Annotated in this window: 50 protein-coding genes (1 of these 50 cut by a window edge); 28 read left to right on the forward strand and 22 right to left on the reverse strand. The window is 71.6% G+C overall.

What is annotated here, in order from left to right; all coding sequences use genetic code 11:
* Positions 1-208: 208 nt before the first annotated feature.
* Entirely contained in the window at positions 209-1,684 is a 1,476-nt protein-coding gene (locus ACIQVL_RS02320; protein WP_403431135.1) for a regulator, read from the reverse strand.
* Positions 1,685-1,939: 255 nt separating this feature from the next.
* Between ACIQVL_RS02320 and lipB the strand changes: the two genes are divergently transcribed.
* From lipB to ACIQVL_RS02350, 6 genes are all read left to right on the forward strand, one after another.
* A complete protein-coding gene (gene lipB / locus ACIQVL_RS02325) occupies positions 1,940-2,743 on the forward strand; it encodes a lipoyl(octanoyl) transferase LipB (protein ID WP_403431132.1) in 804 nt (267 codons plus the stop codon).
* A gap of 189 nt (positions 2,744-2,932) precedes the next feature.
* Entirely contained in the window at positions 2,933-3,898 is a 966-nt protein-coding gene (lipA, locus tag ACIQVL_RS02330; RefSeq protein WP_393807981.1) for a lipoyl synthase, read from the forward strand.
* Between the two features lie 262 nt (positions 3,899-4,160).
* A complete protein-coding gene (locus tag ACIQVL_RS02335) occupies positions 4,161-4,358 on the forward strand; it encodes a hypothetical protein (protein ID WP_123977777.1) in 198 nt (65 codons plus the stop codon).
* A 69-nt stretch (positions 4,359-4,427) separates the two neighbouring features.
* On the forward strand, positions 4,428-5,129 hold the full coding sequence (locus ACIQVL_RS02340) for a DUF4191 domain-containing protein (protein ID WP_362581844.1): 702 nt from the start codon (positions 4,428-4,430) through the stop codon (positions 5,127-5,129).
* 178 nt (positions 5,130-5,307) lie between these two features.
* Entirely contained in the window at positions 5,308-6,417 is a 1,110-nt protein-coding gene (locus ACIQVL_RS02345) for a nitrous oxide reductase family maturation protein NosD (protein WP_403474045.1), read from the forward strand.
* A 42-nt stretch (positions 6,418-6,459) separates the two neighbouring features.
* Entirely contained in the window at positions 6,460-7,524 is a 1,065-nt protein-coding gene (locus ACIQVL_RS02350; protein WP_403431122.1) for a methyltransferase, read from the forward strand.
* An 82-nt stretch (positions 7,525-7,606) separates the two neighbouring features.
* Here the strand turns inward: ACIQVL_RS02350 and ACIQVL_RS02355 are convergent, their stop codons facing one another.
* Genes ACIQVL_RS02355 through ACIQVL_RS02385 form a run of 7 tightly spaced genes read right to left on the reverse strand, consistent with a single transcriptional unit; the run spans position 7,607 to position 12,792 of the window.
* Complete coding sequence (locus tag ACIQVL_RS02355; RefSeq protein ID WP_351715784.1) at positions 7,607-7,939, reverse strand: TcmI family type II polyketide cyclase; 333 nt, start codon at positions 7,937-7,939, stop codon at positions 7,607-7,609.
* A gap of 34 nt (positions 7,940-7,973) precedes the next feature.
* On the reverse strand, positions 7,974-8,453 hold the full coding sequence (locus tag ACIQVL_RS02360) for an SRPBCC family protein (protein ID WP_403431120.1): 480 nt from the start codon (positions 8,451-8,453) through the stop codon (positions 7,974-7,976).
* Between the two features lies 1 nt (position 8,454).
* Positions 8,455-8,706, reverse strand: coding sequence for an acyl carrier protein (locus ACIQVL_RS02365; RefSeq protein WP_089101200.1), 252 nt, complete (start codon positions 8,704-8,706; stop codon positions 8,455-8,457).
* 49 nt (positions 8,707-8,755) lie between these two features.
* Positions 8,756-10,000 (reverse strand): ketosynthase chain-length factor, encoded by a 1,245-nt coding sequence (locus tag ACIQVL_RS02370; protein ID WP_403431117.1) that lies wholly within the window; start codon positions 9,998-10,000, stop codon positions 8,756-8,758.
* Positions 9,997-11,265, reverse strand: a complete 1,269-nt coding sequence (locus tag ACIQVL_RS02375; RefSeq protein ID WP_403474046.1) for a beta-ketoacyl-[acyl-carrier-protein] synthase family protein — start codon at positions 11,263-11,265, stop codon at positions 9,997-9,999. The genes ACIQVL_RS02370 and ACIQVL_RS02375 overlap by 4 nt, the downstream gene beginning before the upstream one ends.
* A complete protein-coding gene (locus tag ACIQVL_RS02380; protein ID WP_403431112.1) occupies positions 11,262-11,675 on the reverse strand; it encodes a cupin domain-containing protein in 414 nt (137 codons plus the stop codon). The genes ACIQVL_RS02375 and ACIQVL_RS02380 overlap by 4 nt, the downstream gene beginning before the upstream one ends.
* 46 nt (positions 11,676-11,721) lie before the next feature.
* The gene (locus tag ACIQVL_RS02385) at positions 11,722-12,792 is read right to left on the reverse strand and encodes a SchA/CurD-like domain-containing protein (RefSeq protein WP_403474047.1); all 1,071 of its coding nucleotides are present in this window, start codon (positions 12,790-12,792) and stop codon (positions 11,722-11,724) included.
* A gap of 213 nt (positions 12,793-13,005) precedes the next feature.
* Here ACIQVL_RS02385 and ACIQVL_RS02390 point away from each other — a divergent pair, with 213 nt between their 5' ends.
* The gene (locus ACIQVL_RS02390) at positions 13,006-14,652 is read left to right on the forward strand and encodes an FAD-dependent oxidoreductase (protein ID WP_403431106.1); all 1,647 of its coding nucleotides are present in this window, start codon (positions 13,006-13,008) and stop codon (positions 14,650-14,652) included.
* Positions 14,653-14,792: 140 nt separating this feature from the next.
* Here the strand turns inward: ACIQVL_RS02390 and ACIQVL_RS02395 are convergent, their stop codons facing one another.
* Positions 14,793-15,260, reverse strand: a complete 468-nt coding sequence (locus tag ACIQVL_RS02395; protein ID WP_403431104.1) for an RDD family protein — start codon at positions 15,258-15,260, stop codon at positions 14,793-14,795.
* Positions 15,261-15,471: 211 nt separating this feature from the next.
* Here ACIQVL_RS02395 and glnA point away from each other — a divergent pair, with 211 nt between their 5' ends.
* From glnA to ACIQVL_RS02420, 5 genes are all read left to right on the forward strand, one after another.
* The gene (gene glnA, locus ACIQVL_RS02400) at positions 15,472-16,881 is read left to right on the forward strand and encodes a type I glutamate--ammonia ligase (protein WP_355726002.1); all 1,410 of its coding nucleotides are present in this window, start codon (positions 15,472-15,474) and stop codon (positions 16,879-16,881) included.
* Positions 16,882-16,984: 103 nt separating this feature from the next.
* Entirely contained in the window at positions 16,985-17,242 is a 258-nt protein-coding gene (locus ACIQVL_RS02405; protein WP_403474049.1) for a hypothetical protein, read from the forward strand.
* 95 nt (positions 17,243-17,337) lie between these two features.
* The gene (locus tag ACIQVL_RS02410) at positions 17,338-18,747 is read left to right on the forward strand and encodes a HEAT repeat domain-containing protein (protein ID WP_403474050.1); all 1,410 of its coding nucleotides are present in this window, start codon (positions 17,338-17,340) and stop codon (positions 18,745-18,747) included.
* A 98-nt stretch (positions 18,748-18,845) separates the two neighbouring features.
* Complete coding sequence (htpX, locus tag ACIQVL_RS02415; RefSeq protein WP_403431096.1) at positions 18,846-19,766, forward strand: zinc metalloprotease HtpX; 921 nt, start codon at positions 18,846-18,848, stop codon at positions 19,764-19,766.
* Between the two features lie 2 nt (positions 19,767-19,768).
* Positions 19,769-20,353, forward strand: a complete 585-nt coding sequence (locus ACIQVL_RS02420; protein ID WP_403431093.1) for a hypothetical protein — start codon at positions 19,769-19,771, stop codon at positions 20,351-20,353.
* Positions 20,354-20,374: 21 nt separating this feature from the next.
* Here ACIQVL_RS02420 and ACIQVL_RS02425 read toward each other — a convergent pair whose 3' ends face one another.
* A complete protein-coding gene (locus ACIQVL_RS02425; protein WP_403431091.1) occupies positions 20,375-20,662 on the reverse strand; it encodes a hypothetical protein in 288 nt (95 codons plus the stop codon).
* A 240-nt stretch (positions 20,663-20,902) separates the two neighbouring features.
* Here ACIQVL_RS02425 and ACIQVL_RS02430 point away from each other — a divergent pair, with 240 nt between their 5' ends.
* Positions 20,903-21,646, forward strand: coding sequence for an alpha/beta hydrolase (locus tag ACIQVL_RS02430; protein WP_403474051.1), 744 nt, complete (start codon positions 20,903-20,905; stop codon positions 21,644-21,646).
* A 15-nt stretch (positions 21,647-21,661) separates the two neighbouring features.
* Here ACIQVL_RS02430 and ACIQVL_RS02435 read toward each other — a convergent pair whose 3' ends face one another.
* The gene (locus ACIQVL_RS02435) at positions 21,662-23,002 is read right to left on the reverse strand and encodes a DUF2252 domain-containing protein (protein ID WP_403474052.1); all 1,341 of its coding nucleotides are present in this window, start codon (positions 23,000-23,002) and stop codon (positions 21,662-21,664) included.
* Positions 23,003-23,155: 153 nt separating this feature from the next.
* Here ACIQVL_RS02435 and ACIQVL_RS02440 point away from each other — a divergent pair, with 153 nt between their 5' ends.
* The gene (locus ACIQVL_RS02440; protein WP_403474053.1) at positions 23,156-24,340 is read left to right on the forward strand and encodes a winged helix DNA-binding domain-containing protein; all 1,185 of its coding nucleotides are present in this window, start codon (positions 23,156-23,158) and stop codon (positions 24,338-24,340) included.
* Between the two features lie 316 nt (positions 24,341-24,656).
* Here the strand turns inward: ACIQVL_RS02440 and ACIQVL_RS02445 are convergent, their stop codons facing one another.
* Positions 24,657-24,977 (reverse strand): hypothetical protein, encoded by a 321-nt coding sequence (locus ACIQVL_RS02445; protein ID WP_089101213.1) that lies wholly within the window; start codon positions 24,975-24,977, stop codon positions 24,657-24,659.
* Positions 24,978-25,208: 231 nt separating this feature from the next.
* Here ACIQVL_RS02445 and ACIQVL_RS02450 point away from each other — a divergent pair, with 231 nt between their 5' ends.
* From ACIQVL_RS02450 to ACIQVL_RS02480, 7 genes are all read left to right on the forward strand, one after another.
* Positions 25,209-25,577 carry an ArsC/Spx/MgsR family protein gene (locus tag ACIQVL_RS02450; protein WP_403431079.1) on the forward strand — a complete coding sequence of 123 codons (369 nt, stop codon included), beginning with the start codon at positions 25,209-25,211 and terminating at the stop codon, positions 25,575-25,577.
* Between the two features lie 121 nt (positions 25,578-25,698).
* Positions 25,699-26,412, forward strand: coding sequence for a hypothetical protein (locus tag ACIQVL_RS02455; RefSeq protein WP_403474055.1), 714 nt, complete (start codon positions 25,699-25,701; stop codon positions 26,410-26,412).
* Positions 26,413-26,695: 283 nt separating this feature from the next.
* Positions 26,696-27,727 carry a glutamine synthetase gene (gene glnII, locus ACIQVL_RS02460; RefSeq protein WP_403474056.1) on the forward strand — a complete coding sequence of 344 codons (1,032 nt, stop codon included), beginning with the start codon at positions 26,696-26,698 and terminating at the stop codon, positions 27,725-27,727.
* 408 nt (positions 27,728-28,135) lie between these two features.
* The gene (locus ACIQVL_RS02465) at positions 28,136-28,714 is read left to right on the forward strand and encodes a winged helix-turn-helix domain-containing protein (protein ID WP_403431073.1); all 579 of its coding nucleotides are present in this window, start codon (positions 28,136-28,138) and stop codon (positions 28,712-28,714) included.
* Between the two features lie 458 nt (positions 28,715-29,172).
* Positions 29,173-30,453, forward strand: a complete 1,281-nt coding sequence (locus ACIQVL_RS02470) for a sensor histidine kinase (protein ID WP_403474057.1) — start codon at positions 29,173-29,175, stop codon at positions 30,451-30,453.
* Positions 30,438-31,088: a response regulator gene (locus ACIQVL_RS02475; RefSeq protein WP_403431067.1), complete on the forward strand. Its 651-nt coding sequence runs from the start codon at positions 30,438-30,440 to the stop codon at positions 31,086-31,088. Before ACIQVL_RS02470 ends, ACIQVL_RS02475 begins: the two co-directional genes overlap by 16 nt.
* Positions 31,089-31,261: 173 nt before the next feature.
* The gene (locus tag ACIQVL_RS02480; protein ID WP_403431064.1) at positions 31,262-32,824 is read left to right on the forward strand and encodes a DUF1996 domain-containing protein; all 1,563 of its coding nucleotides are present in this window, start codon (positions 31,262-31,264) and stop codon (positions 32,822-32,824) included.
* Between the two features lie 92 nt (positions 32,825-32,916).
* On the opposite strand, the gene ACIQVL_RS02485 is transcribed toward ACIQVL_RS02480, so the two are convergent.
* On the reverse strand, positions 32,917-33,324 hold the full coding sequence (locus tag ACIQVL_RS02485; protein WP_403431062.1) for a hypothetical protein: 408 nt from the start codon (positions 33,322-33,324) through the stop codon (positions 32,917-32,919).
* A gap of 173 nt (positions 33,325-33,497) precedes the next feature.
* Here ACIQVL_RS02485 and ACIQVL_RS02490 point away from each other — a divergent pair, with 173 nt between their 5' ends.
* From ACIQVL_RS02490 to ACIQVL_RS02505, 4 genes are all read left to right on the forward strand, one after another.
* On the forward strand, positions 33,498-35,426 hold the full coding sequence (locus ACIQVL_RS02490) for a hypothetical protein (RefSeq protein ID WP_403431059.1): 1,929 nt from the start codon (positions 33,498-33,500) through the stop codon (positions 35,424-35,426).
* 92 nt (positions 35,427-35,518) lie between these two features.
* Complete coding sequence (locus tag ACIQVL_RS02495; protein WP_403474058.1) at positions 35,519-36,415, forward strand: metal-dependent hydrolase; 897 nt, start codon at positions 35,519-35,521, stop codon at positions 36,413-36,415.
* Positions 36,415-37,446: a PDR/VanB family oxidoreductase gene (locus ACIQVL_RS02500; protein ID WP_403431054.1), complete on the forward strand. Its 1,032-nt coding sequence runs from the start codon at positions 36,415-36,417 to the stop codon at positions 37,444-37,446. The genes ACIQVL_RS02495 and ACIQVL_RS02500 overlap by 1 nt, the downstream gene beginning before the upstream one ends.
* A gap of 56 nt (positions 37,447-37,502) precedes the next feature.
* Complete coding sequence (locus ACIQVL_RS02505) at positions 37,503-38,192, forward strand: TetR/AcrR family transcriptional regulator (protein ID WP_403431052.1); 690 nt, start codon at positions 37,503-37,505, stop codon at positions 38,190-38,192.
* A gap of 157 nt (positions 38,193-38,349) precedes the next feature.
* Here ACIQVL_RS02505 and ACIQVL_RS02510 read toward each other — a convergent pair whose 3' ends face one another.
* From ACIQVL_RS02510 to pulA, 7 genes are all read right to left on the reverse strand, one after another.
* Positions 38,350-38,706, reverse strand: coding sequence for a 5-carboxymethyl-2-hydroxymuconate Delta-isomerase (locus ACIQVL_RS02510; RefSeq protein WP_403431050.1), 357 nt, complete (start codon positions 38,704-38,706; stop codon positions 38,350-38,352).
* A 41-nt stretch (positions 38,707-38,747) separates the two neighbouring features.
* Positions 38,748-39,635, reverse strand: a complete 888-nt coding sequence (locus tag ACIQVL_RS02515) for an ABC transporter permease (protein ID WP_403431047.1) — start codon at positions 39,633-39,635, stop codon at positions 38,748-38,750.
* Positions 39,632-40,747: an ATP-binding cassette domain-containing protein gene (locus tag ACIQVL_RS02520; RefSeq protein ID WP_403474059.1), complete on the reverse strand. Its 1,116-nt coding sequence runs from the start codon at positions 40,745-40,747 to the stop codon at positions 39,632-39,634. Before ACIQVL_RS02520 ends, ACIQVL_RS02515 begins: the two co-directional genes overlap by 4 nt.
* Positions 40,748-40,854: 107 nt before the next feature.
* On the reverse strand, positions 40,855-41,010 hold the full coding sequence (locus ACIQVL_RS02525) for a VenA family class IV lanthipeptide (RefSeq protein WP_362600081.1): 156 nt from the start codon (positions 41,008-41,010) through the stop codon (positions 40,855-40,857).
* 49 nt (positions 41,011-41,059) lie between these two features.
* The gene (gene lanL / locus ACIQVL_RS02530) at positions 41,060-43,759 is read right to left on the reverse strand and encodes a class IV lanthionine synthetase LanL (protein ID WP_403474060.1); all 2,700 of its coding nucleotides are present in this window, start codon (positions 43,757-43,759) and stop codon (positions 41,060-41,062) included.
* A gap of 729 nt (positions 43,760-44,488) precedes the next feature.
* Complete coding sequence (locus ACIQVL_RS02535) at positions 44,489-46,117, reverse strand: SpoIIE family protein phosphatase (RefSeq protein WP_403431040.1); 1,629 nt, start codon at positions 46,115-46,117, stop codon at positions 44,489-44,491.
* 73 nt (positions 46,118-46,190) lie between these two features.
* Positions 46,191-51,587, reverse strand: a complete 5,397-nt coding sequence (gene pulA / locus ACIQVL_RS02540) for a pullulanase-type alpha-1,6-glucosidase (RefSeq protein WP_403431037.1) — start codon at positions 51,585-51,587, stop codon at positions 46,191-46,193.
* Positions 51,588-51,786: 199 nt separating this feature from the next.
* On the opposite strand from pulA, the gene ACIQVL_RS02545 reads away from it, so the two are divergent.
* Complete coding sequence (locus ACIQVL_RS02545) at positions 51,787-53,862, forward strand: carbohydrate-binding module family 20 domain-containing protein (RefSeq protein WP_403431034.1); 2,076 nt, start codon at positions 51,787-51,789, stop codon at positions 53,860-53,862.
* Positions 53,863-54,014: 152 nt separating this feature from the next.
* Positions 54,015-54,605 (forward strand): DUF4232 domain-containing protein, encoded by a 591-nt coding sequence (locus ACIQVL_RS02550; protein WP_403431031.1) that lies wholly within the window; start codon positions 54,015-54,017, stop codon positions 54,603-54,605.
* A gap of 28 nt (positions 54,606-54,633) precedes the next feature.
* On the opposite strand, the gene ACIQVL_RS02555 is transcribed toward ACIQVL_RS02550, so the two are convergent.
* Positions 54,634-55,410, reverse strand: a complete 777-nt coding sequence (locus ACIQVL_RS02555; RefSeq protein ID WP_403474061.1) for an SDR family NAD(P)-dependent oxidoreductase — start codon at positions 55,408-55,410, stop codon at positions 54,634-54,636.
* 86 nt (positions 55,411-55,496) lie between these two features.
* On the opposite strand from ACIQVL_RS02555, the gene ACIQVL_RS02560 reads away from it, so the two are divergent.
* On the forward strand, positions 55,497-56,363 hold the full coding sequence (locus ACIQVL_RS02560; protein WP_403431026.1) for a helix-turn-helix transcriptional regulator: 867 nt from the start codon (positions 55,497-55,499) through the stop codon (positions 56,361-56,363).
* Here ACIQVL_RS02560 and ACIQVL_RS02565 read toward each other — a convergent pair.
* A protein-coding gene (locus ACIQVL_RS02565; RefSeq protein ID WP_403431023.1) for an alpha-amylase family protein crosses the window boundary here: on the reverse strand, positions 56,339-56,534 show its final stretch. Its footprint extends 1,178 nt past the window's final position; only the last 196 of its 1,374 coding nucleotides appear in the window; its start codon lies off the right edge, out of view; it ends in the stop codon at positions 56,339-56,341. The genes ACIQVL_RS02560 and ACIQVL_RS02565 overlap by 25 nt on opposite strands.

Below are 56,534 nucleotides of genomic sequence, written 5' to 3' on the forward strand. Positions count from 1 at the left end.
CGGCAACAGCCGGCACGGCACCACCGCGACGCAAAAACAGGGGGCACGCACAGCGCGCCCCCTCACTGGCGCGGGGAACTGCGCGACCAGCCACCACGGCGCGGCACCCGGTGGACGGCAGGAACCGGCGACGACCGGCCCGGCACCGCCGGACAACACCGTCGTGGCTGATCGGCACCACGGCGGAAAGGACTGGTGCAGCGGGCCGTCAGTTCAGTGCGGCGACCTTCTCGCGGTACCCCTTCACCGGTGCCGCGTCCTTGTACGGCTCAAGGCGGCGTTCGAAGTCCTTGACGTACTCGATGGCACGGACCGAGCGCATCTCCGCCGCCGCGCCCGCCGCCTCCACGCCCAGCGCGCACGCCTGGTCGAGTTCGCCGAGGCCGAGGCGGGCCGTGGCGAGGACGACGCGGCAGAAGAGGCGGCTGCGCGCGTAGGAGGGCGCACGGAGTTGCAGGGAGCGCTCGGCGTGCTGCGCGGACGCGCGGAACTGCTGGAGGTCGCGGTGGCAGTGGCCGAACTCGTCGGCCAGCTGCGCCTCGTCGAAGAAGCGGGCCCAGTAGGGGACTTCGTCGCCGGGCCGGGCCGTCTCCAGGGCGCGTTCGGCGCGGACGAGCGCACCCGTGCAGGCGCGCACCTCGCCGAGCACCCCGTGGGCGCGCGCCTCGGCCGCGTGCAGCAGCGCCTGGACGACCGGTGGGGCGCTCGTGCCCACCCCCTGCTGGGCGACGCGCGCGAGCTGCACCGCCTCCCGGCCGTGGCCCAGGTAGACCGCCTGGCGGCTCATCGTGACGAGGACGTAGGAGCCGTAGGACCGGTCCCCCGCCGCCTGGGCGAGCCGCAGCGACTGGACGAAGTAGCGCTGGGCGAGGCCGTGCGCGGCGATGTCGTACGACGTCCAGCCGGCGAGCCGGGTCAGGTCGGCCGCCGCGCCGAACAGCCTGCGGCCGGTCTGCTCGCCGTACGTGCCGCGCAGCATCGGCTCGCACTCGTGCTCCAGGTACCGGACGAGGGCCTGCCGGGCGTGGCCGCCGCCGTACTGGTCGTCGAGGGAGCGGAAGAGCTCGCCGACCGAGCGGAGCGCGGCGATGTCGCCGCCGGTCACCTTCTGGCCGGGCCCGCGCTCGGCCTGCCCCCTCGGGCGCACCGGTGCGAGCGGCACCGGCCTGGGCACGGCGGGCCGGGTCTGCGCCGGCACCCGGGCCGCGGCCGCCGGTGCCGCCGGCTCGCCGCGGGCCACCTTGTCGTCGGCGCGGCCGATCAGCCAGTCCCGGCTGGGGACGACCAGCCCGGCCGGGGTGAAGGCGATCTTGCGGAGTTCGGCATGGCTGCCGGAGTCCTTGCGCCACAGCCCGCTGACGATGTCGACGGCCTCTTCGGGGGTGGCCGCGAACTCCAGCCCGGCATAGACCGGGGCACAGGCGTCGAGGCCCAGGTCCTGCGCGGTGAGCCGGCGGCCGAGTCGCCTGGTGAAGACCTCGGCGATCAGGGCGGGGGTGGTGCCCCGGGGCTGCTGGCCGCGCAGCCACCGGGTGACCGACGTCTTGTCGTATCTGAGATCCAGCCCGTGTTCGAGTCCGAGTTGGTCGACGCGCCGGGCCAGACCCGCGTTGGAGAACCCCGCTTCTGCGATGAGCGCGGCGAGCTGGCGGTTGGGGGTGCGCTGCGCGGGTCGGTCCGTCATCTGGGGTGCGGTCTCCTGCCTTCTGGCTCAGCTCGGTCGCTTGTGCCCGGATTGCCGGTGAGCAGCCCTTTTGGCGCTCGTGGACGGCGCGAATGTAGCGGAGAGTGAGCAGTCGATCGCACATCTCGACGTTCATTCATCCGATCGTGTGAGAATTAGCCCCGGGGCTGACGCGTAACGAGCGGACGTACAGTTGCTTGGGCGCGTTATGCGCCTGACGCACTGATCGCCTTATCGCCGAGGGAGGCGCTTGCCGTGAGTGAGTTGCGGTTCGTCCGCATGGGGTTCGGCGCGGACGCCGTCGAGTACCAGGAAGCCTGGGACGAGCAGCGCCGGGTGCACGCGGCGCGGTTCGCCGACGAGGTGCCCGACACGGTCCTGCTGCTCGAACACCCCCCGGTCTACACGGCGGGCCGCCGCACCGCGGACAACGAGCGGCCGCTCGACGGCACCCCGGTCATCGACGTGGACCGCGGCGGCAAGATCACCTGGCACGGCCCCGGCCAGCTGGTGGGCTACCCGATCCAGAAGCTCCCGCGCCCGGTGGACGTGGTCGCGCACGTACGGCGCCTGGAGGAGGCCCTGATCCGCGTCTGCGCCGAGTTCGGCCTGGAGACCACCCGGGTCGAGGGCCGCAGCGGTGTCTGGGTGCTCGGCGACCCGGTCGAGCAGCGGCCGCAGGCCCTCGGAGGACTCTCCCTGGACTTCGACCCGCGCCTGACGGACGACGAGTTCGACCCCCGCCTCAACGGCCCGGACTACGCCCCCTCCAACGCCGGCCAGCGCCGCGAGGACCGCAAGATCGCCGCGATCGGCATCCGCGTCGCCAAGGGCGTGACCATGCACGGCTTCGCGCTCAACGTGAACCCGGACAACAAGTGGTTCGACAGGATCATCCCGTGCGGCATCCGCGACGCGGGCGTCGCCTCCCTCGCCGGAGAGCTCGGCAGGGACGTGACGATCGGGGAGGTGCTGCCGGTGGTGGAGCGGCACCTGACGGCCGTACTGGAGAACGCGGACCTGAAGCCGAGGGTGATCGAGAAGACACCGGTGGCATGAACCGGCGCGCCCGGCACTTGAGGACGAAGGGCACCACGAACAGCCCGTCCGGCGCTTGAGGACGAGGCCGTTCAGGCCGAAGGGGGGTTCGGGGGCGGCAGCCCCCGGCAGGCCAGCACCCTCGCCGGGTTACAAATCCACGGGCGTACCCTGAAGGTCGCCGAAGAATCAATCGCTAGGGAGCCGGTCGTGTCCGCAGTCTCACCCGACGGACGCAAGATGCTGCGCCTGGAGGTCCGCAACGCCGAGACCCCCATCGAGCGCAAGCCCGAGTGGATCAAGACCCGGGCGAAAATGGGCCCCGAGTACACGAAGATGCAGAACCTCGTGAAGAGCGAGGGCCTGCACACGGTCTGCCAGGAAGCCGGCTGCCCGAACATCTACGAGTGCTGGGAGGACCGCGAGGCGACCTTCCTCATCGGCGGCGACCAGTGCACCCGGCGCTGCGACTTCTGCCAGATCGACACCGGCAAGCCCGAGGCGCTGGACCGCGACGAGCCGCGCCGCGTCGGCGAGTCCGTGGTCACCATGGACCTGAACTACGCCACCATCACCGGCGTCGCCCGCGACGACCTGGCGGACGGCGGCGCCTGGCTGTACGCGGAGACGGTCCGCCAGATCCACGCGCAGACGGCACAGCGCGAGGCCGGCCGCACCAAGGTCGAGCTGCTCGCCCCCGACTTCAACGCGGTCCCCGAGCAGCTGGCCGAGGTCTTCTCGTCCCGCCCCGAGGTCTTCGCGCACAACGTCGAGACGGTGCCCCGGATCTTCAAGCGGATCCGCCCCGGCTTCCGCTACGAGCGCTCGCTGAAGGTCATCACCGAGGCCCGCGACTTCGGCCTGGTCACCAAGTCCAACCTCATCCTCGGCATGGGCGAGACCCGCGAGGAGGTCTCCGAAGCGCTGCGCCAGCTGCACGAGGCCGGCTGTGAGCTGGTCACCATCACGCAGTACCTGCGCCCGAGCGTCCGGCACCACCCCGTGGAGCGCTGGGTCAAGCCGCAGGAGTTCGTGGAGCTGAAGGAGGAGGCCGAGCAGATCGGCTTCTCCGGTGTCATGTCCGGCCCGCTGGTGCGGTCCTCGTACCGCGCCGGCCGCCTGTACCAGATGGCCGTCGAGAAGCGGGGCGCGTTCGTCGCCGCGCAGGCGGTCTGACGGAGGGTCCGACGGCGGTCCGCACCGGCCCCGCCGCCGAGCGTGTGAATTCACGCACAAACTATTACTGGCCAGTAGTGACCGAATGGACGCGGTCCTGACCGTCCTCGCTGATGAGGGCGTACGTCAGGGCCGCGTCAGCGTTCCGGGCCTGCGTATCAAGGTTTCATTGGCGTTTGACCGGTCGGTCACGCCCTGGTAACACCGAACAGTGACCCTGGTATCACAGCACGTACACCCACCTCGAGGGGGGACCTCCACCATGCAGGCCGCGCCCGTTCGCGCCACCGCGATCCCGTCCTTCACCGACGCGCTGCGCGCCGTCGAGTCGATCCTCATGAGCGGCGGTCAGCGCACCGCGCGCCAGAACGCCTGGACCTCCGTGCTGGAGGACCGCCGTCGCGCCAAGGACCGGGTCGAGGCCCAGCGCTTCCTCGAGCAGGCCGCCGGCCGCTCCTGACGCCCTTCCGCGGCCCTTGTGGGGACACTGCCGTCGTCGGCACTCCCGGGGCCACGTAGACTTCGGGGCATGGCGAGGAAGGAACCCGCAGCGGACGCTGCGAATGCGGGACGGCTGAAGCAGATCGTCCTGACGTACAAGATGACCCGCAAGGCCGACAAGGTGATCGGTCTTGTACTTGCGGGTGTCGGTCTCGGCACCCTTGCCGTCTTCCTCGTGATCGGCTTCCTGATCGGACACCCGGTCTATCTGGGCATCCTGGGCCTGCTGCTCGCCTTCCTCGCGACGGCGATCGTCTTCGGCCGCCGGGCCGAGCGGGCGGCCTTCGGCCAGATGGAGGGCCAGCCGGGCGCCGCGGCCGCCGTCCTGGACAACATCGGACGGGGCTGGACGACGACACCGGCGGTGGCGATGAACCGCAGCCAGGACGTGGTGCACCGGGCGGTCGGCAAGGCCGGCATCGTCCTGGTCGCCGAGGGCAACCCGAACCGGGTGAAGACCCTGCTGGCCGCCGAGAAGAAGAAGATGGCCCGGATCGTGGCCGACGTGCCGGTGCACGACGTGATCGTGGGCACGGGTGACGGCCAGGTCGAGCTGAAGAAGCTGCGGACCACGATGCTGAAGTTCCCTCGCGTGCTGACGGGGCCCCAGGTGACGACCACCAACGACCGGCTGCGGGCGATGGGGGACCTGATGTCCAACATGCCGTTGCCGAAGGGGCCGATGCCCAAGGGGATGCGGATGCCGAAGGGCGGGCCTCGCGGGCGGTAGACGCCGGCAGGCACGCCCACGGGCTCGGGCGCGGTGGTTGCGTTGGCGACCGCCGCGCCTTCGTGGTTTCCCGCGCAATTCCCGCGCCCCCGTGGGGCGCCCGAAGCGGGCGGCGTGACACGCCGCCGAACGGAGCATCCAGCCGTTTATCGGGTCATCTGCTCCTAACCTGCCGGATGTGACAAAACGCCATATCGCATACCTCGCGTGCAGCGCCGCCCTGTGCGGCTCCCTCCTCGGTGCCGCTCCGGCGACCTCCTCGCACGGCGTTCTGACCGTGCACCCGGGTGAGTCCATCCAGAAGGCGGTCGACGCCGCCGAACCCGGTGACACGGTCATGGTGCTGGCCGGCACCTACCACGAGAGCGTCAAGGTGACCACGCCCGGCCTCACCCTGCGTGGCATGGGTCCGGACACCGTGCTCGAGCCGGTCAAGAAGTCCAAGAAGGCCATGAAGGCCATGAAGGCCATGACCGGTACGAAGAAGACCGCCGTGAAGTCCTGCGCCGAGATGGGCAACGGCATCTGCGTGGTCGGCGCCAAGAAGCAGCCGGTCGAGGACGTGACCATCGCCCACATGACCGTGACCGGGTTCTCCCGGACCGGCGTCATGGCCGTGGGCGCGGCCAACCTGCACGTGCACGGCGTGGCCGCCGTGAAGAACGGGCAGTGGGGCCTCGCCGAGGAGCGCTCGGTCCACAGCATGTACCAGAACAACGTCGCCCGGAACAACGGCGACGCGGGCATCTTCCTAGCCAACTCGGTCACCGCGGAGAAGGGCGCCGCCGACACGTTCGGCACGGTCGTCGAGCACAACCTCCTGGAGAACAACCGGATCGGCGTCACCGTCCGCCGGCTGCGCAACCTGACGGTCTCCGACAACTCGGTCACCGGGAACTGCGCGGGCGTGTTCGTCGTCGGCGACGAGAACAAGCCGAAGGCCGGTCACCTGACGGTCGCCGACAACCAGGTCGTGAAGAACAACAAGTACTGCAAGAAGACCGCCCGGCTGTCCTTCCTGCAGGGCTCCGGCATCGTGCTGACCGGCGCCGAGAACACCCTGGTGACCGGCAACACCGTCACCGGCAACTCCGGCAAGTCGCCGCTGTCGGGCGGTGTCGTGGTCTTCAAGAGCTTCGTGGGTGTCACCAGCGACAAGAACCAGGTCACCCGCAACAAGCTGTCGGGCAACTCCCCCGCCGACCTGGTCAACCAGGAGGCCGTCAAGCACGGCAACGCCTTCAAGGACAACTCCTGCAAGAAGTCCAAGCCCTCGGGTCTGTGCTGACCTGACGGCCGTACGACACCCCACACGGAAGGAAGGCGGCACATGACCGCACCAGCACGCGACCTCTCGACGCCGGCCAGGGAGCCGGCCGAGGACGCTCCGCCGCCGTCGATGCGGCTGCGCGAGCTCGTGTTCGGGGCGGCCTGTGCCGCCGCCGTCCGCGCGGCCGCCCGGCTGCGCGTCGCCGACGCGCTCGGGGACGCCCCCATGACCGTGGAGACCCTGGCCTCCGCGCTGCAGACGGACCCGAAGCCGCTGCGCCGGCTGCTGCGCGCCCTGTCCTGCTACGGCGTCTTCGCCGAGCGGCCGGACGGGACGTTCGCCCACACCGAGACCTCCCGGCTGCTGCGCGAGGACGACCCGCACAGCCTGCGCTACATCGCCATGTGGTGCACCGAGCCGTGGACCTGGGACGCCTGGCCGAAGCTCGACGAGGCCGTGCGCACCGGCCGCAACGTCGTCGAGGACCTCTACGGCAAGGAGTTCTTCGTCTACCTGAACGAGGACGCCCCGGAGTCCGCGGACGTCTTCAACCGGGCGATGACCACCTCCAGCGAGCAGTCGGCCCGCGAGGTCGCCGCCCTGCTCGACCTGTCCGGCAGCCGGTCGGTCGCGGACCTCGGCGGCGGGCAGGGGCACGTGGTGGCCAGCCTGCTGGACAAGTACCCGGCGATGAGGGGCTACCTGCTGGATCTGCCCAAGGTGGTGGAGAAGGCCCTGCCCCGGCTGCGCGAGGGCGGCGACCTCGCGGACCGGGCGCGGATCGTGCCCGGTGACATCCGGGAGGCCGTGCCGGTCGACTCGGACGTCTACATCATCAAGAACATCCTGGAGTGGGACGACGACTCCACCGCGCGGCTGCTCGCCAACGTGATCGCGGCGGGCGGGCCCGGGGCCCGGGTGGTGATCATCGAGAACCTGGTCGACGACACCCCGTCGATGCGCTTCAGCACCGCGATGGACCTGCTGCTCCTGCTGAACGTCGGCGGGGCCAAGCACACCACCGACAGCATGGTGCGCCGGCTGACGGAGGCGGGCCTGAGCGTCAACGACATCCGGCCGGTCAACCCGTACCTGCACGCCTTCGACTGCACGGTGCCCGCCTGAACCGGGCGGCCCGGAACGCGCCGGTGCCGGGCCCGCGTCGTGCGCGGGTCCGGCACCGTTGGCGTACGGCGGTCACGCGGGGTCATGCGCCGCCGTCGCGCTCCCAGAGGTAGAAGCGCTGGGCCATCGCGTCCTTCGGGGAACGCCAGGTCTCCGGGTCGTACGCGCTGACGTACGCCGTGAGACGGTCGCTGATGTCCCTGAACTCGGGGTGAGAGGTGACCTTCGCGATGGCCGGTCCCGGCTCGCGCTCGGACTCGACGAGGTGCATGTACACATCGCCGAACTGGAAGAGGCTGCGCCGGACCACCCCGACGAGGTGGGGCAGCTCTCCCCGGTCGGACTCCGCGAACACCTTCGCGATGTCGGGCGCGGAGCCCGGTGCCATGCGGGCGACGATCAGGGCCTGGTGCACGTGTCTCTCCGTTCCTGTCTTCCTGGCGGCCGGCTCAGTCGGCGAGGGCCGGGTCGGGACGCCGGCCGGTGGCGGCCTTCTCGATCTTGTCCCGGATCAGGGCCATCTGGATCTTGGAGTTCTTGTTGATGTTGTCGGTCATCCAGTCGTCGTCGACGGGAGCCTCCGGCTTCATCGCGAAGTCCTGGGTCCACACCATCCGGGTACCGGCGGGCACCTCCTCGTACTGCCAGAGGATGTCCATGTGCGCGAACGGGCCGGTCTCGACCCGGCGGGCCTTGACGCGGAGGGTGCGGCGGTCCGCCTCGCGCTCGGAGACCCAGCTCCACACCTTGCCGTTCTCGTCGGGGTGCATGGTCAGCCGGAAGGTGACCTTCTTCCCGTCCTCCTCGAGGATCTCGGCGCTGGCGTACTCGCTGAACAGCTGGGGCCAGTTGGCCACGTCGTTGGTCATGTCCCAGACCAGGTCGACGGGCGCGGCGATGGTGATCTCGTTCTGGGTGTGTCCGGTCATGTCAGGCTCCCGCGGGCATGGCGCTGTTGACGAGGTCGAGGAACTGGCGGGGCGTCTTGCACCGCTCGGCGTCCACCGGCATGGGCACGCCGTGCCGGTTCTCCAGCTCGCCGACGATGCCGAGCAGGCCCAGCGAGTCGACGCCGAGGACGTCGAAGCCGCTGTCGGCCCGGTCCTGGAGGTCGGCCGGGGAGACGGTGACGCCGGCGGCCTTCTTCATGAGTTCGGACAGTTCGTCCACGGTGATGCTCATAGCAACTCCTTCTTCTTAGCTGCTCTGCTGGGCAGCTGGTGTGTTCGACTCACTCGGCCGCGCCGTGGCGCAGCACGAGCGCCGAGTTCGACCCCATGAGGCCCCGGCTGAGCACCAGTGCCGTGCGTGGCTGCGCGGCACGCGCGCTGCCGGTCACGAGGTCGAGGTCGTGGCAGATGTCGTGGACACCCGGGGTCGGCGGGATCAGACCGTGTTCCATGGCGAGCACCGCGGCGGCGGTGTCCAGGACCGGGGCCGCGCAGTAGCCCCGGCCGATCCCGGTCTTGGGCGCGGTGACCGGCACCCGCCTGCCGTGCGCGCCGAGGACGTCGGTGATGGCCAGCGCCTCCGCCCGGTCGGCCTCCGGCACGCCGAGGGCGTCGGCGAAGACCACGTCGACCTCCTCGGGGGCGCAGCCGGCCTCGGCCAGCGCCCCGCGGATCGCCTGGGCGAGCCCGGCCCGGGACTCGGCCCAGCGGGAGGCGCCGGTGAAGGTCGACGCGTGGCCGTCGAGGGTGGCCCGGACCGGCAGTCCGCGCCGGCGGGCCGAGCCGGTGTCCTCCACGACGAGCATGGCGCCGCCCTCGGCCGGTACGAACCCGCAGGCCTGCTCGGTGAACGGCCGGTAGGCGCGGGCCGGGTCGGTCTCCCGGCTGAGCTCCTCGTAGCCGAGCTGGCAGACCACCGAGTACGGAGCTATCGGCGCCTCGGTGGAGCCGGCCACGATGACGTCCGTGCCGCGGCGGACCGCGCGGGCGGCGTGGGCGAGGGCGTCCAGGCCGCCGGCCTCGTCGGCGGCGACCACCGAGCAGGGTCCCTTGAAGCCGCGCCGGATGGAGATCTGGCCGGTGCTGGCCGCGTAGAACCAGGCGATGGACTGGTAGGGGCCGACGAACCGGCTGCCCTTGCCCCACAGCTGCTGGAGCTCGCGCTGGCCGAACTCGCCGCCGCCGGAGCCGGCCGCGGTGACCACGCCGACGTCGAACGGCGAGCCGTCGGTGTCGGCGCGGCCGAGCCGGGCGTCTTCGAGTGCCAGGTCGGCCGCGGCCATCGCGAAGTGCGTGAAGCGGTCGGTCTGGACGATGAGGCGTTCCTCGACGGCGGCCGTGGGGTCGAAGTCGCGGACCTCCCCGGCCACCTTCATGGGCAGGTGCTCGCAGCCGTCGCGGGTCACCTTGTCGAGGACGTTGCGTCCCTCCTGGACGGACTTCCAGAAGGTCTCGGTGCTGGTTCCGTTGGGCGCGACGACACCGATGCCGGTGACGGCCGCCCGTCGGGCAGGCGGTTCGCTCATCGTGTCCGTCCTCTCTGCCGGGTCAGGATCACCGCGGACTGGAAGCCGCCGAACCCGCTGCCCACGGACAGGACGCCGCCGAGCTTCCGTTCGCGGGCGACCCGCGGCACGTAGTCGAGGTCGCACTCGGGGTCGGGGGTCTCGTAGTTCGCGGTGGGCGGGACGACCTGGTGGGCCAGGGCGAGCACGCAGGCGACGACCTCGATGGCGCCGATCGCGCCGAGCGAGTGGCCCACCATGGACTTGATGGAGCTCATGGGCGTCGAGTACGCGTGCTGTCCGAGCGCCTTCTTCACGGCGGCGGTCTCGTGGCGGTCGTTCTGCCGGGTGCCGGAGCCGTGCGCGTTGACGTAGTCGATGGCGGTGGGGTCGAGGCGGGCGTGGTCCAGGGCGGTCTCGATGGCGCGGGCCATCTCCAGGCCCTCGCTGGTGAGACCGGTCATGTGGTAGGCGTTGCCGAAGGTGGCGTAGCCGTCGAGAAGGCAGTAGATGTGCGCGCCGCGGGCCCTGGCGTGCTCCTCCTCCTCCAGGACGAGCACCGCGCCGCCCTCGCCCATGACGAACCCGTCACGGCGGTTGTCGAACGGGCGGGAGGCGTGCTCGGGGTCGTCGTTGTTCGGGGAGGTGGCCTTGATCGCGTCGAAGCAGGCCATGGTGATGGGTGAGATCGGGGAGTCCGAGGCACCGGCGATGCAGATGTCGGCGCGGCCCTCCTGGACGGTGTGGAAGGCGTAGCCGACGGCGTCCAGGCCCGAGGTGCAGCCGGTGGACACGGTCTGCACCGGACCCTGGGCGCCGAAACGTTCCGCCACCGCGGAGGCGAGGGTGCTCGGGGAGAACGCCCGGTGCAGCTGCGGCTGCGCCTGCCGGTGGTCCACGTCCCAGCGCTGACCCGCGCCGCTGACCAGAACGTAGTCGTGCTCAAGACGGGTGGTGCCGCCCACGGCCGTACCCAGGGAGACCCCGATCCGCCAGGGGTCCTCCCGGCCCAGGTCGAGACCGGAGTCCCGGACCGCCTCGTCGCCGGCGACCAGGGCGAACTGTATGTACCGGTCCGCCCGCTCGATCTCCCCGGCGTCCAGGCCGTGTGCCGCCGGGTCGAAGTCGCACTCGGCGGCGATCCGCGACCTGAGGCCCGAGGGGTCGAAGAAGGTGATGCCGCGCGTCGCGGTCCGGCCCGAGGCGAGCAGATCCCAGAACGCCGGTACGCCCACACCCCCCGGAGCGACGATGCCTATGCCCGTAACCGCCACGCGCCGGGTCACGACCGGACCTGCCCCACGGCGACGGCTTCCGTCTCCTCGGTGTCGACGTGGCCCAGCGCCGGGCGCGGGGCCAGCGGGCCGAGGTGGAAGACGATCCGGGCCTCGACGCTGCCGACGTTGCGGAAGCGGTGCTTCATGTTGATGGGGATCATCAGCCCCTGCTCGGGCCGCAGCGGGTGCGGTTCGCCGTCCAGGTCGACCTCCATCTCGCCGCAGACGACGTACACGAACTCCTCGGAGTACGGGTGGTAGTGCTCGGCGATGCGGTCGCCCGGCTGCACGATGGCCACACCCATGAAACCGCTGGTGGAACCCACCGTGGCCGGGGTGAGCATGGCGCGCAGATCGCCGCCGCGCCGGGTGTTGGGCTCGATCTCGCCGAGGTCCACGATCTTGGGAATGGGCTGCATGTCTGCGTTCCTCCGTGGGGGTGATGCAACAGGGAAGGGTCAGGCGTCAGGCGTCCGGGGAGCGGCGGTCGGTGATGAGCTGCATCCGCACCGCGTCGCCGTCCAGCAGGGCGGTCAGCGCGTGGGCCGGGGTGACGTCCGCGGGTGTGCCGGGCCGCTGCTCGACCAGGCGGACGACCACGTCGTCGCGCTGGAAGACCGTGCTGCGCAGCACCGGGCTCGCCGGGTCCTCGGCGGCGGCCTCGTCCTGCTGCGCGAGCAGCTCCGCGAGCCGCATCCCGCAGCCCGGCCGGGCCGGGTAGTACAGCGCGTGCCGCTCGCCCTCGGCCAGCTCCTCGGCGCTGACGTGGTGCACGGCCGGCAGCGCGGCCCGGGTGAAGAACACCCGTGCGGACTCCTGGTCGTTGAGGTCGCGCTCCTGCTCCAGGTAGGGGTTGATGGCCTCCTCGACGGCCCGTACCTCGGGCTGCCGGGCGACGTGGCGCAGGGCGGCCATCAGGTCGCCGCGCACCTCGATGGCCCGCACGACGCGGTTGCCGTGCATGAACAGGGAGGTGCGGCAGAGCCGGGTGGAGTCGTCGACCTTCGCCTCGGGCGAGGAGTAGTCCGCGAGGATCTTCGCGACCTCGGCCTCACTGCCCGGCGTGACCGTGAAGGTGAGCGCGTGGCGGATCACGCCGTCGCCCATCCGCGGCTGGGCCTGCAGGACGCGTACGGCGTCCGCCGAAGGGCCGCCGGTCTCCCGCACCACGTGGAAGCGGAGCGAGCGGGTGTCGCGGACGCAGTTGTGCAGCGGCTTCACCATCTCCACGTGCTCCTCGCTGTTCACCCAGGCGAGGAACGGCGGGGCGCTCTCCCACTCGCTGGTGATCAGCCACTGGGAGGGGTTCTCGATCGACTGGCAGAGCTGGTCGCTGACGTGGCCGGGCACCTGGGCGACCTGGTTGCACAGCTGCTCGTAGGCCTCCAGGAACTGCTGCTGTGCGCCGTCGTAGACGTCCACCAGCAGGACGACCCGGAGCCGGGAGCCGTCGAAGACGGACTGGGAGACCCGTGTCGAGACCGGGCGGGTCGTTCGGGTCGGCTTTGCCGAAACCTTTTCCGAGATCGTCGTCATGCTTCGCACATCTCCTTCGCTGGGGCAGCGGCCTGCGCCTTCGCCGATGACGCGGCGTCAGCGCTTCTTGATCCTGTGCCGGTCCTCGGATGCGCGCGACTCGCGTGAACCAGGTGGGTGATTGAGCCCGCGGAACCCCTCCCGACGAGGCCCGGAAGGGCATGGAAGTTCCAACCGCACCTGACGCACCAACACCCGCCTCTGGAGTGCCCGATGCACCAGAAAACCGATCACCAGGTCCCCGTCCTCGTGGTGGGCGGCTCCCTCGTGGGCCTGTCCATGTCCCTCTTCCTGGGCCGACTGGGCGTCCGCCACATGCTCGTCGAGAGACACGCCGGGACCTCGATCCACCCACGCGGCCGGGGCAACAACGTGCGGACGATGGAGCTGTTCCGGAGAGCGGGCATCGAGCCGGACATCAAGGCCGCGGCCTCCCTCCTCGCCGACAACCACGGCATCCTGCAGACCCCGACGCTGGTCGGCGACGCCGGCGACTGGCTGTTCAAGGAGATCGACCCGGGCGGCGGACTCGCCAGGTTCAGCCCCACGGGCTGGTGCCTGTGCAGCCAGAACGACCTCGAACCGGTGCTCCGCCGGTCGGCCGAGTCGCTCACCGGCGAGCTGCGCTACTTCCACGAGATGGAGTCCTTCGAACAGGACCCCGAAGGAGTGACGGCGTACATCCGCGACCGTGACTCCGACCGGATGTACACCGTCCGCGCGGACTACCTGGTCGCCGCCGACGGCCCGCGCTCCCCGGTCCGCGGCCGGCTCGGCATCGGCCAGACGGGCCCCGGCGACCTGTTCGCGAACGTCAGCATCACCTTCCGCTCCAAGCTGCTGCAGAACACGGTCGGGGACCGCCGCTTCATCTGCTGCTACCTCACCGACCCGGAGGCGGACGGCGCCCTGCTCCCCGTCGACAACAAGGAGCGCTGGGTCTTCCACGCGCCCTGGCACCCCGAACGCGGCGAGACCCTCGCCGAGTTCACCGAGGAGCGGCTCACCCGGCACATCCGCCGCGCCGTCGGCGTCCCCGACCTCGACGTCGAGATCACCGGCCGGGCCTCCTGGCGGGCGGCCGAACGGGTCGCGGAACGCTACGCCGACCGGCGGGTCTTCCTGGCCGGCGACGCCGCGCACGAGATGTCCCCGACGGGGGCCTTCGGCTCCAACACCGGCATCCAGGACGCCCACAACCTCGCCTGGAAGCTGGCGGCGGTCCTGGACGGCTGGGCCGGCCCCGGGCTCCTCGACTCCTACGACGCCGAGCGCCGCCCGGTCGCCCTCGCCACCAGCGCCCGCGCCTCCGCCCGCTCCGTGGAGCACAGCCACCCCGGCTTCGCGCCCGCCCCGGGCATCGGCGCCGACCGGCGCGGCGGCATCCTCAACATCGTCCTCGGCTACCGCTACCCGAAGGGCGCGGTCCTCGGCGCCGACCCGGAGCAGCCGCTCGTACCCAACGGAATGAACCTCACCGGCCAGCCGGGCAGCCGGGCCCCGCACCTGTGGCTGCGCCGCGCGGGCGAACGGATCTCGACGCTCGACCTGTACGAACGCTCACTGGTCCTGCTGAGCGACGCGGAGTCGGCGGGCGGCGCGGCCTGGCACGCCGCCGCCCGGCGGATCGCCGACACGGAGCGGCTGCGGCTGGACACGTACCGCGTCGGCGCGGCGGGCGATCTCGTCTACGACGCGGAGGGCGGCGACGGCGACTGGGCGGCGGCGCACGGTACGACCGCGGAGGGCGCGGTGCTGGTGCGGCCGGACGGGTACGTGGCGTGGCGCTCGGAAGGTGCCGTGCCCGACCCGGAGGGAGAGCTGCGGGACGTGCTGGCGCGGGTGCTGCGGAGGAGGTGAGCCGGGGTGGGGGCGGCGCGGGGGTGGGGACGCTCACCGGCGCCTGCAGGGTGCCGCCCCGCCGCCCTGCGGCACGCCTGCCCGCAGCTGTGTCTTCAGGGGCGCGGGGAACTGCGCGACCGGCCCCCACCGGCCCGCACCTACATACGGACCTCTACGGTCTTCGCCAGCCGGTCGTGCAGCCCCCTGCCGTCCCGGTCCCAGACCAGCGCCGGGATCGCGAGGCACAGCAGCACCGTGCGGGCCAGCGCGCGCAGCGGCTGCACCCGGCCCGTGTCGACGCCGACCACCCGCAGCCGGAACAGCCGCTTGCCCGGCGTGAAGCCGAGCGTACCGACCGTCAGGATGCCGAGGACGAGGAAGACGAGGAGGGCCCAGTTGCCGGTCGCCGGGGTGTAGCCGTCGGTGATCAGGCCGTATGCGATCAAGACGCACAGCGCCCAGTCCACGACCAGCGCGCCGAGCCGCCGCCCGGGGCGGGCGATGGAGCCCGGCCCCTCCTCCGGCAGACCGAGCTGCTCGCCCCGGTACCCGAACTCGGCACCCGCGTCCTCCATGGCCGCGCGGGGGCCGGAGAGCCACGATCCGATTGCTTGCCTGTTGTCCACCCGTCCACGGTACTGGGCCCGGCCGGGCCCCTGGGTCGGCGGGGTGCCACGGGCTACGGTGGAACCGAGGTCGGTTAACTTCAGCGAAACAAATGGGTCACGCCCGAGAAATCACCCGTCCCTAGGGTCGACGACAACGTGTGCCACCGCACTGGCCGCACGAACGAACTACCACCCCGGCACGGGAACGGCCGGGAGTAGGAGGAGCTGGATGTTCCAGAACGCCGACGAGGCCAAGAAGTTCATCGCGGACGAGGACGTCAAGTTCATCGACGTCCGTTTCTGCGACCTGCCGGGCGTCATGCAGCACTTCACGCTGCCCGTCGAGGCGTTCGACCCGGACGAGGAGCTCGCGTTCGACGGTTCGTCGATCCGTGGTTTCCAGGCGATCCACGAGTCCGACATGGCGCTGCGCGCCGACCTGTCGACGGCCCGGGTGGACTCGTTCCGCCGGGACAAGACGCTCAACATCAACTTCTTCATCCACGACCCGATCACGGGCGAGCAGTACTCCCGTGACCCGCGCAACGTGGCGAAGAAGGCGGAGGCCTACCTCGCGTCGACCGGTATCGCGGACACCGCGTACTTCGGTCCCGAGGCCGAGTTCTACGTCTTCGACAGCGTCCGTTTCGCCACCTCGGCGAACGAGAGCTTCTACCACATCGACTCCGAGGCGGGTGCCTGGAACACGGGCGCGCTGGAGGACAACCGCGGTTACAAGGTCCGCTACAAGGGCGGCTACTTCCCGGTCCCGCCGGTCGACCACTTCGCCGACCTGCGTGCCGAGATCTCCCTGGAGCTGGCCAAGTCCGGCCTCCAGGTCGAGCGCCAGCACCACGAGGTGGGCACCGCCGGCCAGGCGGAGATCAACTACAAGTTCAACACGCTGCTCGCCGCCGCCGACGACCTGCAGCTCTTCAAGTACATCGTGAAGAACGTGGCCTGGCGCAACGGCAAGACCGCGACCTTCATGCCGAAGCCGATCTTCGGTGACAACGGCTCGGGCATGCACGTCCACCAGTCCCTGTGGGCCGGCGGCTCCCCGCTCTTCTACGACGAGGCCGGCTACGCGGGCCTGTCGGACACCGCCCGCTACTACATCGGCGGCATCCTCAAGCACGCCCCGTCGCTGCTCGCCTTCACCAACCCGACGGTGAACTCGTACCACCGCCTGGTCCCGGGCTTCGAGGCCCCGATCAACCTGGTGTACTCGCAGCGCAACCGCTCCGCCGCGATGCGTATCCCGATCACGGGTTCGAACCCGAAGGCCAAGCGCGTCGAGTTCCGCGCGCCCGACTCCTCCGGCAACCCGTACCTGGCCTTCTCGGCCCTGCTCCTCGCGGGCCTGGACGGCATCAAGAACAAGATCGAGCCGGCCGAGCCGATCGACAAGGACCTCTACGAGCTGGCTCCCGAGGAGCACGCGAACGTCGCCCAGGTCCCGACCTCCCTCCCGGCCGTCCTCGACCGCCTGGAGCGCGACCACGAGTTCCTGCTCGCCGGTGACGTCTTCACGCCCGACCTGATCGAGACGTGGATCGACTTCAAGCGCACCAACGAGATCGCCCCGCTGCAGCTGCGCCCGCACCCGCACGAGTTCGAGCTGTACTTCGACGTGTGACAGACGCCGCTTCGGCCGTCCGGCGCCCCCGTTCCTGTTTCTCGGGACGGGGGCGCCGTCGTATCGTGCGTCGGTACTGATGTTCGAGACGGGGGGAATCGGGATGTCCGAACAGGGCGATGAGGAGCGGGAGTTCGACCTGCGGTGGGCCGGGCAGGCCGAGCACAAGGAGCCGTCCGCGCGGGCGCGGATGCTGGCCGCCCGCTGGAAGGAGAATCCGCCTGGGCCGGTACCGTTCCGGCCGGATCCGGGACCGGTGACACCGCGGCGGTCGGCGTGGTTGTCGACGGCTCTGGTGTTCGGGTGTGTGGCGGCGGTGATCCTGCTGCTGGGGTACATGCAGACGCGGGCTCCGTACTAGGAATCCGGCCCGTCGCCGGCGTCGGGTGATCGGCGCGACCCGCGTTCGCCTGTTCGCCTACCATCGCCCGGACGGCAGAGGGACGGAGTCCGGGGATGCGTGAGGAGTTCGGGGACGGCGAGGCCGTGGCGCTGCGGCTTGCCCGGGGGGCCGCGCCCGGTGACCTGATCGACGGTGCCGATCCGGTCGGCTGGCTCGCCCTGGACTCCGGTGCGCGGTCCTGGCTGCTGCGTGACGCGCTGCCGACCCGTGCCGAGGTCGACGGCGAGCACCGCCACGCGCTCACCGAGTCGCGGGCCGCACTGGCCCTCTGTCACGGGGACGGCCGGATCCGGGAGGCGGCGCTGGAGACGGCGCCGCGTTTCCCCGCGCTGCTGCCGCTGGTCGTCATCCGCTGCGCGGACTGGGCCGAGCCGGTGCGGGAGCGGGCCCGGCGGCTGCTGCGCGAGACCCTCGACGCGGACGCCGCCGTCCCGCTCGCGCCCCTGGTCCTGCTCCTCGGCCGGCGCGGGCGCGGCGCCTTCGGCGTCGAGGTGCTCGGCGACGTTCTGCGCGGAGCGTCCCGCGAGCAGCTCGGGCGGCTGTGCGCCGACGGTGACCGCAGCGTCCGGCGCTTCGCCCACCGCCTGGCCGTGGCGGAAGGGAGGCTGTCCGCCGCCGAGCTGGCGCGGGCCGCCGCCCGGGACCCCGACCCCGCCGTGCAGACCCTCTGCGCCGAGGCTGCGGTGGCCCTCCTGCCGGAGGGCGCGGCCGCCGACGACGTGCTCGGGCCGCTGCTGGCCGCGCGTGGACCACGGGTGCGGTCGATCGGGGTGACGGCGCTGCGGCGGGCGGGGCGGCCGGAGCGGGCGGCGGACTTTCTCGCCGACCGGTCCGGCGTCGTACGCGCCTGCGCTCGGTACGTGGTCCGGCAGTACGGCACGGACCCGCTGCCCTGGTACCGGCGCCTGGTCACCGGCGCCGGCGACGAGGCGTTGCCGCCCGGCGCGGTCATGGGGCTGGCCGAGTGCGGGGTGCGGGCGGACGCCGAGCTGCTGGCGCGGCTGCTCGCCCACCCCTCCCCCGGCGTGCGGGCGGCCGCGGTGGCCGGGTCGCGGTTCCTCGACGTGACGGACGTGCCGCGGTTCCGGGAACTGCTCGACGACCCGGCACCGAGCGTCGTCCGGGAGACGACCGTGAACCTGCTGCCGTCCGCCGGGGCGCTGGACGCCGGGTGGCTCATGGACCGGCTGGCGGCCGGCCGGGCGCGGCATGCGCGGGTCGCCGCCTTCCGGCTGCTGGACGCACGGGGCGGACTCGTGCGGCTGCGGGCCGCGGTCGCCCTGCTCGACGACCCGGACGTGAAACTGCGGGGCTGGGCCGAGCGGTCCGTCCGGCAGTGGTACCCGACGCCGGACGTGCCGCTCGGGTCCGAGGAGGTGGCGGCGCTGCTGGACCGCGGACGGCATCTGTTCGGCGAGCGGGTGCTGACCAGGCGCAAGCGGGAGGCCGGCGCACCGGGCTGACCTTTTGCCGCTACTAGGCACGTTCGGAACCTCTTCATTGCCCCCGGCAGGTGCACACTGGACAGCGGGACGAGTGCCTGACTGCGGGGTGAGGCAAGATGCAGAGCCGCTTCCGGAGCGACCGCCGGCTGACCGTGCGGATGACGGTCACGCTGTTCCTGCTCGGGTTGTTGTACGTCGGCTTCGTTGCCGCGTTGATCGTGTTGCTGAAGTCGTGGCTGCTGGTCGTCGTGCTGGTGGGCGCGATGTTCGTGGCCCAGTTCTGGTTCTCCGACCGGATCGCGATGTTCGCCATGCGCGGGCGGGTCGTGGAGCGGGAGGAGTATCCGGAGCTGCACGCCGTGGTGGACCGGCTGTGCGCCATCGCGGACATGCCGAAGCCGGTCGTCGCCGTCTCCGATATGGACATGCCGAATGCCTTTGCGACCGGGCGGAATCCCGATCACGCGGTGGTGTGCGTGACCACGGGGCTGCTGCGGCGGCTGGAGCCCGCGGAGCTGGAGGGCGTGCTCGCGCACGAGCTGTCGCACGTGGCGCACAAGGACGTCGCCGTGATCACGGTCGCGTCGTTCCTGGGGGTCATCGCGGGGCTGATCGTGCGGTTCGCGTTCTACTCGCAGCTCTTCGGCGGGGGCCGGCGGGACCAGAACACCGCGGCCGTGTTCGCCGCGATCATCGGGGTCTCCGCGGCCGTGTACGCGATCAGCTTCCTGCTGATCAGGGCGCTGTCCCGGTACCGGGAGCTGGCCGCTGACCGGGCCGCCGCGCACCTCACCGGCCGGCCCTCCGCGCTGGCGTCGGCGCTCACCAAGGTCTCCGGTGAGATCGCCCGGATCCCGACCAAGGACCTGCGCACGGCCCAGGCCTTCAACGCGTTCTACTTCACCCCGGCGACCGGCAAGGAGCCCGGCATCGAGCGCTTCTTCTCCACCCACCCGCCCCTGGAGCAGCGGCTGGAGCAGCTGGGGCGGATCTCGGCGGAGCTGGGTGAGGCGGCGACGCCCGGAAAGGCCGGGTGAGCATGGGGTTCCTGGACATCCTGCTGGGCCGTACGAAGCCGGTCGCGCCCGATCTCGACCAGTTGTTCGCGCTGCCGTCGGCGGCGGTGACGCTGGAGGCGGCGGCCGGGTTCCGGCCCACCGGCGGGGGCGCGGTGTGCTTCGCCACCGTGGAGGGCGCGGCCTTCGAGCAGACCCACCGGGAGGTCCAGGCCCTACTCGACGCGGACGTGGACCGCGGCGGGGTTCCGGTGGAGCTGCACCAGGACGACTACGGGTACACCTGGCTCGTCTCGCAGCGGTCCCCCGAGCAGCTTCCGCAGCTGGTGAACGACCTGCACGCGGTGAACAGTTCGATGGAGGTCAACGGTTTCGGCCCGCAGCTGCTCTGTTCCCTGGCCGCCTTCGCGGACGAGCGCGGGCGCAGGCTCGCGCTCGTCTATCTCTACAAGCGGGGCACCTTCTACCCCTTCGCGCCGCTGCCCGGTTCCGGTCAGCGGCGCGACAGCGCGCTGGAGTTGCAGGTGAAGGCGGCGCTCGCGAACGACCTGCGGATCGAGCAGGACCTCAGCCGCTGGTTCCCGGTCTGGGGTGCCCCCGGCCTGTGACCGGCCGGAGGCACTCGCGGCCTACTTCCCCTTCTCGTTCTGCTGGCGACGGGACTCCAGGGGGCGCTCGCGGCGGTAGCGGCGCTCCCACTTGGCCTGCTGGTCGCGGCGGTCGCGGTACGTCTTGTAGTCGCCGGCCATGCCCCCTCCCCCGCCGGACGGGGAACCGCCCGACGAGGAGGCCGACGACGAGCCCCGCCCGTACTGCACGTACAGGAAGAGCAGGGCGACGGCGGCGAGCCACCAGTTGTGGTTGCCGAATCCGAGGATGACCAGAACGACGGTTCCGGATAGGACGATGGTGCCCATGACGGGCCTCCGTGGCGTGGTGTGGTGTGAGCGGTCGACGGATCCGACGGCACGCGGGGGACGGGCGGCCGTCCGTCGGTGCGCGGCAGTGTAGTCCCGAGTCCCGGAGGCTCGGCCGGACCTTCGGAAAGCGGTGGTGGACCACTCCGCAACGCTTCTCCAGCGTAGGGAGCCGCTCACTCGGCGTGCATCCCGTTTTCGTGCGTGCACGTGTGGGGCGGCCGTGGGTGAATGTGCGGCATGGACCAACTCACCGGCTTCACCCACGAGTACGACGGCGAACGGCTCAGCGGGGTCCGTGCCCCGGCCGCGCACGGCACGGACGGCACGCACGGCACGGACGGACCGGTCGCCGTCCTGCTGCACGGCGCGGGCAGCGGCAACGAACGGCGACTGCGCCCCCTGCTCGCGCAGTTCACCGCCCACGGCTGCCCCGCCCTGGCCTTCGACTTCTCCGGCCACGGCGAAAGCACGGGCGTGCTCGCGGAGTTGAGCCTGCGCCGCCGTTTCCGGCAGGCGACAGCGGTGATCGACGCCCAGGTGGAGCCGGACCGCCCGCTGGTCCTGGTGGGCTTCAGCATGAGCGGCCAGACGGTCGCGGATCTCGTACGGCACTACGGCGACCGGGCCTCGGCGATCGGCCTCTGCTCCCCCGCGGTCTACGCCCCCGAGGCCTGGGAGGTTCCCTTCGGTGACGGCACCGGCCGCTTCACCGCGCTCATCCGCACTCCGGACGCCTGGCGTACCTCACCCGCCCTGGAGGTGCTCGGCGCCTACGCGGGCCGCGCGGTCCTCGCGGTGCCCGGCACGGACGCGGTGATCCCCCCGCAGGTGACGGAGGCCGTCCAGGACGCCCTGCGCAGCCGGTCCCGGTACACCCGCCTCGAACTCCCGGACGCGGAGCACCGGCTGGGTCTCTGGTTCCAGGACCACCCGGACGACCGGCGGGAGTTCGTCAGGCTGCTGCTGGCGCGGCACGGCTGACCCGGAGCGGCCGGTTCAGACCCCCGGCGCCGCCGTCAGGACGCCCGCGGTGACGGCCGCGCCGAGGGCGGCGTGGTCGGCGGCGGTCTGGTCGGCGTAGGCGAGGGCGAAGTCGGTGACCGCGTGGTCGAAGGTGTCGGTGCCGCCCAGGTAGGCGGCGATGGCGATCCGGTCACCGGAACGGGCGTGGGCGCGGGCCAGGGCCGTACCGCACAGGGTGGCGTAGCCGCGCAGGCCCGTCGGGTCCATGGCGGCGACCTCGGCGGAGCCCTTCGTGTCGCGCAGCTGCCGCCAGTAGAAGGCGCGTCCCTGGGGTCCGGTCAGCCACCCCAGGAAGACGTCCCCGGCGGCCTGGAGCAGCCGCTGCCCGGCGACCACCCGGTGGCCGTGGTGGGCGTAGAGGCCGCTCGGCAGATGCTGCTCGAGTACGGACGTCCGGGCCTCCTTGATCTGCAGGAACAGCGGGTCGTCGGCGTCCCGGCCGGCCAGCAGTACGAGGAAGCAGCGGGTGCCGACGCTGCCGACGCCGACGACCTTGCGGGCCGCGTCGACGAAGCGGTAGCGGTCGAGGAGGAGCCGGCGCTCCCCGGCGAGGGTGGAGCGGTAGTCGCTGAAGATCTTGCGCAGGGAGGCCATGTCGGAGGCGCCGGCCGGTTCGAGGAGCGGCGGGTCCTTGATGATGCGGCGCTGTCCGCCGACCGTCTCGGTGAGCCGGCCGAGCGCGTGCAGGCTGGTGCGGCGCCGGGTCCGGGTGAGGGTGTCCTCGATCCGGCGCCGGCGGCGCGCGGAGCGGACCAGGGCCGTGAGGCTGTCGGTGTCGATCCGCTCGTACCAGACGGCGAGTTCGCCGAGCCCGGCCAGCCGCCGCATGGCGGTCCGGTACGCGGCCACGGCCGCGCGGGCGGAGCCGCGGGCCTCCGGGTCGCTGTGCCCGTTCTCGCGGGCGGCGACGGCGACGGAGGCGGCGAGCCGTTTGACGTCCCACTCGAAGGGCCCGGGGAACGTCTCGTCGAAGTCGTTCAGGTCGAAGAGCAGGGACCGCTCCGGGGAGGCGTACAGCCCGAAGTTCAGCAGGTGCGCGTCGCCGCAGAGCTGCACGGTGAGCCCGGTGTGCGGGCGGGCGGCGAGATCGGCGGCCATCACGGCGGCCGCGCCGCGCAGGAAGGCGGAGGGCGAGGCGGTCATCCGCCCGTACCGGATGGGCAGCAGCTCGGGCAGCCGGTCGCGGCCCTGCCGTTCCAGTACGGCGACCGGGTCGGGGCGGTCGACGGCGGGCAGCCAGTGGGCGTGGGCCGAGCGGGGGGCGCGCTTGCGGGCGGCCTTGCCGCGGGCGGCACGGTCGGCGGGTGTGGTCATACGGCGCTCCCCTCGGTCGGCTGCTCCCTCCTTGACCTGCTGTTCGCAGTGAAAGGGAGGAGCGGGGGCGCCCGCATGCCGAGTCCGGCGAACAGGTGATTGTCAGTGGCGTCGGGCAGGATGCGGTCAGGAGGAGTTGACGGGGAGGTCGGCATGAGCGGCGGGCGGCGGCACATCGGGGTGGCGGAGCGGCGGGCCCGGCTGGCGGTGCGCCACCGGCTGGTGGGCCCGGCGCGGGCGACGGCGCCGGAGGAGGTCGCCGAGGCGCTGGTGGCGCTGCACGGCTCGGATCCGGCGACGGTGTACCTGGCGGTGGGGGCGCGGCTGGCCGAGCCGGCGAAGACCGTGCCGGAGACGGAGCGGGCGCTGTACGGGGACCGCACCCTGGTGCGGATGCACGGCATGCGGCACACGGTGTTCGTCTTCCCCGCGGACCTCACGGCGGTCGTCCACGCCTCGACGGGCCTGACGGTGGCCGCCCGTGAACGCGCCGCACTGGTGAAGGACATGGCGCGGGCCGGCGCCCCGGACGCGGCCTGGCTGGCGGAGGTCGAGTCCTCGACGCTGGCCGAGCTGGCCCGGCTCGGCCAGGCGACGGCGACGGAGCTGGCGGCCGCCGAACCGCGCCTGCGCGAGCAGTTCCCGTACGCCGCCGGCAAGAGCTACGAGGGCGTCCACACCGTCTCGACGCGTCTGCTGAGGGTCCTGGGCGTGGAGGGCAAGGTGGTGCGGGGCCGCCCGCTGGGCTCCTGGACGTCGAGCCAGTTCCGCTGGGCGGCGACACCGGACCATCCGGAGCTGGACCCGGCCGAGGCCCAGTCGGTCCTGCTGAACCGCTGGCTGCACGCGTGCGGCCCGGCCACGGAGGCGGACCTCAAGTGGTGGACGGGGTGGCGGGTGACCGAGGTCCGCCGGGCGCTGACCGCGATCGGGGCGGAGCCGGTGGCCCTGGACGAGGGCGACACGGGGTACGTGACCGCCGGCGACCTGCCTGAGGTCACCGGGCCGTCCCGCCCCTGGGCAGCCCTGCTGCCCGCTCTCGACCCGACGGCCATGGCGTGGCAGCGGCGGGACTGGTACCTGCCGCCGGAGCTGCGGCCGCTGCTCTTCGACAGAAGCGGCAACGTGGGGCCGACGGTGTGGTGGGACGGGCTGGTGGTGGGCGGCTGGGCGCAGCGCCGGGACGGCGGGATCGTCTGGCGGATCCCCGACCCGGGCATCCGGAGAGAGGCCGAGCAGGCGGTCGCGGCGGAGGCGGAGCGGCTGCGGGGCTGGGTGGGAAGCGCGAGGGTGACCCCGCGGTTCCGGACGCCGGTGGAACGGGAGCTGAGCGGGTGACGCGGGGGTGAGGCCGGGGGTGGGGACGCTCGCCGGCGCTTGCCGGGTGCCTCCCCCAGCCTTCGGCCGGGGACCCCCAGCGCCCACCCGTGCCGCCTGGGGGTACCTCCCAGGCCCTTGAGGCACTGGGGGAGGCACGCCTGCCCGCAGCTGGGTCTTTGTCTTTCAGGGGCGCGGGGAACTGCGCGACAAGCCCCCACCGGCCCGCGGCCGAACACCAACGGCCGCACCCCGATGCGGGGGCCTGGGGCGGCAGCCCCCAGACAGGTCAAGCGCCGGGCGCCGCCGCGAACTCACGGCACCCGGCACCAGCGGCTCACCGCGAATATCGCATCAGGGCGCGCACCATGTGGCAGGTCGTGTCCGACGGCGGGTGGATCCCGATGCTCTCCGCCGTGCTCCGTATCGTCTCGTTGCGCGCCTGGTTGGGCAGGTAGACGCCGGAGTCGAGCAGGGCGATGGCGAGGCGCATGGCCTTCAGGCGGCGGTTGTGGGTGACGTACCACTCGCGTGGCCGCCCGGCCGGCAGCGGACGCTTCTCCGCCGGCGCGTACGGCGAGTCGAGCAGCACCGCACGCTTCGCGGTGGACTGGGTCGGCAGGGACTTCGGCTTCGGCTTCAGTGCGGCAGCGGGCACGGGCATCCTCCTGTCGCGGTCGGAGCGCCCCCGGACCTCCCGGCGACCCTCTCGAACACTGAGTCCAGTGTACCGGTCGGCACTGACAACGAGACAGACCGCAAAGGCACTGAACTCCCAGGTGGGTGTGGGTTTTTCAGGTGGGACGCGATGGGCGTGAGGGGTCCTCACGACACCCCCAAAAATTCGAACAGAGCCGCCCGGGAAGGCGGCTCGCGTACCGTTCCCCGCATGGAGATCTGGATCAACCCCGCCTGCTCGAAGTGCCGCAGCGCGATCGGCCTGCTCGACGCCGAGGGGGCCGACTACACGGTCCGCCGCTACCTGGAGGACGTACCGACCGGGGGCGAGATCAGGGCCGTACTCGAACGGCTGGGGCTCGAACCGTGGGACATCGCCCGCACCCAGGAGGCGGTCGCCAAGGAGCTGGGGCTGAAGGAGTGGGCGCGGGACGCGGGTGCGCGCGAGCGGTGGATCGCGGCCCTGGCCGAACACCCCAGGCTCATCCAGCGGCCGATCATCACCGCCGACGACGGCACGGCGCTGATCGCCCGTACCGACGAGGCCGTACAGGAAGCGCTGGCCAGGAGCAAGAGCTGAACGGCCTTCAACTCCGGTGTGACGTAGGTTACTTCGGTGACTCCTGTAACTGCTGAGTAACGACGTTCGGTATCTCGTACCTATCGGCGTACGTTCCCCCACCCCTTCTCAGGAGGCGCGCATGTCGCGTAGGAGAACTCTCGGCGCCAAGAAGACGATCGCGCTGCTGGTCGGCGCCGCGGCCGTGGCCGGCGGCGGGGCCTTCGTCCTGGCGTCCACCTCGAACGCCGCGCAGCCCTCGCAGGGCGCGAAGACGCTGTCGTCCGCCGCGGACTCGACCGTCTGCTCGGGGCTGGCCACGGCCCTCGGCAACAACCAGAAGTTCATCGCGGGCCAGAAGGCGAACCCGGACGCGCAGTCGTCGGCCCGGATCGCCAACCGCGAGGCGGTCATCGAGCAGATCAAGGTCCAGCAGAAGGCGTCCGGTTGCGTCGTTGGGGAGTCGGCTCAGGGCTCCCAGGCGGCGAGCGGGACGCAGACGGGCCAGACCGGGCAGACCGGCCAGACCGCCACGGCGGCGCCGTCGCAGAGCGCGGCGACCGGTAACACGGGCAACACCGGCAACACCGGTGGTGCCGCCGCCTCCGGGCAGCAGGTCTGCAAGGGGTCGACGGTCACGCTGTCCGGCGAGGCCGGCGCGCCGGCCGCCTCCAGCAACCAGTTCCCGGCGGGGACCACGCTGAAGGTCACCAACCTGGACAACAACAAGTCCACGACGGTGAAGGTCACGTCGGTCTCGGGCAGTTGCGTGCTGCTCAACAACGCGGCCTTCGAACAGGTCCGGGAGCCGGGCAAGTTCCTGATCCGCCGCGCGCTGATCGAGAAGGTCGGCTGACCGGAAACACGAACCGGGGCTCGGCCGTCGGCCCTTACGGAGGGAAGGCCGACGGCCGCCGCGAAGGGGCGGGCACGGTGCCCGAATTGGGCTCCGTACCCCGCCCGCCCCCCTCCCACAACGTGAGTCGCACCACAGAACCACCAGGTAACACCGGGTTCACATTCGAGCAATGATCGGGAAATCGCCTGTTGACAGGCTTCCGGGCAACACCGAGGCGCCCCAGTGCCGTAGCGCCGCTGCACCCGCAAGTGCGCCCGACCCACCCCGAAGGATGTGGCCCGTGACCTTCAAGGCTGAGTACATCTGGATCGACGGCACCGAGCCGACGGCCAAGCTGCGTTCGAAGACGAAGATCATCGCGGGCGCCCCCGCCGGTCTCGACGCGCTGCCGATCTGGGGCTTCGACGGGTCCTCCACGAACCAGGCCGAGGGGCACTCCTCGGACCGTGTGCTGAAGCCGGTCTTCACCTGTCCGGACCCGATCCGCGGCGGCGACGACGCCCTCGTCCTGTGCGAGGTCCTGGACATCGACTTCACCCCGCACTCCTCCAACACGCGTGCCGCGCTGACCGAGGTCGCCGAGAAGTTCGCCGCGCAGGAGCCGATCTTCGGCATCGAGCAGGAGTACACCTTCTTCGACGGCTCCCGCCCGCTGGGCTTCCCCGAGGGCGGCTTCCCGGCCCCCCAGGGCGGCTACTACTGCGGTGTCGGCGCCGACGAGATCTTCGGCCGCGAGATCGTCGAGGCGCACCTGGACAACTGCCTGAAGGCGGGTCTCGCGATCTCCGGCATCAACGCCGAGGTCATGCCCGGCCAGTGGGAGTTCCAGGTCGGCCCGGTCTCCCCGCTGGAGGTCTCCGACCACCTGTGGGTGGCCCGCTGGCTGCTCTACCGCACCGCCGAGGACTTCGGCGTCTCCGCCACCCTCGACCCCAAGCCGGTCAAGGGCGACTGGAACGGCGCCGGCGCGCACACCAACTTCTCCACCAAGGCGATGCGCGAGGGCTACGACGCGATCATCACCGCGTGCGAGTCGCTCGGCGAGGGCTCCAAGCCGCTCGACCACGTCAAGAACTACGGCGCCGGCATCGACGACCGCCTGACCGGTCTGCACGAGACCGCTCCGTGGAACGAGTACTCCTACGGCGTCTCCAACCGCGGTGCCTCGGTCCGTATCCCGTGGCAGGTGGAGAAGGACGGCAAGGGCTACATCGAGGACCGCCGCCCGAACGCCAACGTCGACCCGTACGTCGTGACCCGGCTGATCGTCGACACCTGCTGCACCGCCCTGGACAAGGCCGGCCAGGTCTGATCCCCGGACTCCGCTCCCGGTCTCCCGAAGGGGGCGCCCACCGTCACGGTGGGCGCCCCCTTCGGCATGGACGGCGAATCCGGCTCCGCCGACGTCATGCCAAGTAAGCGTCCAAGCAGTGAGAGGAGGGTCCTGTTTCCCGCCTGTGTCTGCTTCAATGGGCGCATGGCCAGCTTCCAGAAGTGCAGCGCGACGGGTCGCCAGGACCTTGAGCCGTTCTGGCCTTCTCGTCAGCACCACGACTTCGACCGGGTGTGTTGCCGCGCGACGAACGCGCGGGCCCTCTAAAGCCGTACACCCCGGCCTTCGGCCAGCGCGGAAAGCAGTACGTCCCGCGGCGCGCCCGACCACGAATCGTGGCCGTCGCCCCCGACCGACTGACTCCTCGCGCGAAAGAGCTGACGTCTCATGGCGACCACTCGTTCTCTCTCCCCCGCCTCCGCCCTCGGCGCCTCCTCGCCCGGCCGCCACCGGCTGCGTGCCGTCGACCGCGACGAGGTCGTGGACATGGCGGAACTGCTGCCGCCGGGCGCCACCTGGCTGCCCGCCCCTCAGCACACCCTGCCCACCCTGCCGGGCCGGCCGCCGATGATCGGCTACCTGGTGCTGGTCCCGGCGGACCAGCAGCCGCCCTTCCTGCCGGTCGCCGTAACGGACCCGCAGGTGCCGGCCGCGGAACCCGCCGCCGGCACCCGGCCGCTCGTCACCGTGGACACCGTGGAGCGCACCGCCCAGGTCGACGGGCGCGAGCTCGACCTCACCTACCTGGAGTTCGAGCTGCTCGCCCATCTGGTGGCGCATCCGAACCGGGTGCACACCCGCGACCAGCTGGTCACCACGGTCTGGGGCTACGGCCACGTCGGCGACGGCCGCACGGTCGACGTCCATGTCGCCCGGCTGCGCCGCAAGCTCGGCGCGGAGCACCGCCGGGCGATCCAGACGGTCCGCCGGGTCGGCTACAAGTACACCCCGCCGACAGGCCGCTGACGGTCGGCGGACGGGCCGCGGACGGCCGCTCCGCCCTCGGCAGAACCCCTTCTTACGTCCGGCGTCCCCCCGGGGGCACGATCAACGGCATGAGGCTTCCGGTGCCGGGCGGCACGGCTGCTGCCGGGCCGGGCCGGACGGTATACGTGCGGGCACGGACCCGACGTGTCGCGGGCGGCGGCGCCGGGACTGCCGGGCCTTGACGGTGCGGCGCCGGTGCGGGCGGGCATCGGGGCCGACCCCGATGCCGAAGCACGGGTGCCCGGGGTTCCGTCGGACGGTCGTGATCGGTCCGCGGGCCGGTGGGGGGCGATCGCGCAGTTTCCCGCGCCCCTGAAGGGCGCGGGGAGCTGCACCCGGCATCCCCCACGGCAGTCCCGGGGTGTATCCAGCACCACCCCCTGACACGGGGCTCCGGGCCAGTGACCCCCGCTCGGCCGGTCGGACAGACTGACGGCATGACGACGAACACAGACAGCAGGGGCTTTCGGGCCAGGGCCCGGGAGACCTTGCTCGCCGCCGTGCGCGGGCTGGTGCTGGCGTTGGTGATCCTGCCGGTCTCGGTGCTCTGCTTCGCGCTGACCGCGGTGTCGGTCGCGCTGATCCCGATCGGGGTCGGGATCGTCACGACGCCGTGGGTCCTCGGCGGGGTACGGGACGTGGCGGACGTGCGGCGGCGGCTCGCGTACGAGTGGTGCGGGGTGCGGATCCGGTCGGCGTACCGGGCGCTCCCGGCGGACGCCAGCCCGTGGGTCAGGACCTTCGGAATGCTGCGGGACCCGCAGGTCGGGCGGGACGTGCTGTGGCTGTTCGTCGACATGACGGCCGGGTTCGTGACCGCGCTGCTGCCTGCGGTGCTGCTGTTCTACCCGTTCGAGGGGTTCGCGGTGGCGGCGGGGCTGTGGCGGGTGGTCGCGAACGGTGAGACCTACTGGTACGGCTTCGTGCCGGTCGACGGACAGGCCACCGCCTTCGCCGCCGCCGCGCTCGGCGCCGTCGTCCTCGTCGGCGCCTTCCGCTACACGCCCGCCCTGCTGACCGCCCACTTCCGCCTCACCCGCGCCGTCCTCGACCCCGGCAAGGGCGAACTCGTCGAGCGGGTGCGGGTGCTGACCGAGACCCGGAAGGACGCGGTGGACGCCTCGGCGGCCGAGCTGCGCCGGATCGAGCGGGACCTGCACGACGGGGCGCAGGCCCGGCTGGTCGCCATGGGCATGGATCTCGGGACCATCGAGATACTCCTGGACAAGGATCCGGAGAGGGCCAGGCAGCTGCTCGCGCAGACCCGGCAGGCGTCCGTGGAGGCGCTGGGCGAGCTGCGGGACCTGGTCCGGGGCATCCATCCGCCGGTGCTGGCCGAGCGCGGGCTCGGAGACGCCGTACGGGCGCTGGCGCTGCGGCTGCCGGTGCCGACCGAGGTGACGGTGGAGCTGCCGGGGCGGGCGGACGCGCCGGTGGAGTCGGCCGCGTACTTCGCGGTGAGCGAGGTGCTGACCAACGCGGTCAAGCACTCCGGGGCCGACCGGATCTGGGTGGACCTGCACCACGTGCCGGACGGCGGCGGCATGCTGCGGATCTCGGTCACCGACCACGGCCGGGGCGGCGCGGTGGTCGGCGCCGGGTCGGGGCTGGCCGGGGTGGAGCGGCGGCTGGGTACATTCGACGGCGTCCTGGCCGTCAGCAGCCCCGCGGGCGGTCCCACCATGGTCACGATGGAGATTCCGTGCGCGTTGTCCTAGCCGAGGACCTGTTCCTGCTCCGCGACGGGCTGGTCCGGCTGCTGGAGGCCTACGGCTTCGAGATCGCGGCCGCCGTCGAGTCCGGCCCCGAACTCGACCGTGCGCTCGCCGAGTTGCAGCCGGACGTGGCCGTGGTCGACGTCCGGCTGCCGCCCACCCACACCGACGAGGGGCTGCAGTGCGCGCTCCGGGCGCGGCGGGACCGGCCGGGCCTGCCGGTGCTGGTGCTCTCCCAGCACGTCGAGCAGCTGTACGCGCGCGAGCTGCTGGCGGACGGCAGCGGCGCGGTGGGGTACCTGCTGAAGGACCGGGTGTTCGACGCGGAGCAGTTCGTGGACGCCGTACGGCGGGTCGCGGCGGGCGGTACGGCCATGGACCCGCAGGTGATCCAGCAGCTGCTGTCCCGGCGGGCCGACGACCGGCCGCTGGGGGGCTTGACACCGCGGGAGCACGAGGTCCTGGAGCTGATGGCGCAGGGGAGGTCGAACGCGGCGATCGCCGGGCAGCTCGTCGTCACGGAACGGGCCATCGCGAAGCACACCTCCAACATCTTCACCAAACTGGGACTTGAGGTGTCGGACGATGACAATCGGCGCGTCCTCGCGGTGCTCGCGTATCTGGACCGCGACCGCTGATTTTCCAGAAACAGCCCTGCTCAAACGGCAGTTGTGCCCCAAGTGCGTAACAAATCTCTGATGAATTTGTGAGACGCCTGAACACGTCTGAGACGGGCTGCGTATGAAAGGACGCCGCTTCACTCCTGTCGGGCGCCTCGATGCCGCCCCGCAAGGAAGGTCTGAGGAGTTCCATGGGACGCAACATACGCAAACGCCGTTCGCCGCTGACCGTCAAGGTCATAGCCGCATCGGCGGCTGTCGCACTCGGCGGGGGCGGGCTGCTCTATGCGCAGATGAACGCTTCGGCTCACGAGTCGAACAACTCGGCGCAGAACTACACGAAGGCCGCCTCCGCGACGGTGGCGACCATCTCCTGCCCGGACGTCGGCCAGAAGCTGACGAACGTGCCCGCCAAGGCGAAGATGGGGGTGGCGGCGGAGCTGGCGAACCTCGACAAGCAGATCACCGAGGCCTACTCCCGGCTCGCCTCCACGCGTCAGGCGCAGGCCAACGACGCCAACTTCGTGCAGAACGCGATCGTCGGCCCCCTGAAGGAGAAGCGGGCGGCCACGATCGACCGGATCAGGATCGACATCACGCGGGTCGGCGGCCAGTTCAACAGCGCGCTGTCGCAGCTCGCCGCCTGCACCACGCAGGCCGCCAACCAGACCACCGCCGGGCAGGGCAACAACAACGGTGGTCAGAACAACAACGGCGGCCAGAACAACAACAACGGTGGCCAGAACAACGGCGGTCAGAACAACGGCGGCCAGGCCAGCGCAGCTCCGAGCGCCAGCGCCAGCACCCCGGTCGACGTCGGCGCCGGCGGCCAGGCCGGCAACGGCCCGTCCGCGGCCGACTTCGTGGACATCACGAAGGTCGCGGCGAACGTCCAGGGCAAGCCGCAGAACGGCGCCCAGGCCTCGACCGGTTCCTTCACCACCCGCTGTGGTACGAACCAGAACAAGAACCACAACACCGACAACGTCATCGTGGCGCCCGGCGTGACCAACGGCGCGCACCACGAGCACGACTACGTCGGCAACCAGAAGGTCAACGCGTTCTCGACGAACGACTCGCTGCTGGCCGCCCCCTCCAGCTGCCAGAACCAGAGTGACCTCTCGGCGTACTACTGGCCGGTCGTGCGTGAGCAGGACGGCTCGCAGGAGTTCGACGCGAACGCGGACGGCGGTGGCAAGGAGGGCAACGTCGGCAAGATCATCACGCCGGTCCAGGCGCAGATCAAGTACGTCGGCAGCCCGGCCAGCAAGGTCACGGCGATGCCCCAGTTCCTGCGCATCATCACCGGTGACGCCAAGACCACGACCAACGGTCTGGCCAACGCCAACGCGCACTGGAGCTGCACCGGCTTCGAGAACAAGGTCCAGCTGACCGAGCAGTACCCGATCTGCCCGCAGGGCAGCCAGGTGGTGCGGACCTTCGCCTTCCAGAGCTGCTGGGACGGCGTGAACATCGACAGCGCCAACCACCGTACGCACGTGGCCTTCGCGGACCCCGCGAGCGGTGTCTGCCCGAACGGCTTCAAGGCGATCCCGCAGCTGACCATGCGCCTGGTGTACAACCTGGCCCAGCCGAGCATCGTGAACGGCCAGGTCAAGAACGCCTACGCGGTGGACGGCTTCCCGGAGCAGCTGCACAAGGCCGCGACCGACCACGACGACTTCATCAGCGTCACCAAGAACAACCTGGCGGCGAAGATCGCCAACTGCGTGAACAGCGGCCGCAAGTGCTGAGCGGCAGCTAGCCGGCAACGCCGGTGACACGAGAGCGGGCGGTGGGAATCTCCCACCGCCCGCTCTCGTGTGTGCCGTACGGGTCGCGCCCCTCAGCTGGTGTGCTTGCTGTGGTCGACGCCGATCTCCTCCTCGCCGCCCAGCGTGGTCTGCAGCGCCTTGACGACCTTGTCGGTGCCGACGGCGACCCACTTGCGTCCGACGAGGTAGAAACCGCCGTAGTCCTTCGCGTCGTTGATCCACTCGCGCTGGCCGCGGTCGGTGGCGAAGGTGGCGAAGACGAACTTGCCGGCGGTGACCTTGCAGATCGCCTGGCGGACCTCGTCGGAGTCGATCTGCATGTCCGGGGTGCACTTCACCTTGGCGGCCAGGCTCTCCAGGCTGCCGGTCGCGGTGACCGGGATCTTCGCCTCCGCCTTGCCGTCTCCGGATCCACAGCCCGCCAGCGCCAGTACGGCCACGGCGCCGGCCACGGCGAGCATCGGTCGGGTCGTCCTCATCTGTTCCTCCGGTCGCGTTGCCGGCCCCGGGTGCCTTCAGGGGCCCGTCCCCTTCGATACGGCTGCGGGCCGCGAAGCACTCACATCGGCCCGCATCGTCCCGCATCGCCGCGGACACCGCAGTGTCACCCGGGTGGCGGTGACCAACCAACGGGTGGCTCGTTCTTCAGGACGTGCAGTCACAGGATGTAGCCCAGCGTCACGCAGCCGCCTCCGCCGGAGCCCCGCATCCGGCCGTCGATGTCGAGCAGGCCGAGGCCGCGCTCGTCGAGCACTACCCCCGCCTGGTCCGGCTCGCCTACCTGGTGCTGCCGCCGGGGCTCGCGCGCGGCCGCCGCGTCCTGACCGCGCACGCCCTGGTCCAGCGGGCGCTGCCCCGGGGCCGCAAGCAGGTCCCGGTGGTCCCCGCCCAGTCGAACGGGCGGCAGACCGACCCCGGGTACTCCCTGGTCCGCCTGGAAGTGGTGCGTACGGCGCTGGAGGCGGGCCGGCCGCTCCGGCTCACCGCCCGGCCGAAGCGCCCCCAGCTGCCGCCGCTGCTCCCCCAGGTGTGGGGTCTGCGGCTCTTCCCGCGCTCCGGCGGCGCCGACGAACTCGCCCTGGACCAGCGGCTCGCCGCCCTCTCCGGACCGGCCCGCGCCGCCTACGCGCTGCGCGGCCTCGAACAGCTCCCCGACGGCGACGTGCGCGGGCTCCTGCGGGCGGCAGGCGTCGAGCACCCCGAGGGCGCGCTCGCCGAGGCGAACGGCGTCCCGGCCGAGTACGCGCTGCTCGACTCCAGCGAGTTCGACCCCTGTTCGCTGCAGGCCCGGCCCACCGACCTGATGCGCCGCCGCCGGCACACCAAGGCCGCGCTCGCCGCGGCCGCCGCCCTCGCGGTGTGCGGGGCGCTGGTCGCGCTGCCGGGCGGCGGCTGGGGCGCCGACGGCGCGGCCGCCCCGGTGTACGCGCAGAACCCGGCCGCCCAGGCCGCCCTGGACCCGGCCCGGCTGACGAAGGTCCCGGCCACCGCCTGGAAGACGGCCGCGCGCACCGACTTCTCCGTCTGGCCGGCCCGCGGCGCCCTCACCGGCGACACCGCGCTGCTGCGCCGTGCCCTCGCCGTCTGGGCTCGCCCCGGCGACACCGTCCGCGTCTCGGCGACCCCCGGCACCCAGACCGGCGGCCCGGCCGGACCGCCCCAGCTGCTCTACGCGGGCGTGGTGGACAGCGCCCGGGTGGTGCTGTTCTACGACGGTCTGCGCATCGCCCGCTACGCCGAGCCGAAGGACGGTACCGCGGGCGCGGCCCTGGACTTCGCCCGTGCCGACGGCGCGACCGGCGCGGAGGCGAGCGCCCTGGTGCTGGGCCGCTCCGACGGCAACGTGCGCTATCTGACCGCGCCCTGGGTGACCGAGGCGGCCGAGCGGGACCTGACGAAGCCGGACTCCCGGGCGCTGGACCTCGGGCTGACCGACGGGGTGACCGGGCCGCTGGCCAGCCCCGCAGTGCAACAGGGGACGTGCACGTCCTGGACCGTGCTCCAGCTGACCGACGCGCAGGGTGTGCACGTCTCGACCGACCTGGGCGAGCTGATGCCGGCCCGGCTCACCGCCGGGCGGCCCGGCGGGACCGGCGAGGTCTCCGGGGCGGCGGCGCTGCGCGACTGGGCGCCGTTCGCCTGCTCGCTGGCGGCGGAGCGGTCGGCCGGGGTGCGCAGTGTCAACGCGTGGGCGTTCGCCGAGCAGGAACTGCCCGACGCCAGTGGCAGCGGGTCGTGGGTGTGCACGCGCGCCGAGACCTGGCGGGGCGACGGGACGGTGTCGCTGGCCCAGTTCCGGACGCCGGGCAGCCGGTACGGGGCGGTCACGGCCAAGGGCACCGACGTGACGGCCTGCGGTCCGCGCGATCCGCACGTGCTGGCCGGGGTGTTGTGGAAGTCCGGGGGCGGCCGGTGGTACCTGCTGGCCGCGGGCAGCCGCGACACCGCGTCGGTCCGGGCGACCGGCGGGGTCACGGCGTCGGCGCAGGGCACCCAGCTGGTGGCCAAGGCGAAGCAGGGGGCGCAGGCCGAGCTGGCGGGGACGCTGGAGGACGGGAGCGCGATCAGCGGACTGCGGTGAGCCGGGACCGCCGGAGGCCCTTGCTGACGTTCGCGTAAACAAGGTGTGCCGGAGGCCTTCTCAGGCCACCTACCCGTCAGTACATTGACGCCATGTCCAACAAGCAGCCGCAGCCGGTGCCGTCCGAGCACATCGCGCTCAAGGCCCGCAACGTGTCCTTCGCCTGGGAGGACACTCCCCTGCACTGGGTGCCGGGCGATCCCTTCGCGACGCACACCATCAACGTGCTGCACCTGCTGCTGCCCGCCGGCGAGCGGTGGTTCGTGCACGTCTACAAGCAGGTGCTGCCCCTGATCCACGACGAGCGGCTGCGCGCGGACGTCGTCGGGTTCATCGGGCAGGAGGCGATGCACTCCCAGGCCCATGACGAGGTGCTGCCGCACCTCAGGGAGCAGGGTCTCGACCCGACGCCGTACACCGCGCAGGTCGACTGGTTCTTCGAGAAGCTGCTCGGCGACCGGACCCTGCCGCCCGGGCGGGCCAGGCGCTGGTGGCTGCTCGAACGGGTCGCGCTGATCGCGGCCATCGAGCACTACACCGCCTTCCTCGGCGACTGGGTGCTCAACGCCGACGAGCTGGACCGGCGCGGCGCCGACCCGATGATGCTGGACCTGCTGCGCTGGCACGGCGCCGAGGAGGTCGAGCACCGCTCGGTCGCCTTCGACCTCTTCATGCACCTCGACGGCGGCTACCGGCGCCGGGCACGGACCTGGGCGACGGCGTTCACGGCGATCGTGTTCCTGTGGCAGCGCGGCGCCCGCTTCTTCATGGCGAACGACCCGACGCTCCACGAAGGCCGGGCCCGGTTCCGGGACTTCCACCTCGCCGGCCGGCGCGGCACCCTGCCCGCCACCGGCGACATGCTGAAGTCGATCCCGCGCTACCTGAGCCGCACCTACCACCCCTCCCAGGAGGGCTCCACCGAGCAGGCCGTCGCCTACCTGGCCTCCTCCCCCGCCGCACTCGCCGCCGAGCAGGAGGGCAGGTGATGACGCCGAGGCTGCGGACCGTCGTCGCCGTCGCGGGCGCCGCGCTGCTCGTCAGGCGGGCCCTGCGCCGCCGTATCGAGGCCTCCCCGCTGTGGCCGATGCCGGCCCTGGACCCGCCGACCTCCGGGCGGCCGCGCTCCCGGGCACGGCGGCTGCTGGTCGCCTCGCACCGGACGGTCGCCGACGGGGTGGTCCAACTGCGCCTGGAGGGCGCACAGTTGCCCGCCTGGCAGCCGGGCGCCCATCTCGACGTGGTGCTGCCGTCCGGGCTGGTCCGGCAGTACTCGCTCTGCGGGGACCCGGCCGACACCTCCTCGTACACGATCGCCGCCCGGCTGGTCGCGGACGGGCGGGGCGGCTCCCGGGAGGTCCACGAACAGGTCGTGGAGGGCATGGAGCTGGAGGTGCGCGGACCGCGCAACCGCTTCCCGCTGGTCGAGGCCGCCTCGTACGTGTTCGTGGCCGGGGGCATCGGGATCACACCGGTCCTGTCGATGGTGCGGGCGGTGCCGGAAGGGGTGGCGTGGCGGCTGCTCTACTGCGGGCGGACCCGCGGCTCCATGCCGTTCCTGGACGAGCTGGCCGGGGACGAGCGGGTCACGGTCGCCGCGGAGGACGAGGACGGCCGCCCGGACCTCGACGCGCTGGCCGTTCCGGAGGGCGCGGCGGTGTACTGCTGCGGTCCGGAGGGGCTGATGGCGGCGGTGGAGGACCGCTTCCCGGCGGTCCGCCTCGAACGTTTCGCGCCGCGCACCGACACCGGCGGCGACCACGCCTTCGAACTCGAACTCCGGCGCAGCGGACGGACGCTGGCGGTCCCGGCCGGCACGTCCGTGCTGGCCGCGGTACGTGCGGAGCTGCCGGACACGCCGTACTCCTGCGCACAGGGGTTCTGCGGTACCTGCCAACAGCGCGTGCTGGAAGGGGAGGTGGAGCACCGGGACGAGCTCCTCACGGACACGGAGCGTGCCGACTCGATGCTCATCTGTGTGTCGCGGGCCCGAAGTGGGAGACTTGTGCTGGATCTGTGAACACCCGTGAAGGGTCGGGTCCGTGGGAGGCCGGATCCGATCGGTAAGGTGTTCGCATGACAACCGGGGTACGCCGCAGGATGGGAGTCGAGGAGCGGCGGCAGCAGTTGATCGGCGTCGCCCTCGAACTGTTCAGCCGTCGCTCGCCCGACGAGGTCTCCATCGACGAGATAGCCTCGGCCGCGGGCATCTCGCGGCCGCTGGTCTACCACTACTTCCCCGGCAAACTCAGCCTGTACGAGGCCGCGTTGAAGCGGGCCTCGGAGGATCTCGCGGGCCGCTTCGAGGAGCCGCACGAGGGCCCGCTCGGCGCCAGGCTGCTGCGTGTGATGCGCCGCTTCTTCGACTTCGTCGACGAACACGGGCCCGGCTTCGCCGCGTTGATGCGCGGCGGCCCGGCGGTCGGCTCCTCGGCGACCAACGCGCTCATCGACTCCGTACGGCAGGTCGCCTACGAGCAGATCCTCTCCCACCTCGACGTCGCCGAGGCGCCGGCCCGCCTGGAGCTGGTCATCCGCTCCTGGATCTCGCTCGCCGAGTCGACGGCCCTGATCTGGCTGGACGGACGGCGCATCCCGCGCGCCGAGCTGGAGATCCAGCTCGTCCACGACTTCGCTGCGCTGACGGCGGTGAGTGCCGCGTACGACGAGGAGATGACGGCGTTGGTGAAGCGGATGGTCCAGGGGGAGCCGACCGACGGACCGTTCGCCGACCTGGCCGCCCGCCTGATCGCCCTGGCGGGCTAGCCCCCCGTGCCGGGCGCCCGGGCCGTCGGGCGGCTGCGGCGCCGCGGGGGCTGGTCGCGCAGTTCCCCGCGCCCCTGAAGAGCGCCTCTTCAGGGGCGCGGGGAACTGCGCGGGCAACCACGACGGCGCCGCAGCCGGACAACCGGCAGCAGCAGGCCTAGCCCTCGTACTTCCGGTACGACGGGTCCAGGTCCCGTACCTCCGCGGACGCGTGCAGCACAGCCCCCTCCGGCTTCAGGTGTTCCCGCAGCAGTTCCAGCGTCGCCTCGGTCAGCTTCGCCTTCGTCTCGTCGGTGCGGCCGGCCAGCAGGCCGAAGGTCACGTGGACGATGACGTGCGCCCCGTCGGTGCCGTAGCCGAAGGCGGTCTCGTCGGCGGCGCGGAACAGGGTCTTGCAGGCCTCGGGCCTGGCCGACGCGATCTCGACCACGGCGCGGTGCAGGGCCGCGACAAAACCCTGCCGGTCGAAGGCGGAGCCCGCCGAGGCGGTGTAGTCGACGGTGATCTGCGGCATGAGCACTCCTGTTTCTGCGGCGACAGGGTCCAGCCTAGGTCTCACTCCTGGCGGCCGAAGCGGTGGGCCGCCCAGAGCAGGGCGAGGACCCCGCCCGCCGGCAGGAGGGCGGCCTCCAGGAGCAGGGGAGGCTGCCGGCCGAACCACTCGATGCCCGCGGCGGTCGCCTGGCCCGGTACCCGTGACGCGATGCAGCGGCGCAGCAGGTCCACTCCGTAGGCGAGCGGATCGAGGGCGACCAGCGTGCGGACCCAGCCCGGCAGGTTCGCCGTCGGGAAGAAGCCGCCGGAGAGGAACAGCAGCGGCATCATCACCAGGCCCAGCAGCATCTGGAAGGTCTCGGGCCGGTCCAGGCTCACGGCCAGCAGCAGGGACAGGGCCGTGACGGCGAAGGAGGCCAGGAGCAGGGCGGCGAGGAGCAGCGCCAGCAGGAGCGGGTCGTAGGGCAGGCCGACGGCCCCGGCCAGGCCGAGCAGGACGGCGCCCTGGACCGTGGAGACGAGGGTGCCGCCGGCGCAGCTGCCGAGCAGGAGGGTGGACCGGCTGACCGGGGCCATCAGGAGTTCGCGCAGGTAGCCGCTCTGCCGGTCGGTGATCAGGCGGATGCCGACGACGATGGCCGGCGCCTGCACCGTCATGATCAGCATGCCGGGGAAGAGATAGGCCTGGTAGCCGACGCCCAGTGAGGAGTTGGGGATCAGGGCGGCCAGGCCGCCCCCCAGGACGAAGAGGTAGAGCACCGGCTGGAGCAGCATCAGGGCGGTGTGGACGCGCTGGGCCGACAGGCGCAGCAGATCGCGGTGGACCAGGGCGTGGACGGCACGCAGCTCGTGGCGCAGGCGGGTCCCCGGCTCCCGGCCGGCGCCGGGGTCGTCCGGGGTGACGGGGGTGTCGGGGGTGTCCGAGGCCGGGAGGGCGGATGCGGTCACAGGGCCTCCTCGGTCGCCGCCGCGGGGGCGGCCGGTGTCGGGTGGGAGCCGGGGACGTGGATGCTGCGGCCGGTGTGGTGGAAGAAGGCGTCGTCGAGCGTCGGCGGCGTCGCGGACGCGGCGTGCACGGCGATGCCGTGGCCGGCCAGCGCCCCGCACAGACGGGGGATCCAGGCGCTGCCGTCGGGCAGCCGCAGGGACACCCCGCCGGCGTCCTGGGTGACGGCGAGGCCCGGCGGCACGGTCCGGCCCACGACCCGTCGTGCCGAGGCGTCGTCGTCGGTGCGCAGCACCACCCGGTCGTCCCCGATCGCGGCCTTGAGCCCGAGGGGCGTGCCCCGGGCCACCAGCCGGCCGTGGTCGATGATGCCGAGGCGGTCGCAGTTCTCCGCCTCCTCCAGGTAGTGGGTGGTGACGAAGACGGTGCAGCCGTACCGCTCGCGCAGCAGCCGCAGGTGCCCCCAGACCTGGGCGCGGGCGTGCGGGTCGAGTCCGGTGGTCGGCTCGTCGAGGAACAGCACCCGCGGCGCGTGCAGCAGGCCGCGGGCGAGTTCCAGACGGCGGCGCATGCCGCCGGACAGGGTGCGTACCGGGGAACGCCGCCGGTCGGCCAGTCCGACCGTTTCGAGCATCTCGGTGACGCGCAGGCGGGCGTGGCGCCGGCGCAGTCCGTAGAGGCGGGCGTGGATGTGCAGGTTCTGTTCGGCCGTCAGGTCCGGGTCCAGGGCGCTGTGCTGGAAGAGCATCCCGACCGCCGCGCGTACCCGGTCCGGCCGGCCGAGCACGTCGGCGCCCGCCACCGTGGCGTGTCCGGCGGTGGGGCGGGCCAGTGCGCACAGCAGGGCGAGGGTGGTGGACTTGCCCGCCCCGTTGGGGCCGAGGAAGGCGAAGGTCTCGCCTTCGAACACGTCCAGGTCCAGGCCGCGAACGGCGTGGGTGGTGGTTCCGTCCGGGCCCGGGTAGCTCTTGACCAGGCCGCGCGTACTGATGGCGTACGCGGTCCGCGCCGCGCACGGCGCGGCGTCCGGGGCCGGGTTCCGGTCCAGGTCCGGGTCGGTGGCGGTCGGTGTGGTCGTCCGGGTGCGGGCGTCGTCACCGGCGGGTGGCTGCATGGTCGGGTCCTCGTCCACGGGGGTGTCTTCCGCGGGCCTGCCGTCCGCAGCGGCCCCGGCTCCGGCCGGTGGCCGCCCGAGGGCGGCCACCGGCCGGAGGTTCTCGGCTAGGCGCAGCTGATGCCGACGCAGACCGTGTTGAGCAGCGTCAGCAGGCCGACGCACGCACAGGTCCCGGAGTACGACGCTCCGTCGAAGTCGACCGGGTCGGTCTCCGGAAGGGCGTGCAGCTCGGCCAGCAGCTCAAGGGCCTGGTTCTCCATGACATTCTCCTTCTGTGAGCGGTTAGCGGCAGGGGGGTTTTCCTGCCGCTCAGCCCGGCTGCTGGACAGTCCAGTGCCGGGAGTCGGTGTGGCGGGTCCGCAGGAGGAACGCCAGGATTCCCGCGGACCCGTCGCTCCAGCTCGTCGAGACGTCCCCGTACTCGTTGGGGAAGACGACGTGGGCTGTGCGGTGGGCGCGTTCGGAGACGATGAGGCGGGCCAGGTCATCGGCCATCGCCCGGTAGGCGGGCTCCCCGGTGGCGTCGGCCATGTCGAGGAGGAAGTCGCCGTTGCCCGCCAGCCCGTGGCACTGGGTGAGGGCGGCCCGGGAGGCGCGCTCCACGACGGCGTGCACGGCGCCGCGGGCGAGATCGCCGAATCGTTTGTCCCCGGTCTGCTGCCAGAGCCGGACCAGGAAGGAGCCGATGCCCGCCGAACCGTGGCACCAGTACGGGGCCGTGGGCGGGTCCGTGGCCTGGGCCGGCCACTGGGCCGCGGGGCCGACCAGCACGGCGTTGGCCACCAGGTGCTCTCCGGCCGCGACGGCCAGCTCCAGGTGTTCCGGCCGGCCGGAGACGGCGGCGGCGGTGAGGAGGAAGCTGCCGATGCCTGCGCTTCCGTGCGCGAAGCCCAGGTAGCGTTTGCCGGCCTCTTCGGAGACGGCTTCCGCGGGGACGGGCCAGCTCACTCCGGACGGTTCGGGCTGTGCGGCGGCGGCCAGCCGGTCGGCCGCGTCGACGACCAGTCCGGCCAGGCGCGGGTCGCCGGTACGGCGCCACAGGTGGGCGGCGGCGAGTCCGCTGCCCGCGCTGCCGTGGGTGATGTCGTGACTGGGCGTCGGTTCCAGCGGCGCCAGCGCGAGGGCGAGCGCGTGGTTGGTGAGCGTGCGGTCGGCGACCACCCGCCCGGCGTCGTACAGCGCCCAGGCGATGCCGCGGCCGCCGAAGTGCAGGCCCGGACGGATGGCGCGGGTGTCGGTACGGGCGGCGATCCAGCTGCCCGCGGTGGAGATCAGGTCCGGCAGGCGGGGGTCGCCGGTGAGCTCGAAGTACCGTGTCAGGACCGCCAGTACGCCTGCCGCGCCCTGCTGCACGGTGCAGGGGTCGGTCTCCCCGGCCATGGTGGACACGGGCCACAGCCGCCGGTCGTCGTGCGGGGTCATCGAATCGACGAGGTGGTCCACCATCCCGGTGACCGCGGCCTGCAGCACCGTGTCCGGATCATCCGGACCGACCGGATCGACCGGGCCGACCGCTCGTGCCGGCCCGGCGGTGGTCCGCCCCGGCCGCGCCGGGTCCGCGCCGCGCAGCGCCGTACGCGCCCTGGCGGGGTCCCAGCGCACGCCGGGCCCGTCCTTCGTCAGTCCGAGGATCATCTCGGGCAGGCCGTCCGGAAGCCGCAACGTTTCGTCGCAGGCGGCAAGCCACTCGGCGAACCGCTGCTCCGGGGTCCTGGCCGCCGGTTCCTCCGGCAGCAGGTTCGGTACCTTCCCGGCGAGCACGAAGCACACGGTGGCGCCGAGGCTGTAGTAGTCGGCCGTCGGGGAGACCGGGGCGTCCGTCAGGCGCTCGGGCGCGCTGAAGCCCGGGGTTCCGACCCGGGTCGGCAGCGGGACGTCGTCCGCGAGGACGGCGAGCTCCAGGTCGATGAGGCGCAGTTCGCCGTCGGGGCGGACCATGACGTTGCCGGGTGTGAGGTCGCGGAGGACGCAGCCGCGGGCGTGGGCCGCCGCGACCAGCTCCACCAGGCGCCCGGCCTGGACGAGCGCGTCCGCCCGGTAGCGTTCGCCGCCGACGTCACGGAAGCGTTCGGCGACCCAGGTGCGCAGGGGCACGCCCGGCACTTCCTCCTGGGCGAGGAACAGGTGCCCGCCCGTCTCGAACATCGCGAGCGGCTCCGGCGCGAGGCCCGTGCCCTTGAGCTTCTCCAGTGTCCTCGCCTCGGCCCGCAGCCAGTCACGGACGTCGGAGCCGGAGGCGTCGCCCTCGACGTGCGGCCGGGCCTCCTTGATCACCACGGGTGCGCCCGTGGTGACGTCGGTGCCCCGGTAGACACCGCCCTTGTTGGTGTGCCGGATAGCCTCCCGTACCGAGAACCGGCCGCCGAGCAGCACCGGGCTGTGCGCCGCCTTCTCCTTTCGCGGTGGCAGCGGCACCGAGGCGGGAAAGGGGCTGACCGCCCAGGGGGGCGGGGAATACCGCCCCGTGCGCTTGTCCTCCACGGGATTGCCGTCGGGGTCCTCGATGAACCACACCAGCAGACCCTGCTCCGAAAGCCGCCGCCGGCCGACGAAGGCACCGTAGCGGTAGTGCACCAGGCTGTTGGGGGCATAAGGCTGGTCGGACAGGATCCGGGGGCCGGCCAGTCCCGCCGTGGCCTCGTGCAGCGCCAGCGCCAGTCGTGCGGCATCGGCGTCGGAGGACGGGTACACGGTGATGAACTTGCCCGAGCTCCCTCGCGGCGTGGCGCGTGAATTGAGCGCGCCCACCTGGTCGAGCGACCGGACGAACTTGAATCCCGAATCCTCGCACAACAGCACGTCCAACGCCTTCTCCAGCACTTCCGGCGCGGAGGCGGCCGTCGCCGAGACATGCAATTTCCAGCCCTGCCTACGTCGCATGCCGGACTGGTGGGTGAGGCGGCACCACATCTCGTCCGCGTCGGTCGTCCAACGCGCGCCGGCACCTGTGGTCTGTAACGCGCGGCTGAGTAGAATTCCGAGATCGACTCCGGTTGCATGGCTCGTCATACGTGTCCCTCTCAACGGCGAGAACCGCTGGTTGGAATATCTCTTCGGCGAGAAGAAACGTACAACAGCCGCCCGCCGGACGTCACTTGATTCAGTGAGCGCACGGTGTTGCACCGGCAATGGGTGGCGCAGTACGGCGCAGAACGGAGGCGTATAAATGTCGGCGCTCCGGAAAATAATCCACGCGTTCGACGGCATCTCGGTCCACGTTCGGGGAAAAGAAACAGTGTGCACCAATTAACTCTGAATCAAAACGCGGTGATAAAGAGAGGTTCATGAGAACCACGGCGACCCGCCGGTCTCAACTCTCCCAGCGAATCCCGCGCACTTGCCGGCAGGGAGTGGAGCCGCCGCCTTCGTTATCCACCGGTCCGCGAATTCGATCTGGCAGCGAACCGGGCACGAGTAGTGACAGCCATGGCCATAGCGAACGCAATCGACGCGGAATATCCCGTGCCGTTTCCTGCTCGATTTTCGAATCCGCCCACTTCCGCCCGGTTCTGCTCGAATCCGTCATGACGCACGCCGGCCCGCCTCGATCCGCCCCCTCAAATCCGTGGCGCACCAGGCAAGTTGGCGAGCCCGAGGAATGCCGGAGGAATGCCGACGGGGCGCCGTGGGCGGACGTCGGCGGACGTCAGGGGGCGTCGACGGACGGCAAGTGGCGTCGGTGGACGTCAGGTGGCGTCGGTGGACGTCGGTCGGGGGGCGTCCGGGGCGGGACGGCCGCTAGTCCGCCAGGCTCAGTGCCAGCAGTGCGATGTCGTCCTCGCGGTCCTGGCCGAAGCAGGCGAGGAGGGTGTCGCACAGGGCCTCCAGGCCGGGCAGGGCGCCGCCGGCGGCGGCCCGGAGGTGCTCCATGGAGACCGTGAGGTCGGTACCGCGGGTCTCGATGAGGCCGTCGGTGACCATGAGGAGCCGGTCGGTGGGTTCGAGGACCAGCTCGGTGGGCGGCGGGTGCGGCAGGCCCACCCCGAGCAGCGGGCCGGACGCCTTGACGTACTCGGCGCTGCCGTCGTCGCCCAGTATCAGCGGCGGGATGTGCCCGGCGTTGGCGATACGGGTGCGCCCGGTCCGCGGATCGATCAGGGCGAGGCAGACGGTCGCCGTGACCTCGGCGTGGTAGTGCTGGAGCAGCTTGTCGAGCCGTTCGGCGAGGGCGGCCGGGTCGCTCTCGGTGAGGCAGTAGGCGCGCAGCGCGTGCCGCAGTTCGACCATGACGGTGGCCGCGTCCAGCGAGTGCCCCACGACGTCCCCGACCGCGGTGAGCACCCCGTCGCCTACCCGCAGCGCGGCGTAGAAGTCGCCGCCGATCTCGGTCTCCTGGGAGGCGGGCTCGTACCGTACCGCTATGTCGACGCCCGGCAGCTCGGGCAGCTGGTGCGGGCGGGGCAGGAAGCTGTGCTGGAGGGTGAGCGCGACATGCCGCTCCACCTGGTACATGAGCAGCGGCTCCGCGGCGAGCGCGGTGGCCTGGGCCAGCTGGGCCAGCAGCGCCTCGTTCTCGGGGTCGATCCTGCGCTGCCCGCGGGTGGGGATGGCCACGCACACCGGCACCTTGCCGTCCTGGGTGAGGACCAGCGTCAGCCGGGCGTCGTGCTGCACCCCGGGCCGGAAGAACCCGGTGGGCCACAGCGGCGTCGGCACGGTGGTGATCCGGACCCCGGACTGCCCGCGGGTGAGCCGCCGCAGCAGACCGGCCACGTCCCGGTGGGCGCCCGCGTCGGGCAGGGCGAGGGAGGTGCGCTCCCGGTACAGGCCGCGGTACAGCTCGTCGTCCTGGTCGAGGACGAAGACGGCGGCGGGGCAGCCGAGGAGGCGTGCGGCACCGTCCGCGGCGGCGTCGGCCAGTTCCTGCAGCGAACGCGCCGCCTGGATGGTGACGATCGTCTCCGACAGCAGTTTCAGCCGCCGTACCAGCGCCTGGTCGTCGGCGCGCAGCCGGGCGGCGCGGACCGCGGCCCGGACCGCCGCCTCGATCTCCTCCGGCTCGGCGGGCACCGTCAGATACGCCTCGGCCCCCGTGTCCAGCCCCAGGCAGCGGTCCGCAGGGGGGACCCGGAGGGCGGAGAAGTGCACCACGGGCAGCGCGGCCATGTGCGGCCGCTCCTTGAGCCGGCGGCACAGCTCGAAGCCGCTCATGTCCGGCAGGTTCACGTCGACGAGGGCCACGTCGGGCAGGGCCCCCTTGCGCAGCCGTACGTCGAGTTCGGCGAGCGCCTGCCGGCCGTCGGCGACCGCGACGACCTGGTGACCGGCCCGGCGCAGGACGGTGCCCAGCGCGTACCGGCTCGCGGGTTCGTCGTCCACGACCAGCACGGTCGTGTCTGTCAGCTTGCCGTTGACGTCGACGTCCATTCTCCCAGCCCCTGGACAGCACCGGTGGGGCAGTACCCGGTACCGGGCCTGCCCCACCAACGTACGGCGTCGGTCACGTCGTTCGCGAGAACACCGCCACCGTGCGCCCCGGAACCTCGAACGTACCCGTTTCCCGGTCGTACGATGCCGATCTGACGACGGGGTCCGCGCCCGACGCCTGCACCGGGTGCAGCCGGTAACCGGTTCCGGCCAGGGTGCCCACCCGCTGCTCCTGCTGCTCGGGGCTCGCGTTGAACACGACGACGAGGTCACCGAGTTCCATGGTGATCACGCCGGGCGTCTCGTCCTTCCCGGACAGCGGGAAGGAGAGCCCGGACTGCACCTGCGCGGCCGTGCCGAGCGAGAACGCCTTGTCGGTCGTGCGGATCCGCAGCAGGTCCCGGTAGGCGGCCGAGGCCCCGGCGATCTGCGCGCAGCCGACGTTCACCGAGGTCAGCAGCGGCTTGGCGTAGGACCACTTGGACTGGTTGTCGGCGGCCGTCGGGAGCCCGCGGCCGAAGCCGTTGCCGTCGGCGCAGTTCCAGTGGACGGCGTTGAACCAGTCGCCGCTGTCGAAGGAGTTGCGGTCCAGGGACTTGGAGCGCAGCAGGTCGGTGCCGGCCTGGGAGAGCGAGGGTCCCTGCGAGAGGGCGGCCGTGGCCATCGCCAGGACCTGCATCCGGGCCCGGTCGGACGCCGAGGTGCCGGCCGGCAGTTTGTACGTCAGCGCGTCGAACAGGGACTCGTTGTCGTGCGCGTCGACATAGGCGAGGGCGTCACCGGGTGCGTCGGCGTAGCCGGCGGGCGAGCCGTTGTAGTCGATCTCGGCGCCGGTGACCTCCTTGCCGTCGCTGTCGGTGAACCGGTACTTGGCGAGGTTGCCGGTGAGACCGACCTTGATCAGGTCCTGGTAGTGCAGCAGCCGGGCCTTCTGCTCGGCCGTGGTGCCGTTGGCGGTCGAGGAGTTGGGGTCGGTGTACAGGCCGGAGGCGAAGCCCTGGATGCCGGGGTCGTCGTCGAAGGGGCTGCCGCCGCGCACCGCGTCCCTGGCCCGGTCGGAGAAGGTGGCGATGCCGGTGCCGGCCATGTTCTGCTGGGTGGCCTGCACGAACCGGGCGTCGTTCGCGACCTCGCCGAAGTTCCAGCCCTCCCCGTACAGGATGATCTTCTTGCCGTCGACGCCGTCCTTCTTCAGGGTCAGCGCGTCGAGCGCCTTGCGGACCGCGAGGATGTTGGCCTTCGGATGGTGGCCCATCAGGTCGAAACGGAACCCGTCGACCTTGTACTCCTTCGCCCAGGTGACGATCGAGTCCACCACCAGCTTGCCCATCATGGCGTTCTCGGGCGCGGTGTTGGCGCAGCAGGTGCTGTTGGCCACGCTGCCGTCGGCGAGCAGCCGCTGGTAGTAGCCGGGCACGATCCGGTCGAGGACGCTGGTGTCCGCCTCCCCGCTCGCCGCCGTGTGGTTGTAGACGACGTCCATGACGACCCGCAGCCCGTCGTCGTTGAGCGACTTGACCATCTTCCGGAACTGCACGGTACGCGCGGTGCCGTCCGGGTCGGTGGCGTAGGAGCCCTCGGGGACCGTGAAGTGGTACGGGTCGTAACCCCAGTTGTAGGCGTCCTTCGCGGCCGTCGCGGAGACGCACGCCTGCTGCTGCTCGGAGTCGGCCGGGTAGGAGGCGAGGTCGCAGTCGGGGCTCGCCTGGTCGGCCTTGTGCTCGGGCACGGTCGCGAAGTCGAAGACCGGGAGGAGGTGGACGTACGAAGTCCCGGACTTCGCGAGGGCCTTGAGGTGCTTGGAGCCGTCGCTGTTCTTGTCGGTGAAGGCGAGGTACGTGCCCCGGTCGGCGGCCGGGACCGTGGCGTCGGCCACCGAGAAGTCCCGGACGTGCAGCTCCTGGATCTGGGCGTCCTTCATCGGGACGGCCTTGGGCTTGGTGTACGTCGACCAGCCGCCCGGCGCCAGGGACCTGTCGTTCAGGTCGACGACGAGGCTGCGCTCGGAGTCGGCCGTGAGGGCGACCGAGTAGGGGTCGGTGACCTTGTTCGTGACCACCTTCCGGACCGTGGGCGCCCAGACCTTCACGACGTACCGGTAGGGCTTGTTCTTCCAGGACGCCGGGCCGGTGACGGACCAGACGCCGGTGGCGGGGTCGCGGTGCATCGGCTTGACCGCGCCGTCGAGTTCGAGGGCGACGGACTGCGCGGTCGGCGCCCACACGGAGAGGGTGGGCTTCCCGTGGTGGAAGACCGGGCCGAGGGCTGCCTTGGTGGCCGTCGCGTACACGTCGTCGAGCACCCCGGCGAGCTGCACGCCGGTCGCGGCCGGCACGGCCCCGTTGGCGGCCCGCTGGGAGGCGACGACCTGTCCGCCGAGCGCCTCGCGCACCCGGCCGCGGTCGCGCGGGTCGACCGACCAGGCCGTGTAGTCCTTCAGGTACGGGAACTCGGCCTTCTGCGCGTCGGTGAGGGTGGTCTTCGTCAGCCGCAGCCACCGCTCGTCGTCGCTGGTCAGCGTCCCGTCCTTGACGGCGATCGAGCCGTCGTGGGAGTAGACCAGCTGGGTGGAGACCGCGCCGTCGACGCCGTCCCAGGCGACCGTGTCCCGGTCGATCCAGACCGCCTTGGAGGTGGACAGGTCGAGCGCGGCGGCGCTGCCGGCGGGCTGCGGGAGCAGGTACTTCTCCTGGCCGTTCAACAGCCACACCTCGTAGCCGTTCGACTTGAGGTCGAGCGACTGGTCGGCGGAGAGGTCCTTCTCGTCGCCCTTGTGGATGATGTAGCTGAGGCTGGTGGCACCCTCGGTGAGCGGTACCTCGAAGACCGCGCCATAGGCGTCGGTCTTCACCGGCTGCAGGGGGCTCGACCAGTCGGTGGGGTTCGCGGCGCCCGTCCAGACGTGCAGGCCCCAGCCGTCGTAGTCCCCTCCCCCAGAGCCGAAAGCCTGGGAGGTGCCCCCAGCGCGGTGGTAGTGGATGACCGCCTTCGTGGTGTCCTGGGCGGGGTAGTCGGGCTTCGTCGTGAGAACGTCGGCCTTCCCCTGCTCGATCCACACCTCGCCCGTCCTGGTGACGTCGATGGAGCGGTCGGCGGAGACGTCCTTGTTCCCGTCCTTGTCGATGACGAGGAAGCCGACGTTCGTGGCGCCGGGCTTCAGCTTGACGTAGGCGAAGGCGCCGTACGCGTCCCGGCCGGTGAAGGGGTGGCTCGCGGGCCAGGTGGTCGCCTCGCCGTCGGCGAGGTCGCCCCAGGCGTACAGGCCCCAGTCGGCGTAGTCGCCGTCGGTGCGCTTGTAGTGGACGACCGCGTAGTCGCGGGAGGAGGCGGTGGGCGTCTCGGGCGCGGGCGGGGTGCCGCTGGCGCTCTCGGCGAGCGCGCTGCCGGTGTGCCCGGCGGAGTCGACGACGACCGCCTTGTAGCGCAGGGCGGTGCCGGCCGGGACGTCCGCGGCGAGGGTCTGGGTGACCTGGTAGGGGGCGTGGTCGGCGGAGCCGAGGGTGGTCCACTTCCCGTTGCCGACCTGGGCGGCGAAGACCACGCGGTTCAGCTGCCCGCCGGTGACGTCCGCGGTGAGGTCGACGGTGCCGGTGGCGCCGGCGGCCGGGGCGGTGAGGGTCAGGGTGGGTGCGGTGGCGGGCCTGGCGAGCGGGCCGGCCGCCTTGTAGACGACGGCGGACCCGGCGGGGACGGTGACGGTCAGCTTCGCCGAGCCGTCGGAGGTGAGGGTGCCGTCGGTGCCGTAGACCGCCCGGTAGCGCATGCCGGCCGACCCGGTGGCGAAGGTCGCCGTCTTCGCCGTGCCGGCGTTGTTGAAGGCGACGACGTACTCCTGGCCGGTCTTCGCGTCCGTCCGGGTGAACGCGTAGACACCGGCGCCGTCGGCCGCGTAGCGCTCGGTCTGGACGCCGCCGGCGAGGGCCGGGTTGTCCTTGCGGAGCTTGCCGAGAGCACTGATCTGCCGGTAGAGCGGTGCACTCGTGTCGTAGGAGTCGCTGGCGGCGGTCCGGTCGGTGCCGATCTCGTCGTCGTCGAGATAGTCGGCGACCTTCGACGCGAACATCGTCTGCCGGGCGTCCTTGTCGCCGCCGGAGCCGGTGAAGCCCTGCTCGTCGCCGTAGTAGACGACCGGGTTGCCCCGGCTGAGGAACATCACCTCGTTGGCGAGCCGGTCCTTGGCCAGCAGTTCGGCGTCCGTGGCCTTCGGGTTGTCCTGCTCCAGGAAGGACCCGATCCGGCCCATGTCGTGGTTGCCGAGGAAGGTGACCTGCTCGTAGGCGTTCGCCTTGTCGGTCGTGTACCTGTAGTCGTCGCCGAAGACGCTCGCCAGTTTCTGCGCGCTGCCGCCCTGGGAGGCGTAGGAGCGGGCCGCGTCCTGGAACGGGAAGTCGAGGGTCGCGTCGAGGCGGCCCTGGGTGACGTACGGCGAGGTGACGGACGTGTCCGCGGAGTACGTCTCGCCGAACATGAAGAAGTTCTTACGGCCGTGCCGCGCCGCGTACTTGTCCAGCGCGGTCGCCCACTGCGTCCAGAACTCCATGTTCACGTTCTTGACGGTGTCGATCCGGAAGCCGTCGATGGCGAAGTCCTTCACCCACCGCTCGTAGATCTTCTCCATGCCGCTGACGACCTCGGGCCGCTCGGTCCACAGGTCGTCCAGGCCGGAGAAGTCGCCGTAGGTCGCGGACTCGCCGGCGAACGTCGAGTCGCCCCGGTTGTGGTACATCGTCGGGTCGTTGAGCCACGACGGCACCTTCGACTCACTGGTGACGGTCGGCGTACGCGGGAAGGAGGCGGCGGAGACGGCCGGGAACTTCTTCCTGCCGTCCGCGTAGTCGGCGTCGTCGAAGGGCTGCCCGTCCTTGGTCAGGTAGGGGAAGGCGCCCTTGGAGAGGTAGTCGTAGGACTTCTCTTCATAGTCGACGACGTCGGCGGTGTGGTTGGTGATGACGTCGAAGAAGACCTTCATGCCCTTGGCGTGCGCCTTGGAGACGAGGGTCTCCAGGTCCTTGTTGGTCCCGAAGTGCGGGTCGACCTGGGTGAAGTCGGTGATCCAGTACCCGTGGTAGCCGGCCGAGGCGTTGCTCCCGGTGCCCTGCACGGGCTTGTTCTTGAAGATCGGGGCCATCCAGATGGCGGTGGTGCCGAGCCCCTTGATGTAGTCGAGCCGCTGGGTCAGACCCTTGAGGTCGCCGCCCTGGTAGAAGCCCTTGTCGGTGGGGTCGTAGCCGGTGGAGAGCCGGGAGCCGGTCAGGCCGCCCTTGTCGTTGCTCCTGTCCCCGTTGGCGAAACGGTCCGGCATGACGAAGTAGAACTGCTCGCGGGTGTCGTCGTGCCGGGCGGGCTCGGCGGCGAGTCGCGCGTCGGAGGGCGGCGCGGGCGGGGCGGCGGCGTGTGCGGCGACCGGCTGCACGAGCGCGGCGGCGAGGGCGGCGACGGCGACGGCCGCGACCCGTCTGACATGTATCACCGGCGTGAACTCCTAGCGATAGCGGCTCTCTTGGATCCGTCTGGGTCCGACCCCGCGCGACCGTATCGCTAACGAAAGGTTTACAGCAAGAGGCTTGAAACTCACAGCAAGAACTTTCACGAGGCGTATTGACGCGTTGTCTCAACTGGCCCACGCTCCAGGGTTGTTGAAGCCTGTCCCTCTTGTTTGGGAGCCGCACATGACCGGACACCGCCCCCCGGGTGTCTTCAGACGCACGGCCGTCGCGATCGCCGCGGGCGCCCTGGCGCTCGCGGGCGTCGTCGCCCTGCCGGCCACCGCCGCACAGGCGGACACCACCGCCAAGGGCGACGTGATCGCCAACCTCTGGGAATGGAACTGGAACTCGATCGCGTCCGAGTGCACGAACGTGCTCGGCCCGGCCGGGTACGGCGCGGTGCAGGTCGCCCCGCCGTCGGAGTCGCTCAAGCAGTCCAGCTACTACTGGTGGGACGTCTACCAGCCGTACTCGTACACCCTGAACAGCCGTTTCGGGACCGCGACGCAGTTCGCCGCGATGGTCACCGCCTGCCACACCGCGGGCGTGAAGGTCTACACCGACGCGGTGATCAACCACACCGCCGCCCAGACCGGCACCGGCTACGACGGCACCACCCTCACCAACAAGTACGACACCCCGGACTGGGACCCGAGCGACTACCACACCTCCGCCGACTGCCCCACCTCCGACCTGACCATCCAGGACTACTCGAACCTCACCCAGGTCCAGAACTGCGAGCTGCTGGGCCTTCCCGACCTCAAGACCAGTGCGGACAACGTCCGTTCGGGCCTCGCCGCCTTCCTCAACAAGCAGATCGCGCTCGGCGTCGACGGCTTCCGCGTCGACTCGGCCAAGCACATCCCGGCCACCGACATGGCGGCCATCGTCGCCAAGCTGAACACCACGACGTCCGGCGCGGCGCCGTACGTCTTCGACGAGGTCTACCCGGGCTCCACCCCGCAGCCCAGCGACTACTACGGCTCCGGTGACGTCCTGGACTTCACCTACGCGAGCAAGATGAAGTCGGCCTTCCAGGGCAACGTCAGCGACCTCTCCTCCCTCGAAAGCAGCGGCATCCTGCCCGCCGCCAACTCGGTGTCCTTCGTGACCAACCACGACACCGAGCGCAACGGCCTGCACATGAGCTACAAGGACGGCGACAGCTACAAGCTCGCCAACCTCTTCGAGCTGGCCTACAAGTGGTCGACGCCGACCATCTACTCCAGCTGGCAGTGGACCCAGAGCGACCAGGCCCCGCCGAACTCCGCGGGCTTCGTCACCGACACCAACTGCTCCAGCGGCTGGAACTGCCTCGACCGCGACACCGCCGTCGTCGGCATGGTCGCCTGGCACAACGCGGCCGGCAGCGCGGCCGTCTCCAACTGGCAGACCATGTCGTCGAACGTCATCGGCTTCGGCCGCAGCGGCGCCGGCTTCTTCGCCGTCAACAACGGCTCCTCGTCGGCCACCTACACCTTCACCACCGGCATGGCCGACGGCACGTACTCCAACGTGGTCGACGGCGGCGAGAGCACGGTCACCGTCTCCGGCGGCAACGCGAGCATCACCATCCCCGCGAAGGACGCCGTCGCCTTCTACAACTCCTCCTACACCTGCACGGTCGGCTGCGACGACGGCGGCAGCGGCGGCGGTGGCTCCACCTCCACGGTGACCGCGACCTTCAACGAGTACGCGTCCACCACCACCGGCACCAACGTCTACGTCGTCGGCTCCATCGACGCCCTGGGCGGCTGGGACACCTCGAAGGCGATCCAGCTCTCGTCCTCCGGATACCCGATCTGGTCGGGCGCGGTGAGCGTACCGATCAACACGTCCTTCACGTACAAGTACATAAAGAAGGACAGTTCAGGCAACGTGACCTGGGAGTCCAACGCCAACAGATCGGCGGCCACCACCACTTCGGCGGTCTCCCTCAACAACTCCTGGAACGTGGCGAACGCCGACGCCACGGACGTCACCTTCAACGAGTACGCCACCACCGACTACGGCACCAACGTCTACGTCGTCGGCTCCATCGCCTCCCTCGGCTCCTGGAACACCGGCGACGCGATCCCGCTGTCCTCGGAGTCGTACCCGACGTGGAGCAAGCTGGTGATCGTCCCGAAGACCACGACGTTCACTTATAAATTCCTCAAAAAGGACAGCTCCGGGACGGTGACGTGGGAGTCGGGCACCAACCGCTCCTACACGACCGGCAGCTCGTCGGGCTACACCACTAGTGACACCTGGAAGTAGTCGGGCGGTCGCGGACAGGTACGGAAATTTCCTGTCGCCTCTCGTGAACAATTCCGGAGTACCGCGCATCTGACTTTGTGTACGGCACACGAAGACGGCGCGGGCCGCATACCGCGGCCCGCGCCTCGGAGCGCGAGTGGAGCACTGTCACCGTGAACGCACACCGGAACACCACCGACCTGTCCACCACCACCCGGCACCGCACCGGCCGCAGGCTCGGCCGTACGGTGCTCGCCGCCGCGGCCGTCGCCGGCCTGGGGCTCGCCTGGGCCGGAACCGCCGAGGCCGCGAGCCCGAGCGCCGCCAAGGCCACGCCCACCTGCTCCGCCGCCGCGCTCAAGGCCACCTTCGGCAAGCAGCTGGCCGGCGGCATGAACCACCAGGGCGTCGTCATCACGCTGCGCAACCTCAGCGGGAAGACCTGCGCACTGCGCGGCTACCCTGGCCTCGGCCTGGAGAGCTCCGCGCACAAGGCGATCACGACCCACACGCACTGGGGCAGCACCTGGTACGCCAAGGACCCGGGCAAGAAGACCCTCGTCCTCAAGGACGGCCAGAGCGCCGAGGCCGTCGTCGCCTGGACCCACGCCAACACCGGCACGTCGGGCGCGGTGCACGCCTCCTACCTGGAGATCACGCCGCCCGCCTCGACCAAGCACAAGACGCTGGCCTTCCCCCAGTGGGTCGACCACGCCGACCTGTCCGTCACCGCGCTGGCCCGGCACATCGACGTCAGCGACTGACCTCCCGCGCCCTGGACGGCGGCTGCGCCTATGCCCCGGCCCCGCCGTCCACCTGCAGGACCGCGCCCGACACATAGGAGGCGCGGTCGCTCAGGAGCCAGGCGGCGGCCTCGGCGATCTCGTCGGGGGTGGCCGTGCGGCGCAGGGGCGTCACGGACTTCATGTGGTCGATGACGCCGGGGGTGGCCTCGTCCCAGGCGCGGACCATCTCGGTGAGCGCGCCGCCGGGGGCGATGGCGTTGACGCGGATGCCCTCGGGGCCGTACGTGACGGCGGCCGACTGGGTGAGGCTGTTGACGGCCCGCTTCATGGCGCCGTAGACGGGCAGGACCGGGTTGGCGCGCAGGCTGCCGATGGAGGAGTTGTTGACGATGGCGCCGGTGCCGGCGGTGGCCCGAATGGCGGCGATCTCGGCGGTCATGGCGAGCCAGACACCCTTGAGGTTCACGGCGGTGACGTGGTCGAAGTCGGCCTCGGCGAGTTCGTCCAGGGGGCCCGGCCGCTGGGCGACCGCACCGTTGTTGAAGGCGATGTCCAGGCGGCCGTAGAGCTCCACCGTGCGGTCCACGGCCGCGCGGACGCTCGCCGCGTCGGCCAGGTCGCAGACCGCGTGGTCAGCGGTGCCGCCCGCCGCGCGGATCTCATCGGTGACCGTCTTGAGCTGGTCCTCCGTGCGGGCCGCGAGCAGCACCCGGGCGCCCTCGCGGGCGAAGAGCCGGGCCGCGGCCGCGCCGATGCCCCGTCCGGCGCCGCTGACGAAGGCGACCTTGCCGGTCAGAAGGCCTGTGTTCACTGTGTTGTCCATGGCTCCGAGGCTGCGTCCTGCCGCGAGGCCCATCCAGGCACCGGCGGTACCTGGATGGGGTCGGGCGGACAGGGAACACTGGACGCGTGGACAGGCAAGAACTCGCCGCTTTCCTGCGCAGCCGGCGTGAGCGGATCTCCCCCGCCGAGGTGGGGTTGCCCCGTGGCCCGCGGCGCCGTACTCCCGGACTGCGGCGCGAGGAGGTGGCGCAGCTGGCGTTCATCTCGACGGAGTACTACACGCGTCTTGAGCAGGCCCGGGGGCCGCGGCCGTCGCGTGAGGTGCTGGGCGGGCTGGCACGGGCGCTGCGGTTGTCCGATGCCGAGCGCACTCATCTGCACCACCTGGCCGGGGCTCCGCCGGGGCCGCCGCCCGGGCCCCCGCGTGAGGTGCGGCAGAGTCTGCTCGACCTGTTGCACCGGCTTCCGCAGTCCGCCGCCTTCGTGACCTCCGCGACCTGCGAGGTGCTGGCCTGGAACGACCTGGCGGCGGCCCTCATGGAGGACTTCTCCGCCCTGCCCCCGCGCGGCCGCAACCTCATGCGCCGCGCCTTCCTCGACCCGCGTCCGGCGGGCAGCAGGCTGTACGGGGTGTCGGACGTGGACGCCTTCGCCCGGCTCTCGGCGCAGCGGCTGCGGGCCGCGGCCGGCCGGTACCCCGACTCGCCCGAGGTGACCGGCCTGGTGGCCGAACTCCTTGCCGGGAGCGAGGAGTTCGGGCGGCTGTGGGAGTCGCACGACGTGTCCACCGAGCCCACCCTGGTCAAGACCTTCCGGCACCCGGTGGTGGGCCCGGTCACCGTCAACTGCGACGTCCTGGACATCACCGACCGGGACCAGCAGGTCGTGATCTACACCGCCACGCTGGGGTCACGGTCCGAGGAGGCGCTGCGGCTGCTCTCGGTGATCGGGACGCAGCGGATGGATCCTCAGCAGGTGGACTTCCCGGCGTAGATCGCGAGGGCGGTGTTCGAGGGCAGCGTGGCGGTGAACTGGCCGCTCGAGTCGACCCTCACCGACGCGTTCGCCTGCACGTCGCAGTACGTCCCGGCCGGCAGCGCCGTCTGGTACGTCCGGGTCAGCGAGCTCGACTCGTGGTTGATGGCGACATAGCCCTTGGTGCCC

It is taken from the genome of Streptomyces sp. NPDC090499, assembly GCF_044769305.1.
Taxonomy (GTDB): Bacteria; Actinomycetota; Actinomycetes; order Streptomycetales; family Streptomycetaceae; genus Streptomyces.

Excerpts from the sequence above, each read along its gene's own strand:
- ACIQVL_RS02320 (WP_403431135.1), bottom strand. The coding sequence starts at position 1,684 with ATGACGGACCGACCCGCGCAGCGCACCCCCAACCGCCAGCTCGCCGCG.
- ACIQVL_RS02335 (WP_123977777.1), top strand. The coding sequence starts at position 4,161 with ATGCAGGCCGCGCCCGTTCGCGCCACCGCGATCCCGTCCTTCACCGAC.
- ACIQVL_RS02340 (WP_362581844.1), top strand. The coding sequence starts at position 4,428 with ATGGCGAGGAAGGAACCCGCAGCGGACGCTGCGAATGCGGGACGGCTG.
- ACIQVL_RS02350 (WP_403431122.1), top strand. The coding sequence starts at position 6,460 with ATGACCGCACCAGCACGCGACCTCTCGACGCCGGCCAGGGAGCCGGCC.
- ACIQVL_RS02360 (WP_403431120.1), bottom strand. The coding sequence starts at position 8,453 with ATGACCGGACACACCCAGAACGAGATCACCATCGCCGCGCCCGTCGAC.
- ACIQVL_RS02365 (WP_089101200.1), bottom strand. The coding sequence starts at position 8,706 with ATGAGCATCACCGTGGACGAACTGTCCGAACTCATGAAGAAGGCCGCC.
- ACIQVL_RS02370 (WP_403431117.1), bottom strand. The coding sequence starts at position 10,000 with ATGAGCGAACCGCCTGCCCGACGGGCGGCCGTCACCGGCATCGGTGTC.
- ACIQVL_RS02380 (WP_403431112.1), bottom strand. The coding sequence starts at position 11,675 with ATGCAGCCCATTCCCAAGATCGTGGACCTCGGCGAGATCGAGCCCAAC.
- ACIQVL_RS02385 (WP_403474047.1), bottom strand. The coding sequence starts at position 12,792 with ATGACGACGATCTCGGAAAAGGTTTCGGCAAAGCCGACCCGAACGACC.
- ACIQVL_RS02390 (WP_403431106.1), top strand. The coding sequence starts at position 13,006 with ATGCACCAGAAAACCGATCACCAGGTCCCCGTCCTCGTGGTGGGCGGC.
- glnA (WP_355726002.1), top strand. The coding sequence starts at position 15,472 with ATGTTCCAGAACGCCGACGAGGCCAAGAAGTTCATCGCGGACGAGGAC.
- ACIQVL_RS02405 (WP_403474049.1), top strand. The coding sequence starts at position 16,985 with ATGTCCGAACAGGGCGATGAGGAGCGGGAGTTCGACCTGCGGTGGGCC.
- ACIQVL_RS02410 (WP_403474050.1), top strand. The coding sequence starts at position 17,338 with ATGCGTGAGGAGTTCGGGGACGGCGAGGCCGTGGCGCTGCGGCTTGCC.
- htpX (WP_403431096.1), top strand. The coding sequence starts at position 18,846 with ATGCAGAGCCGCTTCCGGAGCGACCGCCGGCTGACCGTGCGGATGACG.
- ACIQVL_RS02420 (WP_403431093.1), top strand. The coding sequence starts at position 19,769 with ATGGGGTTCCTGGACATCCTGCTGGGCCGTACGAAGCCGGTCGCGCCC.
- ACIQVL_RS02425 (WP_403431091.1), bottom strand. The coding sequence starts at position 20,662 with ATGGGCACCATCGTCCTATCCGGAACCGTCGTTCTGGTCATCCTCGGA.
- ACIQVL_RS02430 (WP_403474051.1), top strand. The coding sequence starts at position 20,903 with ATGGACCAACTCACCGGCTTCACCCACGAGTACGACGGCGAACGGCTC.
- ACIQVL_RS02435 (WP_403474052.1), bottom strand. The coding sequence starts at position 23,002 with ATGACCACACCCGCCGACCGTGCCGCCCGCGGCAAGGCCGCCCGCAAG.
- ACIQVL_RS02440 (WP_403474053.1), top strand. The coding sequence starts at position 23,156 with ATGAGCGGCGGGCGGCGGCACATCGGGGTGGCGGAGCGGCGGGCCCGG.
- ACIQVL_RS02450 (WP_403431079.1), top strand. The coding sequence starts at position 25,209 with ATGGAGATCTGGATCAACCCCGCCTGCTCGAAGTGCCGCAGCGCGATC.
- ACIQVL_RS02455 (WP_403474055.1), top strand. The coding sequence starts at position 25,699 with ATGTCGCGTAGGAGAACTCTCGGCGCCAAGAAGACGATCGCGCTGCTG.
- ACIQVL_RS02465 (WP_403431073.1), top strand. The coding sequence starts at position 28,136 with ATGGCGACCACTCGTTCTCTCTCCCCCGCCTCCGCCCTCGGCGCCTCC.
- ACIQVL_RS02470 (WP_403474057.1), top strand. The coding sequence starts at position 29,173 with ATGACGACGAACACAGACAGCAGGGGCTTTCGGGCCAGGGCCCGGGAG.
- ACIQVL_RS02480 (WP_403431064.1), top strand. The coding sequence starts at position 31,262 with ATGGGACGCAACATACGCAAACGCCGTTCGCCGCTGACCGTCAAGGTC.
- ACIQVL_RS02485 (WP_403431062.1), bottom strand. The coding sequence starts at position 33,324 with ATGAGGACGACCCGACCGATGCTCGCCGTGGCCGGCGCCGTGGCCGTA.
- ACIQVL_RS02495 (WP_403474058.1), top strand. The coding sequence starts at position 35,519 with ATGTCCAACAAGCAGCCGCAGCCGGTGCCGTCCGAGCACATCGCGCTC.
- ACIQVL_RS02500 (WP_403431054.1), top strand. The coding sequence starts at position 36,415 with ATGACGCCGAGGCTGCGGACCGTCGTCGCCGTCGCGGGCGCCGCGCTG.
- ACIQVL_RS02505 (WP_403431052.1), top strand. The coding sequence starts at position 37,503 with ATGACAACCGGGGTACGCCGCAGGATGGGAGTCGAGGAGCGGCGGCAG.
- ACIQVL_RS02510 (WP_403431050.1), bottom strand. The coding sequence starts at position 38,706 with ATGCCGCAGATCACCGTCGACTACACCGCCTCGGCGGGCTCCGCCTTC.
- ACIQVL_RS02520 (WP_403474059.1), bottom strand. The coding sequence starts at position 40,747 with ATGCAGCCACCCGCCGGTGACGACGCCCGCACCCGGACGACCACACCG.
- ACIQVL_RS02525 (WP_362600081.1), bottom strand. The coding sequence starts at position 41,010 with ATGGAGAACCAGGCCCTTGAGCTGCTGGCCGAGCTGCACGCCCTTCCG.
- lanL (WP_403474060.1), bottom strand. The coding sequence starts at position 43,759 with ATGACGAGCCATGCAACCGGAGTCGATCTCGGAATTCTACTCAGCCGC.
- ACIQVL_RS02535 (WP_403431040.1), bottom strand. The coding sequence starts at position 46,117 with ATGGACGTCGACGTCAACGGCAAGCTGACAGACACGACCGTGCTGGTC.
- ACIQVL_RS02545 (WP_403431034.1), top strand. The coding sequence starts at position 51,787 with ATGACCGGACACCGCCCCCCGGGTGTCTTCAGACGCACGGCCGTCGCG.
- ACIQVL_RS02555 (WP_403474061.1), bottom strand. The coding sequence starts at position 55,410 with ATGGACAACACAGTGAACACAGGCCTTCTGACCGGCAAGGTCGCCTTC.